The 55,401-nt window shown below is 71.1% G+C and carries 57 protein-coding genes (1 of these 57 only partly in view); 21 read left to right on the top strand and 36 right to left on the bottom strand.

Annotation, left to right across the window (positions count from 1 at the left end):
- On the bottom strand, window positions 1-335 hold the 5' portion of the coding sequence (locus ABTX60_RS26500) for a TetR/AcrR family transcriptional regulator (protein ID WP_352099508.1). Its footprint begins 373 nt before the window's first position; only the first 335 of its 708 coding nucleotides appear in the window; the start codon lies at window positions 333-335; its stop codon lies beyond the left edge, outside the window.
- 124 nt (window positions 336-459) lie between these two features.
- On the opposite strand from ABTX60_RS26500, the gene ABTX60_RS26495 reads away from it, so the two are divergent.
- A complete protein-coding gene (locus tag ABTX60_RS26495) occupies window positions 460-909 on the top strand; it encodes a nitroreductase family deazaflavin-dependent oxidoreductase (RefSeq protein WP_352099507.1) in 450 nt (149 codons plus the stop codon).
- Window positions 910-960: 51 nt separating this feature from the next.
- Here ABTX60_RS26495 and ABTX60_RS26490 read toward each other — a convergent pair whose 3' ends face one another.
- On the bottom strand, window positions 961-2,202 hold the full coding sequence (locus tag ABTX60_RS26490; RefSeq protein WP_352099506.1) for a geranylgeranyl reductase family protein: 1,242 nt from the start codon (window positions 2,200-2,202) through the stop codon (window positions 961-963).
- Between the two features lie 190 nt (window positions 2,203-2,392).
- Between ABTX60_RS26490 and ABTX60_RS26485 the strand changes: the two genes are divergently transcribed.
- Both ABTX60_RS26485 and ABTX60_RS26480 read left to right on the top strand, forming a co-directional pair.
- Window positions 2,393-3,748: a dipeptidase gene (locus tag ABTX60_RS26485; RefSeq protein ID WP_352099505.1), complete on the top strand. Its 1,356-nt coding sequence runs from the start codon at window positions 2,393-2,395 to the stop codon at window positions 3,746-3,748.
- A 60-nt stretch (window positions 3,749-3,808) separates the two neighbouring features.
- Entirely contained in the window at window positions 3,809-3,949 is a 141-nt protein-coding gene (locus ABTX60_RS26480) for a hypothetical protein (RefSeq protein ID WP_502992399.1), read from the top strand.
- 170 nt (window positions 3,950-4,119) lie between these two features.
- Here ABTX60_RS26480 and ABTX60_RS26475 read toward each other — a convergent pair whose 3' ends face one another.
- The 14 genes from ABTX60_RS26475 to ABTX60_RS26410 form a co-directional block, all read right to left on the bottom strand.
- Complete coding sequence (locus ABTX60_RS26475) at window positions 4,120-4,884, bottom strand: glycoside hydrolase family 12 protein (RefSeq protein WP_352099504.1); 765 nt, start codon at window positions 4,882-4,884, stop codon at window positions 4,120-4,122.
- Between the two features lie 506 nt (window positions 4,885-5,390).
- Window positions 5,391-6,488 (bottom strand): ABC transporter ATP-binding protein, encoded by a 1,098-nt coding sequence (locus tag ABTX60_RS26470; protein ID WP_352099503.1) that lies wholly within the window; start codon window positions 6,486-6,488, stop codon window positions 5,391-5,393.
- Between the two features lie 26 nt (window positions 6,489-6,514).
- The gene (locus ABTX60_RS26465; protein WP_352099502.1) at window positions 6,515-7,615 is read right to left on the bottom strand and encodes an ABC transporter ATP-binding protein; all 1,101 of its coding nucleotides are present in this window, start codon (window positions 7,613-7,615) and stop codon (window positions 6,515-6,517) included.
- 27 nt (window positions 7,616-7,642) lie between these two features.
- Complete coding sequence (locus ABTX60_RS26460) at window positions 7,643-8,635, bottom strand: ABC transporter permease (protein ID WP_352099501.1); 993 nt, start codon at window positions 8,633-8,635, stop codon at window positions 7,643-7,645.
- 74 nt (window positions 8,636-8,709) lie between these two features.
- Window positions 8,710-10,395, bottom strand: coding sequence for an ABC transporter substrate-binding protein (locus ABTX60_RS26455; RefSeq protein ID WP_352099500.1), 1,686 nt, complete (start codon window positions 10,393-10,395; stop codon window positions 8,710-8,712).
- A gap of 80 nt (window positions 10,396-10,475) precedes the next feature.
- Window positions 10,476-11,507, bottom strand: coding sequence for an ABC transporter permease (locus ABTX60_RS26450; RefSeq protein WP_352099499.1), 1,032 nt, complete (start codon window positions 11,505-11,507; stop codon window positions 10,476-10,478).
- A gap of 306 nt (window positions 11,508-11,813) precedes the next feature.
- Entirely contained in the window at window positions 11,814-12,857 is a 1,044-nt protein-coding gene (locus ABTX60_RS26445) for an NUDIX hydrolase (protein ID WP_352099498.1), read from the bottom strand.
- 149 nt (window positions 12,858-13,006) lie between these two features.
- The gene (locus ABTX60_RS26440; RefSeq protein WP_352099497.1) at window positions 13,007-13,246 is read right to left on the bottom strand and encodes a hypothetical protein; all 240 of its coding nucleotides are present in this window, start codon (window positions 13,244-13,246) and stop codon (window positions 13,007-13,009) included.
- A 66-nt stretch (window positions 13,247-13,312) separates the two neighbouring features.
- Window positions 13,313-13,537: a hypothetical protein gene (locus ABTX60_RS26435; RefSeq protein ID WP_352099496.1), complete on the bottom strand. Its 225-nt coding sequence runs from the start codon at window positions 13,535-13,537 to the stop codon at window positions 13,313-13,315.
- A 50-nt stretch (window positions 13,538-13,587) separates the two neighbouring features.
- A complete protein-coding gene (locus ABTX60_RS26430) occupies window positions 13,588-13,863 on the bottom strand; it encodes a hypothetical protein (RefSeq protein WP_352099495.1) in 276 nt (91 codons plus the stop codon).
- 142 nt (window positions 13,864-14,005) lie between these two features.
- Window positions 14,006-16,408, bottom strand: a complete 2,403-nt coding sequence (locus ABTX60_RS26425) for an ATP-binding cassette domain-containing protein (RefSeq protein ID WP_352099494.1) — start codon at window positions 16,406-16,408, stop codon at window positions 14,006-14,008.
- 101 nt (window positions 16,409-16,509) lie between these two features.
- A complete protein-coding gene (locus tag ABTX60_RS26420) occupies window positions 16,510-16,926 on the bottom strand; it encodes a VOC family protein (protein WP_352099493.1) in 417 nt (138 codons plus the stop codon).
- Between the two features lie 10 nt (window positions 16,927-16,936).
- Entirely contained in the window at window positions 16,937-17,380 is a 444-nt protein-coding gene (locus tag ABTX60_RS26415) for a helix-turn-helix transcriptional regulator (protein ID WP_352099492.1), read from the bottom strand.
- 160 nt (window positions 17,381-17,540) lie between these two features.
- Complete coding sequence (locus ABTX60_RS26410) at window positions 17,541-18,494, bottom strand: ROK family protein (protein ID WP_352099491.1); 954 nt, start codon at window positions 18,492-18,494, stop codon at window positions 17,541-17,543.
- A 146-nt stretch (window positions 18,495-18,640) separates the two neighbouring features.
- On the opposite strand from ABTX60_RS26410, the gene ABTX60_RS26405 reads away from it, so the two are divergent.
- Complete coding sequence (locus ABTX60_RS26405; protein WP_502992397.1) at window positions 18,641-19,753, top strand: LacI family DNA-binding transcriptional regulator; 1,113 nt, start codon at window positions 18,641-18,643, stop codon at window positions 19,751-19,753.
- 7 nt (window positions 19,754-19,760) lie between these two features.
- The gene (locus ABTX60_RS26400) at window positions 19,761-20,576 is read left to right on the top strand and encodes a hypothetical protein (RefSeq protein WP_352099489.1); all 816 of its coding nucleotides are present in this window, start codon (window positions 19,761-19,763) and stop codon (window positions 20,574-20,576) included.
- Here the strand turns inward: ABTX60_RS26400 and ABTX60_RS26395 are convergent.
- Both ABTX60_RS26395 and ABTX60_RS26390 read right to left on the bottom strand, forming a co-directional pair.
- Window positions 20,522-22,363, bottom strand: a complete 1,842-nt coding sequence (locus ABTX60_RS26395; RefSeq protein ID WP_352099488.1) for a serine/threonine-protein kinase — start codon at window positions 22,361-22,363, stop codon at window positions 20,522-20,524. The genes ABTX60_RS26400 and ABTX60_RS26395 overlap by 55 nt on opposite strands.
- Window positions 22,364-22,504: 141 nt before the next feature.
- A complete protein-coding gene (locus tag ABTX60_RS26390; protein WP_352099487.1) occupies window positions 22,505-23,806 on the bottom strand; it encodes a DUF6986 family protein in 1,302 nt (433 codons plus the stop codon).
- A 193-nt stretch (window positions 23,807-23,999) separates the two neighbouring features.
- Here ABTX60_RS26390 and ABTX60_RS26385 point away from each other — a divergent pair, with 193 nt between their 5' ends.
- Window positions 24,000-24,905 carry an endonuclease/exonuclease/phosphatase family protein gene (locus tag ABTX60_RS26385; protein ID WP_352099486.1) on the top strand — a complete coding sequence of 302 codons (906 nt, stop codon included), beginning with the start codon at window positions 24,000-24,002 and terminating at the stop codon, window positions 24,903-24,905.
- 55 nt (window positions 24,906-24,960) lie between these two features.
- Here ABTX60_RS26385 and ABTX60_RS26380 read toward each other — a convergent pair whose 3' ends face one another.
- The 4 genes from ABTX60_RS26380 to ABTX60_RS26365 form a co-directional block, all read right to left on the bottom strand.
- Window positions 24,961-25,923, bottom strand: coding sequence for an electron transfer flavoprotein subunit alpha/FixB family protein (locus ABTX60_RS26380; RefSeq protein ID WP_352099485.1), 963 nt, complete (start codon window positions 25,921-25,923; stop codon window positions 24,961-24,963).
- A gap of 52 nt (window positions 25,924-25,975) precedes the next feature.
- On the bottom strand, window positions 25,976-26,764 hold the full coding sequence (locus ABTX60_RS26375) for an electron transfer flavoprotein subunit beta/FixA family protein (RefSeq protein ID WP_053668510.1): 789 nt from the start codon (window positions 26,762-26,764) through the stop codon (window positions 25,976-25,978).
- Window positions 26,765-26,986: 222 nt separating this feature from the next.
- On the bottom strand, window positions 26,987-27,478 hold the full coding sequence (locus ABTX60_RS26370; protein WP_352099484.1) for a flavin reductase family protein: 492 nt from the start codon (window positions 27,476-27,478) through the stop codon (window positions 26,987-26,989).
- Between the two features lie 83 nt (window positions 27,479-27,561).
- Window positions 27,562-27,975, bottom strand: a complete 414-nt coding sequence (locus ABTX60_RS26365; RefSeq protein WP_352099483.1) for a thioredoxin family protein — start codon at window positions 27,973-27,975, stop codon at window positions 27,562-27,564.
- A 78-nt stretch (window positions 27,976-28,053) separates the two neighbouring features.
- Between ABTX60_RS26365 and ABTX60_RS26360 the strand changes: the two genes are divergently transcribed.
- Together ABTX60_RS26360 and ABTX60_RS26355 are read left to right on the top strand one after the other, a co-directional pair.
- Window positions 28,054-28,470 carry a DUF4395 domain-containing protein gene (locus ABTX60_RS26360; protein ID WP_352099482.1) on the top strand — a complete coding sequence of 139 codons (417 nt, stop codon included), beginning with the start codon at window positions 28,054-28,056 and terminating at the stop codon, window positions 28,468-28,470.
- Between the two features lie 188 nt (window positions 28,471-28,658).
- Window positions 28,659-29,387 (top strand): lysophospholipid acyltransferase family protein, encoded by a 729-nt coding sequence (locus ABTX60_RS26355; protein ID WP_351640982.1) that lies wholly within the window; start codon window positions 28,659-28,661, stop codon window positions 29,385-29,387.
- 16 nt (window positions 29,388-29,403) lie between these two features.
- Here the strand turns inward: ABTX60_RS26355 and ABTX60_RS26350 are convergent, their stop codons facing one another.
- The 5 genes from ABTX60_RS26350 to ABTX60_RS26330 all read right to left on the bottom strand — a co-directional run bounded on the left by ABTX60_RS26350 (window position 29,404) and on the right by ABTX60_RS26330 (window position 34,026).
- A complete protein-coding gene (locus ABTX60_RS26350) occupies window positions 29,404-30,105 on the bottom strand; it encodes a B3/B4 domain-containing protein (protein ID WP_352099481.1) in 702 nt (233 codons plus the stop codon).
- Between the two features lie 12 nt (window positions 30,106-30,117).
- Window positions 30,118-30,687 (bottom strand): transglutaminase domain-containing protein, encoded by a 570-nt coding sequence (locus ABTX60_RS26345; protein WP_352099480.1) that lies wholly within the window; start codon window positions 30,685-30,687, stop codon window positions 30,118-30,120.
- A 74-nt stretch (window positions 30,688-30,761) separates the two neighbouring features.
- The gene (locus ABTX60_RS26340) at window positions 30,762-31,832 is read right to left on the bottom strand and encodes a threonine aldolase family protein (protein WP_352099479.1); all 1,071 of its coding nucleotides are present in this window, start codon (window positions 31,830-31,832) and stop codon (window positions 30,762-30,764) included.
- Window positions 31,829-32,578: an SDR family NAD(P)-dependent oxidoreductase gene (locus ABTX60_RS26335; RefSeq protein WP_352099597.1), complete on the bottom strand. Its 750-nt coding sequence runs from the start codon at window positions 32,576-32,578 to the stop codon at window positions 31,829-31,831. Before ABTX60_RS26335 ends, ABTX60_RS26340 begins: the two co-directional genes overlap by 4 nt.
- Before the next feature lie 50 nt (window positions 32,579-32,628).
- Entirely contained in the window at window positions 32,629-34,026 is a 1,398-nt protein-coding gene (locus ABTX60_RS26330; protein WP_352099478.1) for a DUF6421 family protein, read from the bottom strand.
- 251 nt (window positions 34,027-34,277) lie between these two features.
- Here ABTX60_RS26330 and ABTX60_RS26325 point away from each other — a divergent pair, with 251 nt between their 5' ends.
- Window positions 34,278-34,961 (top strand): glycerophosphodiester phosphodiesterase, encoded by a 684-nt coding sequence (locus tag ABTX60_RS26325; protein WP_352099477.1) that lies wholly within the window; start codon window positions 34,278-34,280, stop codon window positions 34,959-34,961.
- Here ABTX60_RS26325 and ABTX60_RS26320 read toward each other — a convergent pair.
- Window positions 34,958-35,497: a GNAT family N-acetyltransferase gene (locus ABTX60_RS26320; protein ID WP_352099476.1), complete on the bottom strand. Its 540-nt coding sequence runs from the start codon at window positions 35,495-35,497 to the stop codon at window positions 34,958-34,960. The two genes, ABTX60_RS26325 and ABTX60_RS26320, sit on opposite strands and share 4 nt — an antisense overlap.
- 76 nt (window positions 35,498-35,573) lie before the next feature.
- On the opposite strand from ABTX60_RS26320, the gene ABTX60_RS26315 reads away from it, so the two are divergent.
- A complete protein-coding gene (locus ABTX60_RS26315) occupies window positions 35,574-35,966 on the top strand; it encodes a VOC family protein (RefSeq protein WP_352099475.1) in 393 nt (130 codons plus the stop codon).
- Here ABTX60_RS26315 and ABTX60_RS26310 read toward each other — a convergent pair.
- Complete coding sequence (locus ABTX60_RS26310; protein WP_352099474.1) at window positions 35,948-36,883, bottom strand: GNAT family N-acetyltransferase; 936 nt, start codon at window positions 36,881-36,883, stop codon at window positions 35,948-35,950. The genes ABTX60_RS26315 and ABTX60_RS26310 overlap by 19 nt on opposite strands.
- A gap of 183 nt (window positions 36,884-37,066) precedes the next feature.
- Between ABTX60_RS26310 and ABTX60_RS26305 the strand changes: the two genes are divergently transcribed.
- A complete protein-coding gene (locus ABTX60_RS26305; protein WP_352099473.1) occupies window positions 37,067-37,828 on the top strand; it encodes a VOC family protein in 762 nt (253 codons plus the stop codon).
- A gap of 100 nt (window positions 37,829-37,928) precedes the next feature.
- A complete protein-coding gene (locus ABTX60_RS26300) occupies window positions 37,929-38,981 on the top strand; it encodes an aldo/keto reductase (RefSeq protein ID WP_352099472.1) in 1,053 nt (350 codons plus the stop codon).
- A 34-nt stretch (window positions 38,982-39,015) separates the two neighbouring features.
- On the opposite strand, the gene ABTX60_RS26295 is transcribed toward ABTX60_RS26300, so the two are convergent.
- On the bottom strand, window positions 39,016-39,498 hold the full coding sequence (locus ABTX60_RS26295; RefSeq protein WP_352099596.1) for a MarR family winged helix-turn-helix transcriptional regulator: 483 nt from the start codon (window positions 39,496-39,498) through the stop codon (window positions 39,016-39,018).
- 236 nt (window positions 39,499-39,734) lie between these two features.
- Window positions 39,735-41,399 (bottom strand): FUSC family protein, encoded by a 1,665-nt coding sequence (locus ABTX60_RS26290; RefSeq protein ID WP_352099471.1) that lies wholly within the window; start codon window positions 41,397-41,399, stop codon window positions 39,735-39,737.
- Between the two features lie 150 nt (window positions 41,400-41,549).
- Here ABTX60_RS26290 and ABTX60_RS26285 point away from each other — a divergent pair, with 150 nt between their 5' ends.
- The 5 genes from ABTX60_RS26285 to ABTX60_RS26265 all read left to right on the top strand — a co-directional run bounded on the left by ABTX60_RS26285 (window position 41,550) and on the right by ABTX60_RS26265 (window position 45,738).
- Window positions 41,550-42,098 carry a DUF5134 domain-containing protein gene (locus ABTX60_RS26285; protein ID WP_352099470.1) on the top strand — a complete coding sequence of 183 codons (549 nt, stop codon included), beginning with the start codon at window positions 41,550-41,552 and terminating at the stop codon, window positions 42,096-42,098.
- Window positions 42,099-42,388: 290 nt separating this feature from the next.
- The gene (locus ABTX60_RS26280; RefSeq protein ID WP_352099469.1) at window positions 42,389-43,324 is read left to right on the top strand and encodes a M56 family metallopeptidase; all 936 of its coding nucleotides are present in this window, start codon (window positions 42,389-42,391) and stop codon (window positions 43,322-43,324) included.
- Between the two features lie 114 nt (window positions 43,325-43,438).
- Complete coding sequence (locus tag ABTX60_RS26275) at window positions 43,439-44,146, top strand: phosphatase PAP2 family protein (protein WP_352099468.1); 708 nt, start codon at window positions 43,439-43,441, stop codon at window positions 44,144-44,146.
- A 9-nt stretch (window positions 44,147-44,155) separates the two neighbouring features.
- On the top strand, window positions 44,156-44,845 hold the full coding sequence (locus ABTX60_RS26270; RefSeq protein WP_352099467.1) for an HAD family hydrolase: 690 nt from the start codon (window positions 44,156-44,158) through the stop codon (window positions 44,843-44,845).
- A 206-nt stretch (window positions 44,846-45,051) separates the two neighbouring features.
- On the top strand, window positions 45,052-45,738 hold the full coding sequence (locus ABTX60_RS26265; RefSeq protein ID WP_352099466.1) for a TetR/AcrR family transcriptional regulator: 687 nt from the start codon (window positions 45,052-45,054) through the stop codon (window positions 45,736-45,738).
- Here the strand turns inward: ABTX60_RS26265 and ABTX60_RS26260 are convergent.
- Window positions 45,726-47,228, bottom strand: a complete 1,503-nt coding sequence (locus tag ABTX60_RS26260; RefSeq protein WP_352099465.1) for an LVIVD repeat-containing protein — start codon at window positions 47,226-47,228, stop codon at window positions 45,726-45,728. The genes ABTX60_RS26265 and ABTX60_RS26260 overlap by 13 nt on opposite strands.
- A 190-nt stretch (window positions 47,229-47,418) precedes the next feature.
- Between ABTX60_RS26260 and ABTX60_RS26255 the strand changes: the two genes are divergently transcribed.
- Window positions 47,419-48,072, top strand: coding sequence for a DUF305 domain-containing protein (locus ABTX60_RS26255; protein ID WP_352099464.1), 654 nt, complete (start codon window positions 47,419-47,421; stop codon window positions 48,070-48,072).
- Between the two features lie 161 nt (window positions 48,073-48,233).
- Here the strand turns inward: ABTX60_RS26255 and ABTX60_RS26250 are convergent, their stop codons facing one another.
- Window positions 48,234-48,842 (bottom strand): hypothetical protein, encoded by a 609-nt coding sequence (locus ABTX60_RS26250; protein ID WP_352099463.1) that lies wholly within the window; start codon window positions 48,840-48,842, stop codon window positions 48,234-48,236.
- Between the two features lie 232 nt (window positions 48,843-49,074).
- Complete coding sequence (locus tag ABTX60_RS26245) at window positions 49,075-49,533, bottom strand: DUF6214 family protein (RefSeq protein ID WP_352099462.1); 459 nt, start codon at window positions 49,531-49,533, stop codon at window positions 49,075-49,077.
- A gap of 209 nt (window positions 49,534-49,742) precedes the next feature.
- On the opposite strand from ABTX60_RS26245, the gene ABTX60_RS26240 reads away from it, so the two are divergent.
- Window positions 49,743-51,086, top strand: a complete 1,344-nt coding sequence (locus tag ABTX60_RS26240; protein WP_352099461.1) for an FAD-dependent oxidoreductase — start codon at window positions 49,743-49,745, stop codon at window positions 51,084-51,086.
- A gap of 9 nt (window positions 51,087-51,095) precedes the next feature.
- Here ABTX60_RS26240 and ABTX60_RS26235 read toward each other — a convergent pair whose 3' ends face one another.
- The gene (locus ABTX60_RS26235; RefSeq protein WP_352099460.1) at window positions 51,096-51,446 is read right to left on the bottom strand and encodes an ArsR/SmtB family transcription factor; all 351 of its coding nucleotides are present in this window, start codon (window positions 51,444-51,446) and stop codon (window positions 51,096-51,098) included.
- A gap of 120 nt (window positions 51,447-51,566) precedes the next feature.
- On the opposite strand from ABTX60_RS26235, the gene ABTX60_RS26230 reads away from it, so the two are divergent.
- On the top strand, window positions 51,567-52,646 hold the full coding sequence (locus tag ABTX60_RS26230; protein ID WP_352099459.1) for an NADH:flavin oxidoreductase/NADH oxidase: 1,080 nt from the start codon (window positions 51,567-51,569) through the stop codon (window positions 52,644-52,646).
- Between the two features lie 107 nt (window positions 52,647-52,753).
- Here the strand turns inward: ABTX60_RS26230 and ABTX60_RS26225 are convergent, their stop codons facing one another.
- Window positions 52,754-54,094, bottom strand: coding sequence for an extracellular catalytic domain type 1 short-chain-length polyhydroxyalkanoate depolymerase (locus ABTX60_RS26225; RefSeq protein WP_352099458.1), 1,341 nt, complete (start codon window positions 54,092-54,094; stop codon window positions 52,754-52,756).
- A 331-nt stretch (window positions 54,095-54,425) separates the two neighbouring features.
- Here ABTX60_RS26225 and ABTX60_RS26220 point away from each other — a divergent pair, with 331 nt between their 5' ends.
- Window positions 54,426-55,214 (top strand): pectate lyase, encoded by a 789-nt coding sequence (locus ABTX60_RS26220; protein WP_352099457.1) that lies wholly within the window; start codon window positions 54,426-54,428, stop codon window positions 55,212-55,214.
- Window positions 55,215-55,401: the final 187 nt, after the last annotated feature.

The following is a 55,401-nucleotide window of genomic DNA, read 5'->3' as shown; positions in this document are numbered from 1 at the left end:
ATCAGCGCGTACTCGTGCGGATGGTCCAGCGCCCAGCGCCGCACCGCCTCGCAGACCGCGATCCAGCGCTCGAAGGGGCCGGCCGCCGCCTCGCCGGCGGCCTCTGCGCTCTCGCCGAGGGAGTCGTAGGCGTCGATGATGAGTGCGGTGAGCAGGTCGTCACGGCTGGGGAAGTAGCGGTACAGCGCGGAGGAGACCATGCCCAGTTCACGCGCGACGGCCCGCAGGGAGAGCCGGGCGGCGCCCTCCGCCGCCAGCTGTCTGCGCGCCTCGTCCTTGATGGCCGCGGTCACTTCGATCCTGGCCCGGGCACGGGCGCCGTGTGCGGTGCTCATACGGAAAAGTGTGCCACGAGAGCAGAGCGGTGCACACAAAAGAGAGCACTGCTCTTGCTTGGGGCGCCGATCGCAGGCAGACTGAACCTCAACAGAGAGCAGTGCTCACAAAGAGGGGGACCTCATGTCCACGCACGTCCAGAAGCCCGGCTGGTTCACCGTCAACGTCCTCAACCGCTCCGTGGCCTGGCTGACCCGCCGCGGCATCAGTGTCTGGGGCTCCCGGGTCCTCGCCGTCCGGGGCCGCAAGAGCGGCCAGTGGCGCACCACCCCGGTCAACCTGCTGACCCTGGACGGCAGGCAGTACCTGGTCGCCCCCCGCGGTCATGTGCAGTGGACGCACAACATGCGCGCAGCGGGCGGCGGCGAACTGCACCTCGGCAAGCACGTGGACGCCTTCACCGCGGCCGAGGTGGGCGACGACGACAAGACCCCCATCCTGCGCGCCTACCTCAAGCGCTGGAAGGCGGAGGTCGGGGTCTTCTTCAACGGCGTCGGCCCCGACTCCCCGGACGACCGGCTGCGCCGCATCGCACCCGACCACCCGGTCTTCGAGATCACGGTGCAAGGCTGATCACGGTGCAGGGGCGAGCACGGTGAAGGGAAGATCACGGCGAGCGGCCGATCACTCCGCCGGGCCGGCCTCGCCACCCGCGGCGGGACGCCGGTCCAGTGCGGTCAGGACCCGCTGGGCCACCGGGTACGTACGGACGATCTCGCCCAGCGACGTCGAGCCCTGCGTGATCTCCTTGAACGCCCTCCACGCCGGGCGGAAGCCCGTCAGCGCCGCGTGGAACAACCCGGGGCGGCGCTCGAACACCGTCAGCAGCCGCCTGCCGACGCTCATCTCCACCCCGAGTCCGGCCTTGATCGCGAACGCGTAGTTGAGAGCCTGCCGGCGCGTGTCCACGGCGTCGTGCGCTTCGGCGATCCGCACCGCCCACTCCCCCGCGAGCCGGCCGGACCGCAGCGCGAAGGAGATGCCCTCACGGGTCCACGGCTCCAGCAGCCCCGCAGCGTCGCCGCACACCAGCACCCGCCCGCGCGAGAGCGGCGAGTCGTCGGCGCGGCAGCGGGTCAAGTGCCCCGAGGAGACGCTCGGTTCGAACCCCGCGAGGCCCAGTCGGCCGATGAACTCCTCCAAGTACCGCTTGGTCGCGGCGCCTTCGCCCCGAGCCGAGATGACCCCGACGGTCAGGGTGTCGCCCTTGGGGAAGACCCAGCCGTAACTGCCGGGCATGGGACCCCAGTCGATGAGCACCCGGCCCTTCCAGTCCTCCGCGACGGTGTCCGGCACCGGGATCTCCGCCTCGAGGCCGAGATCCACCTGGTCGAGCTTGACCCCGACGTGCGCCCCTATCCGGCTGGCGCTGCCGTCCGCCCCGACGACGGCCCGCGCGAGCACGACCTCGCCACCCTGCAGGACCACGGCGACCGTGCGCCGGTCCGGCACCGTCGAGCCGTGCTGCTCGACCCGCTGGACGGTGACGCCCGTGCGCAGCTCGGCGCCCGCCTTCTGCGCGTGCTCGACCAGCTGCTGGTCGAACTCGGGCCGGTTGATCAGCCCGAAGAGCATCTGCCTGGAGCGGCGCGTGCGCGTGAAGCGGCCGTTGCTGGAGAACGTCACCGCGTGCACCCGGTCCCTGAGCGGCAGCTCGAAGCCGGGCGGGAGGGCGTCGCGCGAGGGGCCGATGATGCCTCCGCCGCACGTCTTGTACCGCGGCAGCTCCGCCTTCTCCAGCAACAGCACGCGTCTGCCGGCCACCGCCGCCGCGTACGCGGCCGAAGCACCCGCGGGTCCCGCGCCCACCACGACGACGTCCCACACCTGCCGCACGTCGTCCGCCGAAGAGTTCTCGCTGCTCACGATGGTCTGTTGCTCCCGATCAAAGCCGCCTGCCGCTGACTCCCGCATCCTACGGCGGCGGTCACCGCAGGCCGCTGTGGGAGGATCGGCGGCGTGGGTGGCCCTTACAAGGGGACGCGCCCACACCACACGATCACGCGTACCGAGAGGTACGCATCCTTACAACGTCGCACCCACGAGGAGCGTGCCCATGTCGTCGAATCCGGTCGCCGAGACCGTCGCCTCGCTGATGCCCAGGGCGAAGCAGGAGCTCACCGAACTGGTGGCCTTCCGGTCGGTGGCGGACTTCGACCAGTTCCCGAGGAGCGAGAGCGAGGGCGCCGCCCGCTGGGTCGCCGATGCGCTCGCCGCCGAGGGCTTCGAGGACGTGGCCCTGCTCGACACCCCCGACGGCACGCAGTCGGTCTACGGCTACCTGCCCGGCCCGGAGGGCGCGAAGACCGTCCTGCTCTACGCCCACTACGACGTGCAGCCGCCGCTGGACGAGGCCGCCTGGACGACCCCGCCCTTCGAGCTGACCGAGCGTGACGGGCGCTGGTACGGGCGCGGAGCCGCCGACTGCAAGGGCGGCGTGATCATGCACCTGCTGGCCCTGCGCGCGCTGAAGGCGAACGGCGGCGTGCCCGTCCATGTGAAGGTGATCGCCGAAGGCTCGGAGGAGATGGGCACCGGCGGTCTGGAGCGATACGCCGAGGAGCACCCCGGCCTGCTGGAGGCGGACACGATCGTCATCGGCGACGCGGGCAACTTCCGCGTCGGCCTGCCGACCGTCACCTCCACCCTGCGCGGCATGACGATGGTGCGCCTCCAGGTCGACACCCTCGCGGGCAATCTGCACTCGGGCCAGTTCGGCGGTGCCGCACCCGACGCCCTGGCCGCGCTGATCCGGGTGCTGGACTCGCTGCGCGCCGAGGACGGCTCGACGACCGTCGAGGGGCTCTCCGCCGACGCGGGCTGGGAGGGACTGCAGTACGACGAGGCGCAGTTCCGGCAGGACGCCAAGGTCCTGGACGGCGTCGGGCTGATCGGGTCCGGGACGGTCGCGGACCGTATCTGGGCACGCCCCGCCGTCACCGTCCTCGGCATCGACTGCCCGCCCGTGGTCGGCGCCACCCCGTCCGTGCAGGCCGGTGCCCGCGCGCTGATCAGCCTGCGGGTGCCGCCGGGCGTGGACGCGGGCGAGGCGACGAAGCTGCTCCAGGCGCATCTGGAGGCGCACACGCCGTGGGGTGCCCGGGTGAGCACCGAGCAGATCGGCCAGGGCCAGCCGTTCCGCGCCGACACCACCAGCCCGGCGTACCAGGCGATGGCGGCCGCGATGGCGGTGGCCTACCCGGGTCAGGAGATGCAGTACGCGGGGCAGGGCGGTTCCATCCCGCTGTGCAACACGCTGGCCGCGCTGTACCCGCGTGCGGAGATCCTCCTCATCGGTCTGAGCGAGCCCGAGGCGCAGATCCACGCGGTGAACGAGAGCGTGTCCCCCGGGGAACTGGAGCGGCTGTCGGTGGCTGAGGCACTGTTCCTGCGCAACTACGCGGCGAGCTGACCGCTCTGCCCACAGCGGAAGGCCCTCGTCCCGGACGGGGGCCTTTCCTGCGGTCCGTGCGTGGACGTCATCGAGCTGCTCCCCCGTCTGCGCCTGCTGCGCTTCCCGGCCGGCCAGGCCTACCCGTGGCGCGACGGCGGCGAATCGACCCTGGTCGACGCGGCCCGGCAGGCTCCGGAGCCCCGGTCGCCGGGGTTGTGACGGCCCTGGGCCGGCATCCCCGGCACGTGCACGCCGGCATCGCGCTCCATCTCCCGCTTCCGCCGGAATTGTTCGTTCGAGGCCCGGCGGAAAGGTATGCGTTGGGAAATCGCTGCGGCGTTCGTCTCTACGCGCGGACGGAGTGCACCGTCGTCTCTCGCGTATTGGGGCTAGATGCTGGATCCGCCACCGGAGGTGTTGCTCCACCAGGCGCTGTAGGTGTTCAGCGAGTACCGCTTCTGCGCACCGCTGGTCGAGGTGATCTCGAGGCCGAACTGCATCGTGTCGAAGGTGGTGTTGCGCAGGAGGTTCTGCGATGCGGCCCATCGCCAGACCGCCGAGGCGTCGATGGTGCCGGTATTGCTCTGCCGGGCGGGAATGAGCTGCAGGACGTTCCAGCCCGGATCGGCCTGCCAGACCGACGCGTACAGGACGCCGCCGATGGTCACGTTGGACGCGATCTGCCTTCCCCAGCCGCCTGCCGTCCCGGACCAGCTGGTGAAGACCATGATCTCGTCCTGGTTGCCGGCCGACCAGATGTCGCTCGTCCAGTTCCAGTGGTCACCGCCGGCGACGGGAGCCGACGACGTGTTGTACCAGAAGCCCGCCGAGTTCAGCTGCGACAGCGGCGTCTGGGGCCGGACCGAGGTGTTCGGGTAGGACTTGATCCCGCCGCCGGAGTGATTGGCATCGACGTACCAGGACTTGACGCTGTTGACGGTCAGGCACTGCGTGCCGTGGCTTTCGCCCCAGATGTTGTTGTAGATCGTCCAGCTGCCCTGGGTGTACTGACCCCACTGGTCGCAGGTGGCGTACACCTGGGCCTGCGCCGGTGACGCGAAGCTCAGGAACCCGGCGATCACGGCGACGATCAGGGCCAGCCGACCGAAGCCGGCCGGCTTGCTGCTGATGGATTTACCGGCTTGCCATCTCATGTGTCCCTCCAAGGACGGCGATGGGTTGTTCCGGACCCCCCGGTCTGGTGGCGGACTCTGACGCCGGAACGGTGCTCGGTCCCCTTACTTCCGAGCACCCGGCTTGCCAGAGCAGGTGCGAAGTGTCGAAGCGCTTGCGTCTGCGGACAGTAATGACGGAGCGTTTGAACAGCAAGGCTCTGCGCAGGAAGACACACTTCTTTCACCAGCCGACCTGATCGTCGAAGCGCTTCGATCACGCACGGCGCTCCGGAACACGACCCGGGGCAGCGCCACACGAGCCCCGGTGGGCGGGCACACAGCGGCCGTCACCGCCGCGACACGAGCGCCCGGAGTTCAGCCACGGTGGTGGCTGCCGCGACCACCGCCGGAGAGCTGTTCGGCGCCGGCGGCGCGCACCGGCATCCACCGGTCCCGTAGTGGTGTCGCGGCAGCCGGGGCGGCAGGCCACCGGCTCCACATCGCGGGCATCTTCCTGGTCCGCCCGATGATCCAGACGAAACGGCCTAGCCGAGGGCCGGGTCCAGGACGATGTCCTCCTCACGTGCCGTGACGGACGGTTCCTCCGGGAAGTGGCAGGCGGTCAGGTGCCCCGAAGGGCTGCCCTCGACGCGCACCAGCGCCGGCTCCTCGAGGGCGCACTTGTCCTGCGCCTTCCAGCAGCGGGTGCGGAAGCGGCACCCGGAGGGCGGGTCGATCGGGGAGGGCACGTCCCCGGCCAGCCGAATGCGTTCACGCCGTCCGACGGCGTCCGGGTCGGCCTCGGGCACGGCGGACAGCAGCGCGTGCGTGTAGGGGTGCCGGGGCCGCGTGTAGAGCGACTCCCGGTCGGCGACCTCGACGATCTTCCCGAGGTACATGACGGCGACCCGCTCGGAGAAGTGCCGTACGACGGCCAGGTCGTGGGCGATGAAGACGAAGGCGATGCCGAACTCCCGCTGGAGGTCCTGGAGCAGGTTGACGACCTGCGCCTGGATGGAGACGTCCAGCGCGGAGACGGGCTCGTCGGCCACGATCAGCTTCGGCCTGAGGGCGAGGGCGCGGGCGATCCCGATGCGCTGGCGCTGACCACCGGAGAACTCGTTCGGGTAGCGGTTGTAGTGCTCGGGGTTGAGCCCGACCGTCTCCAGGAGTTCCTGGGCGCGCTTCTTGTGGCCCTGCGGCGGGTTGATGCCGTTGAGCCGCATCGGCGTCTCGACGATGGTGCCGACGGTGTGCCGGGGGTTCAGCGAGGAGTAGGGGTCCTGGAAGATCATCTGGAGGTTGCGGCGGGCCTCCCGCATCCGTGCGGCCGACTGGTGCGTGATGTCCTCACCGTCGAACACGACGGAGCCGCCGGTGGGTTCGAGCAGCCGGGTGATCAGGCGGCCGGTGGTCGACTTGCCGCAGCCGGACTCACCGACCAGGCCCAGCGACTCGCCGGGGCCGACCGAGAAGTCGATGCCGTCGACGGCGCGGACGGCCCCGATCTGCCGCTGGAAGATGATGCCCTGCCGGATCGGGAAGTGCTTCTGCAGACCGCGTACCTCCAGCAGGCTCTCGCCGGGGTTCTCGCCGGCGGGGCGGTCGGTGCTCTGCCCGGTGCGGGGCTCGGTGGTGCTCACGGCATGGTCCCTTTCGTCCGCCGGCGTCACTGCGCGGCCCGTGCGGCCGCGGCGTCGCGGTCGGCCGGACCGGCCCCGCCGCGGATCTCCTGCTTGGCGTCATCGCTGAGATGGCAGGCGGCGAGGTGCCCTTCGCTGCCGGAGACCAGACGCAGTTCGGGCCGTTCCGCCGTGCAACGGCCCTCCGTCGCCCAGCCCTTGTAGGCGCAGCGGGGGTGGAAGGAGCAGCCGTCCGGCAGGTTGATCAGGCTCGGCGGGGTGCCGGGGATCGGGTTGAGCCGTTCGCCGACGTCGCCGCCGAGGTGCGGCATCGACTGCAACAGGCCCCAGGTGTAGGGGTGCTGGGGCTGCTTGAGCACTTCGCGGGTGGTGCCGTACTCGATGCGGCGGCCGCCGTACATCACCAGGATGTCGTCGGCGACGTCGGAGACCACGCCGAGATCGTGCGTGATGATGACGACGGCGGAGCCGAACTCCTCCTGCAGGTCCCGGATCAGGTCCAGGATCTGCGCCTGGACCGTGACGTCCAGGGCGGTGGTCGGCTCGTCGGCGATGAGCAGCGCCGGGTCGCACACCAGCGACATGGCGATCATGGCGCGCTGGCGCATACCGCCGGAGAACTGGTGCGGGTAGTCCCTGACCCGGCGCTCGGGCTGCGGGATGCCGACCCGCTTCAGCATCTCGACCGCGCGGTCCTTCGCCTCCTTCTTGGAGACCTTGTGGTGCACCCGGTAGGCCTCGGCGATCTGGGAGCCGACGGTGAAGAAGGGGTGCAGCGCGGACAGCGGGTCCTGGAAGATCATGGAGACGGTACGGCCGCGCAGGGCACGCATCCCGGCTTCGGGCAGGGCGACGAGTTCCCTGCCCTCCAGCCAGATCTCGCCGGAGACCTGGGCGCGGGTGCCCTTGTGGAGTCCGAGCAGGGCCAGTGAGGTCACCGACTTGCCGGAGCCGGACTCGCCGACGATGCCGAGGGTCCGGCCCTTCTCCAGGGTGAAGGAGACGCCGTCGACGGACTTGACGAGGCCGTCCTCGGTCGGGAAGTGCACCCTCAGGTCGCGTACGTCGAGGAAGGGCGCGGGCGCGGGGGCGACGTCCGCGGGCTGCGGTGAGGTCTGAACGGACACGGATGTTCCTAAAGGACGAAGAAGGGCTCAGGCGAGGCGCACGCGCGGGTCGACGAGGCCGTACACCAGGTCGACGACGACGTTGGCGAGGACGACGAACGTCGCGGCGAAGAGCGTGGTGCCGAGGATGACCGGCAGGTCGGAGTTCTGGACGGAGTCGACGGCGAGCTTGCCGATGCCGTTGATGCCGAACACCGACTCGGTGATGACCGCGGAGCCGCCGATCAGGGAGCCGACGTCCATGCCGAAGATGGTGATGATCGGGGTGATCGCGGCCCGCAGTCCGTGCTTGAGGACGACGGTGGCGGCCGGCAGGCCCTTGGCACGGGCGGTGCGCATGTAGTCCTCGGCGAAGACCTCCAGCATGGAGGAGCGGGTGAGCCGGGTGTACATCGCGAGGTAGACGATGACGAGGGTGGCCCAGGGCAGGATCAGCCCCTGGAACCAGCCGGCCGGGTCCTCCGTGAACGGCGTGTAGCCGGAGGTCGGCAGGATCTGGAACTTGTCCACGAAGAGGTACAGCAGCAGCAGACCGATGAAGTAGATCTGCACCGACACACCGAACAGGGCGAGTCCCACCGCCGCCTTGTCGGCGGCCCGGCCCCTGCGCACCGCGGCGACGGTGCCGAGGCCGACGCCCAGGATCAGGAACGCCACGGCGGCGCCGAGCCCGAGGGAGAGGTCCGCCGGGAAGTCCTGGAGCAGCGTGGTCAGGACGGGGGTGTCGGTCTGGAAGGAGATGCCGAGGCAGGGCGCGCCGCAGTGGATGCGGACGCTCTGGTCGCCGTAGTCGCGGCCCACGACCAGCCCCTTGACGAACTCCCAGTACTGCGTCAGGTAGCTCTGGTCCAGGCCCAGCGAGTGCTTGATCTCCGCGAGGCGGGAGGGCGAGCAGGTCTTTCCGCAGGCCAGGAGCGCGGGGTTGGACGGCAGCGCGAAGAAGATGAAGAAGGTGATCGTGGTGATCACCAGCATGATCACGGCCGCTGCCAGCAGGCGTCTGATGAGGTAACGAAACATGGGGTGCCGGGACCTGACGTGAGTGGGGTGCCCGCCGGCGGCCGAGGCCGCCGGCGGGGTTCAGAGGAGAGGTGTCACTGCTTGATGTAGGCGTGCACCAGGCTGGGTTCGGCCATGATCGAGTCGTCGATGACACCGCCGACCTTCGAGCCGCTCACCTCACTGAAGTTCATGTACATCAGCGGGACCACGGCGGCGTCCTTGAGGATCTGCTCGTCCAGGTTCCCGTAGGCCGCGTTGCGCTGCTTGATGTCGGTCATCTTGCCGATCTTGTCGATCTGCGCGTTGACCTTCGGGTCGTTCAGGTAGGAGAGGTCGTTGTTGGACTGGGGGAGCTTCTTGATCTGCCGCCCGTCGAAGAGGGTGGGGAGCACCGTGGAGGCGTTCGGCCAGTCCGCGATCCAGTCGCCCCAGGTCAGGTCGTACTGGTTCTTCACGTTGTCGACAGTGCTGAAGTAGTTGTTCTTGTCGATCGGGGTGATGTTCACCGTGATGCCGATCTTGGAGAGCGCGGTCTTCACGGCCTCCGCGAAGTGCTCGTGGGTGGGGACGTTCTCCACCGCGATGGACATCGTCGGCTTGGGGTTGCCGGCCTGCTTCATCAGGGCCTTGGCCTTGGTGAGGTCACCGGCGGGGTTGCTGCTGTAGAGGTTGAAGTCCTTGTGGCCGTCGATGCCGGGGGCCAGCATCGTGGTGGCGTAGTTGCCGTAGGCCGACCCGCCGAAGGCGCCGCGCACGGTGGTCTTGTCGATGGCGTACTCGATCGCCTGGCGGACCTTCAGGTCCTTGACCCGGTTGAGGTTGATCGCGAGGTAGTTGATGCCCGGGGCCGGGATCTTGTAATAGCGCGACTTGAGCGACGGGTCGCCTGCCAGCGTCGTCAGGTCGGAGCCGGCGATCGGTGTCTGGGTGATCGCGGTCTGGGCGGCTCCGCCGTCGGCCTTGATCTGCTGGTCGATGGCGGCCTGGTCCTGCCCGAACTTCGCGTCGATCTCGTTGAGGTTCTGCTGCCGGATCGGGTCGTTCGACTGGTTCCAGTTCTTGTTCCGGACGAGGACCAGTTCCTTGCCCTTGCTGTACGACTTGATCATGTAGGGCCCGTCGGACCAGACGTGCAGGTCGTACGTGGCGCCCGTGTCGTGGGCCTTGGGGACCGCCGACCATCCGGTCATCGCCGTCGTCTCGTCGAAGTCGGCGACGGGCTGGTTGAGATGGAAGACGAGGGTGTACTTGTCCGGTGTCTGGATCGAGGCCAGCTGCTTGCCCTGGTACGGGCCCTTGTAGGAGTCACCGCCGACCAGCCACTGACTGGCGTACGGCGGGCCGCCGTTGATGTCCGGTGAGAAGGCCCTCTCGACGCCGTACTTCACGTCCTGCGCGGTGACCTCGCTGCCGTCCTGCCACTTGACCCCGTGGCGCAGGTGGAACGTCCACACCGTGGCGCCCTTGCTGGGCGTTCCGGTGTCGGTCGCCAGGTCACCGACCAGCTTGGGCTGGGAGCCCGTCTCGTCCCATCCGGTGAGGGTGCGCACGAGTTCGTAGTCCATGCTCGAACCCTCGGTGGTGTACGTCCGCTGAGGGTCGATGTGGTTGAAGTCGGCGTCGTCGAGGATCGTCAGCGTGCCGCCCTTCGACGGGGAGCCGCCGGCGCTGCTGCCGGAGGACCCTCCGCATGCGGTGGCTCCGAGGGCGATCACCACGGCGGTTGCCGTGAGAGCGACCGTGCGCGATCTGCGCGTGGTACGCGTGGTGCGCATCATGGGGGAAACTCCGTTTCTTGCTACGGGCTCGGCGGCCGTTCGTGGGACCGCCGGGGCGACACTCGGGGGGGGGTGGCTTGTCAGCCGCGCCGGGCGCGGGGATCCAGGGCGTCCCGGACGCCGTCCCCGAGCAGGTTGAGTGCCAGCACGAGGAGGAAGAGCAGGACGCCGGGCACGAAGAGGTACATCGGGTCCTGCAGGAAGAACTGGGAGGCGTCCGAGAGCAGCGCTCCCCAGTCGGGGTTGGGCGGGATGACGCCCACGCCCAGGTACGACAGCGCCGCCTCGGTGGTGATGTTCTGCGGGACGGCGAGCGCGAAGGAGATCAGGATCGGCGCCCACAGGTTGGGCAGCAGCTGCCGGAACAGGATGTGCCGACGGCCGGCGCTCATCAGCCGCGCGGCATCGACGAACTCCCGCTCGCGCAGGGACAGTACCTGCCCGCGCACCAGGCGGGCGGTGTACGCCCAGGCGAACACCGCGATGTTGAGGACCAGGACGAGCAGCCGGAGGTTCTCGTCGGTGCCGCCGTGGCTGTTGGTCTGCAGGGCGTTCTGGATCACCGGGGTGAGCGCGATGATGAACAGCAGCTGGGGGAACGCCAGCATCACGTCCATGATCCGGGACAACAGGGAGTCGACCCAGCCGCCGAAATATCCGGCGGCGAGCCCGGCCACCACACCGACCGCGGTGGACAGCAGGGCCGAGGCGAAACCCACCCAGAGCGAGGTGCGCAGGCCGTAGACGATGCGGGCGAACAGGTCGTAGCCCGTGCCCGGCTCGACGCCGAGCAGGTGCTTGGCGCTGATGCCGCCCAGCGATCCGTAGGGGAAATTGCCCGTGTCCGGATTGATCGCCTTGTTGTCGGGAGTGATCGGCCCCCAGCCGGTCAGTGCGGTGAGCACCGGGGCGAGGAGCGCGATCGCGATGAACAGGAGGGTGGCCGCCAGGGCGATCGTGGTGACCTTGTCCCGCCTGATCCGCCGCCAGGCCATCCGGGCCGGTGAGCGGCCGGCGACTGCCGTGCCGTCGGGTCTGGAGCCTTGGGCCGACGGCTCGGTCAGCAGCGCGGTGCCGCCGCCGGTGTCGACCGGCTGGTGTTGCGTGGTCATCGTACGGACATCCCGGATCTGCCCCTGGGGCAAGGAAATTGAGTGGCGGTCGTTGCTTCCGCCGTGAGACTCTGCGGACTTTCGCAACCGTGTGCGAGCCCGGTCAAGCCGCGCAGGGGCGAGAAAAGGGATTGTTTGCTGAGATGGAAAAGTGTTGACGAGTGCAGGGAATGTGATTACCCGGGGCGTGAGCGTTCGCGGGAGATTCCTTGGGCAGCGATTGGCCGTGGCCACGCCGTTGTTTCCTTTTGCTTTTCCCTCGGAATCCCCCGTGCCGGGTAAAGGGGACGGGCGGCGGGCCCGGCGTCAGCCGACCGGCACTCCGGCCTCCAGATAGAGCGCGGCTCCCCGTTCACGTGCGCGCAGGGCCCAGCGCAGCCGCTCGTAGCGCACGGGGGGCAGCAGGTCGGCGGCCTCGGCCTCGGTGACGAACCGCCAGGCGCGCAGTTCCGGGCCGGGGAGCAGCAGCCGGCCTGCCTCGGCGGAGTGCAGCAGGCCGCCGTCGAAGAGGAGACGCAGACCGCCGAACGCGGGGGGCGCTGGGCGCTCCCAGTCGACGACGAGCAGGCTCGGCACCTCGTCGAGGTGGATGCCGGTCTCCTCGGCGACCTCCCGCATGCCGGCGCGCGCGGGTGCCTCACCGGGTTCGACGACACCGCCGGGGAACTCCCAGCCGGCCTTGTACGTGGGGTCGACGAGCAGCACCCGGTCCTCCTCGTCGAAGAGGAGCACCCCGGCGGCGACGGTCTCGGCGGTGGGCTCGGGCGTCTGCACGATGTCGCAGACGGGCACGGACCCGTCGGTCACGGCCCCGGCGATGCGCACGGCCGTCTCGTACGGAGTGAGGTCGCTGGTGTCGACCGGGTGGGCGTCGGCGGTGAGCCAGGAGGCGAGGGCGGTCCGGTACGGCTCGATGTGGTCGAAGGACCACTGGCGTATTCGCATGTCCCCGTCGGGAAGGTCCCGCGGCACCTCACGACCCGCTATTCGTTCCCGCAGTATCGTTTCGGCCGGGGCGAGCAGGATGTGGCTGACCGGAATCCTGCGCGCGGCGAGGCCGCCGAAGATCTCGTCGCGGTACTCCTGGCGCAGCAGGGTCATGGGCACGACGAGGGTCCCGCCGAGCTCGGCGAGCATCGCGGCCGCGGTGTCGATCACGAGCCGTCGCCAGATCGGCAGGTCCTGGAAGTCGCCGACCTCGGCGAGGCGTTTGGGCGGCAGCAGGTGGGCTAGCGCGCCACCGATGACCTCCGGGTCGAAGAGCGTGCTGTTCGGGATCAGTTCGATCAGTTCCCGAGCGGTGGTGGTCTTCCCCGCACCGAACGCGCCGTTGATCCAGACGACGGTCACAGGTCCCCCTCTTCTGTTGGCCCCCTGAGGCTTGCCCGCTCCACCCTGCCACGGAAACCAGCCGCAGTTGAGGGCGCATGACGACGGCGCCGACGCCCCCCTCTCACACAGGGAGCGCCGGCGCCGTGGGCCGCGGCCGGGGCGACTCGTCAGCCCTTCTTGTGGGCGGCCTTCTTCGCGCCCTTCTTCTGAACGCCCTTCTTCTTCTGTACGCCGTCCTTCCCGTCCACGGACAGGCCCTCTCCGCCGACCGTCTGGTCGAGCGTCTTGAGGGTCTCGTCCACGTTGATGGCGGGGATCTTCTCTCCGATGGCGTGCGACGGGGTGATCGCCGCGACGGCGAAGCCGGTGGCCAGGGAGGCGATGGCGAGCATGCTGCGCTTCTTCATGCCCCACCCAACTGCCGGACGGGCCCCGGGGTCACGCCACTGGGCCGTTCGGGCGAAGCGGCGGCTTCATTCGGGGCCGGTGCCCCAGGTGCCGGAGCCGCCGCCGCGCCACTCGATGAGCCCGGACGCCGCCACGTACGCCGCGTCCGCGTCCTCGATCCCCGCCCGCCGCAGGAACTCGGCGACGTCGAGCGGCCCGTAGGCGATGCCGAGGAACTGGTCGTCCACACGGACCCGGCGGCCGCCGTCCGCGGCGGGCGGGTAGACCACGACGGGTTTCACGGACGCCATGGCACCAGGGTGCGCGGCGACGGTGCCGGCCGCGCGCCGGGATGGGCCGTTCAGCCCGCCTTCCGCGTCGGCCGGAACTCGTGGACGTCGGCGGTGAGGGTGCCGTCCTGCTGCTCGTAGTGGGACAGGGCGAGGCCGAGACCGAAGAAGGTGGGCGCCCATTCACCGACGAAGATGCCCCAGCGGTCGGCGCGGGCGAGGCCGGTGCCGCCCTCCACCTTCATGGAGCCCATCCAGGCGACGACGCTGAGGCCGATGGAGGCCATGCCGGCCATGTAGGCGTGCTCGCTGCGGACGCCCATCTCGTGCATCTTCCTGATGATCATCTGCGGCTCCGTTCCGTGGGGGATTCAGGAGACGGAGTGCCCGCGACAGGTGCCGATAATCACCGCATTTGTACTTTATATCTGACATGGAGGCCGTGAGGCGAGTAATGCGGGGCTCGCCTCACGGCCTCCGAAGACCCCGTCAGGCGCCCACGTAGGCCGCCAGGTGCTCGCCGGTCAGCGTGGAGCGGGCCTCGACGAGATCGGTCGGGGTGCCCTCGAAGACGATCCGCCCGCCGTCGTGGCCCGCGCCGGGGCCGAGATCGATGATCCAGTCGGCGTGCGCCATGACCGCCTGGTGGTGCTCGATCACGATGACCGACTTGCCGGAGTCGACAAGCCGGTCGAGGAGGCCGAGCAGCTGCTCCACGTCCGCGAGGTGGAGCCCGGTGGTCGGCTCGTCGAGGACGTACACGCCGCCCTTCTCGCCCATGTGCGTGGCCAGCTTGAGCCGCTGCCGCTCGCCGCCGGACAGCGTGGTGAGCGGCTGGCCGAGGGTGAGGTAGCCGAGCCCGACGTCCGCGAGCCGCTGCAGGATGCGGTGCGCGGCGGGCGTACGGGCCTCACCGCCGGCGAAGAACTCCTCGGCCTCGGACACGGGCATCGCCAGCACCTCGCTGATGTCCCGGCCGCCGAGGCGGTACTCCAGCACCGACGCCTCGAAGCGTCTGCCCTCGCACTCCTCACAGGGCGTGGCCACGCTCTGCATGATCGCCAGGTCGGTGTAGATGACGCCGGCGCCGTTGCAGGTGGGGCAGGCGCCCTCGGAGTTGGCGCTGAACAGGGCCGGCTTCACGCCGTTGGCCTTGGCGAAGGCCTTGCGGATCGGATCGGCCAGTCCGGTGTACGTCGCCGGGTTGCTGCGCCGGGAGCCGCGGATCGGAGTCTGGTCGATCGCCACCACGCCCTCTCCCCCCGCCTGCCGGGGCAGTGCGCCGTGCAGCAGGGAGCTCTTGCCGGAGCCCGCGACGCCGGTGACGACGGTGAGGACGCCGAGCGGGATGTCGACGTCGACGTCGCGCAGGTTGTTCGCCGAGGCGCCCCGGATCTCCAGCGCGCCGGAGGGCTTGCGGACGGTCGCCTTGACCTTGGCCCGGTCGTCGAGGTGACGGCCGGTGACGGTGCCGCTGCCCCGCAGTCCTTCCAGACTGCCCTCGAAACAGACGGTGCCGCCCGCCGTGCCGGCGCCGGGGCCGAGGTCCACGACATGGTCGGCGATGGCGATCGTCTCCGGCTTGTGCTCCACGACCAGCACGGTGTTGCCCTTGTCCCGCAGGCGCAGGAGCAGGTTGTTCATCCGCTCGATGTCGTGCGGGTGGAGGCCGATGGAGGGCTCGTCGAAGACGTAGGTGACGTCCGTGAGAGAGGAGCCGAGGTGGCGGATCATCTTGGTGCGCTGCGCCTCGCCGCCGGAGAGCGTGCCCGACGCCCGGTCGAGCGAGAGGTAGCCGAGGCCGATCTCCACGAACGAGTCGAGGGTGTGCCGGAGCTTGGTGAGCAGCGGCGCCACCGAGGGCTCCTCCAGCCCGCGCACCCACTCCGCCAGGTCGCGGATCTCCATGGCGCAGGCGTCGGCGATGTTCACCTTGCCGATCTTCGATGAACGGGCGAGCTCGCTGAGCCGGGTGCCGTCGCACTCGGGGCACCGGGAGAAGGTGACCGCCCGGTCCACGAAGGCCCGGATGTGCGGCTGCATCGACTCGCGGTCCTTGGACAGGAACGTCTTCTGCAGCTTCGGGATCAACCCCTCGTAGGTGAGGTTGACGCCGTTGATCTTCACCTTGACCGGCTCGCGGTACAGGAAGTCGTGCCGCTCCTTCTTGGTGTACTGGCGGATCGGCTTCTCCTTGTCGAAGAAGCCCGACTCGGCGATGACCCGCACCACCCAGCCGCCCCCGGTGTAGGTGGGGATGGTGAACGGGTCCTCGGACAGCGACTTGGAGTCGTCGAAGAGCTGGGTGAGGTCGATGTCGGAGACCGTGCCCCGGCCCTCGCAGTGTGTGCACATGCCGCCGGTGCGGCTGAAGGACACCTTCTCGGTCCTGGTCTTGTCGGCACCGCGGTCCACCGTGAAGCCGCCGCTCGCCGAGACCGAGGCGGTGTTGAAGGAGAACGCGCCGGGCGGGCCGATGTGCGGGGTGCCGAGCCGGCTGAAGAGGATCCGCAGCATCGCGTTGGCGTCGGTGGCGGTGCCGACGGTGGAGCGGGGGTCGGAGCCCATGCGCTGCTGGTCGACGGCGATCGCGGTCGTCAGCCCGTCCAGGACGTCGACCTCGGGCCGGGCCAGGTTCGGCATGAACCCCTGGAGGAAGGCGCTGTAGGTCTCGTTGATCAGCCGCTGCGACTCCGCGGCGATCGTGTCGAACACCAGCGAGCTCTTGCCCGAACCGGAGACACCGGTGAACACCGTGAGCCGGCGCTTCGGAATCTCGATGCTGACGTCCCTGAGGTTGTTCTCGCGCGCACCGTGCACACGGATCACGTCATGGCTGTCGGCAACGTGCGGCCCGGGCGACTGTCTGTCCGTCGTCGTGGCCTTGCTCATGGGGTCTCCATCTGTCGGGCGGCGCTGCCGCGCTCGGGCGATCTCGTTCCCCCGCGCCGGCTCCCGGGGAGCGGCGCGGGGAAGGTGCGGTTCGGGGGCTGCTACGGCGCCTTCAGCTGCTGGATGCGGACCATGTTGCCCGCGGGGTCGCGGAAGGCGCAGTCGCGAACGCCGTAGGGCTGGTCAACCGGCTCCTGGACCACCTCGGCGTCGCCCGCCTGCACCCGCTCGAAGGTGGCGTCGACGTCGGTGGTGGCCAGGACGATGCTGGCGTAGGTGCCCTTGGCCATCATCTCGGCGATGGTGCGGCGCTCGTCATCGGTGACACCGGGATCGGCGGCCGGCGGGTGCAGCACGATGTTCGTGCCGGGCTGGCCGACGGGGCCGACCGTGATCCAGCGCATGCCTTGGTACCCGACGTCGTTTCTGACTTCGAAGCCGAGGGTGTCGCGGTAGAACGCCAGGGCGGCGTCCGGGTCGTCGTGCGGAAGGAAACTGGCGTGAATGCGAAGGTCCATGGCCATCACGCTAGTTTCGGCCCGGGGTGGGCGCTTCTCGATTCCTGATCGGTCTGGTCACCTGCTTCGCCACGCACGACGGAATCCCCGACGTCGCGCGCGCCGCCTCGCGCCGGTAGGCACTGGGCGGCATGCCCACCAGCTCGGTGAAACGGGTGCTGAAGGTGCCCAGCGACGCGCAGCCGACCTCGAAGCACACCTCGGTGACGCTGAGGTCCCCTCGGCGCAGCAGCGCCATCGCACGCTCGATGCGCCGCGTCATGAGATAGCTGTACGGCGACTCGCCGTACGCCTGCCGGAACGCGCGGCTGAGGTGCCCGGCCGACATGTGCACGCCCCGCGCGAGCGCCTCGACGTCCAGGGGTTTGGCGTACTCCCGGTCGATGCGGTCCTTGACGCGCCGCAGTCGGGCGAGGTCGCGCAGATGCTGCGCCGAGGCGGGTCTGCTGCTCACAAGCGCGATCGTGCCACATCGCACGCACGTGCGGCCGAATTCCGGCTAAACGGACCGGACCGGTCCGTATCGCCCCGACCGGGGTGACCGTCCCGCCGATCCCGCACCGGCCCGCATCACGCCACCGCAGGATGAACGTTCCTGCCGGATCGGTCCGGTCTCACACCCCGGCCGCCGCCGTGTCCGTCCGCTTCGCCAGTGCTGCCGCCGCCGCGCCCACCAGCCCCGCGTCGGTGCCCATCTGCGCCGGTGCCACGGTCAGGTGGCGGACGAAGGACAGCGTCGCGTAGGAGCCCAGGGCCTTGCGCAGGGGGTCGAACAGGACGCCGCCCGCCTTGCCCACTCCCCCGCCGATCACGGCGATGTCGATCTCCACGAGAGTCGCCGTGGCGGCGATCCCGGCAGCCAGGGCCTGGGCGGCACGCTCGAAGGAGGCGACGGCGACCGGGTCGCCCGAGCGGGCGGCGGCGGCCACCGCGGCGGCGGAGGTGTCCCCGTCCGGGCCGGGCCGCCAGCCGTTCTCCAGAGCGCGCCGGGCGATGTTGGGGCCGCTCGCGATGCGTTCCACACAGCCGTGCGAGCCGCACGGGCACAGATCGCCGTCGAGATCGACGCTGATGTGGCCGATGTGGCCCGCGTTGCCGGTGGGCCCGGGGTGCAGCCGGCCGCCGAGCACCAGGCCGCCGCCGACGCCGGTGGAGACGACCATGCACAGCGCGTTGTCATGGCCCCGGGCGGCGCCCTGCCAGTGTTCTGCCGCGGTGATCGCCACACCGTCGCCGATCAGCTCGACGGGCAGGTCACCGGCGGCGGCCCGGACACGGGCGACGAGCGGGTAGTCGCGCCAGCCGGGCACGTTCACCGGGCTCACCGTGCCCGCGGAGGCGTCCACGGGCCCGGCACTGCCGATGCCCACGGCCGAGGCACGCTCCCACAGCGGCGACGCGGCGAGCTCGCCGAGCACCTCCGTCACGGCACGCATCACGATGTCGCCGTCCTCCCGGGCGGGCGTCGGCCGCTGGGCGCGGACCAGGATCCGGCCGTCACCGTCCACCAGAGCGCCGGCGATCTTGGTGCCGCCGATGTCGAGCGCGGCCACGAGGTCGGTGTGCATCAGTGTCGGATCTCCCCGTCGGGCATGAGAAAACGCCGGTAAAGGCCATCAAGCAGGGCAAGCAGTAGGCCCGTCCCACGGCGGTGCGCGGGCCGGAGAGTGCGGTGGACAGTGTCCCCCGAGCCTGACAACGTTGTCCAGGCTCTATGCTCGACGCCACATCCTCATACAAACAGAGGATCGACGCATCCCCCGTGGACGACAGGACAGGACACCGCACCGTGCCCCAGAGCCCCCTCCGATCCGCAGCGCGCTACGGCACCCGGCCGACCATGAAGGACGTAGCCGCACGCGCCGGAGTCGGCCTCAAGACGGTCTCCCGTGTCGTGAACGGGGAGCCGGGGGTCACTCCGGAGACGGAGCAACGGGTCCAGGAGGCGATCGACGCCCTCGGCTTCCGCCGCAACGACAGCGCCCGGGTGCTGCGCAAGGGCCGCACGGCGAGCATCGGCCTCGTGCTGGAGGACCTCGCGGACCCGTTCTACGGGCCGCTGAGCCGGTCGGTCGAGGAGGTGGCCCGCGCGCACGGTGCCCTGCTGATCAACGGCTCCAGCGCGGAGGACCCCGAGCGGGAACAGGAGCTGGTGCTGGCCCTGTGCGCGCGGCGGGTGGACGGGCTGGTGGTGATTCCGGCCGGGGACGACCACCGGTATCTGGAGCCGGAGCTCAAGGCGGGGGTCGCCACGGTGTTCGTGGACCGCCCGGCCGGGCACATCGACGCCGACGTGGTCCTGTCGGACAACTACGGCGGCGCCCGCGGCGGCGTCGCCCACCTCATCGCGCACGGCCACCGCCGGATCGGCTTCATCGGCGACATGCCCCGGATCCACACCGCCGCCGAACGGTTGCGCGGCTACCGGGCCGCCATGGAGGACGCGGGCATACCGGTGGCGGAATCCTGGATGTCCCTCGGCGTCACCGGCCCCGAGCGGGTACGCAGGGCGGCCGAGGCGATGCTGACCGGCCCTGACCCGGTCACGGCGATCTTCGCGGGCAACAACCGGGTGACGGTGACCGTGATCCGTGTCCTCGCCGAGCAGGCCCGCCGTGTCGCCCTGGTCGGCTTCGACGACATCGAGCTCGCCGACCTGCTCCAGCCGGGCGTCACGGTCGTGGCCCAGGACGCGGCGGACATCGGCCGCACCGCGGCGGAACGTCTCTTCCGGCAGCTGGACGGGACCCCGGTCACCCCCGAGCGCATCGAGCTGCCGACCCGGCTGATCACCCGCGGCTCGGGCGAGATCCCCCCGGCGGACTGAGCGGCCGATGGACGACGCCACCGATCGCACGCTGCGGGCACTCGGCCTGGCCGGGGCGCCGCGCGAGCACCCCCTCCTGTACCCGGGGGCGTGGCCCGCCGATTCCGGGCTGCTCGACGGGGACCGCTTCCTGCCGCTGGAGCAGCTGGTGTACGCGGACCGCACTCCGGTCATCGCCATCGGCTCGAACGGCTGTCCCGGGCAGTTGCGGCACAAGATGACCGAGTTCGGGATCGCGGCGCCGCTGCCCATGGTGAAGGCGCGGGTGACGGGCGTCGACGCCGGTGTCTCCGCCCATGTGAGCCGCATGGGGTACGTCTCCGCCTCGCCGGTCGGCGCCCCGGGCACCGTGCGGGAGTTGTTCGTCCTGTGGCTCGACGCCGAGCAGCTCGGGGTGATCGACGCGAGCGAGGGCGTGCCGGTGCAGGGCGGCAACTTCGACCGGGCCTGGCTGCCGTCGCCCGACGTCCGGATCGACCTCGCGGACGGCACCCGGCTGCCCGGGGCGTACGCCTACGTCAACCGGCACGGTGTCCTCCACGACGGCGCGGGCACGCCGCGCACCCACCCGGGTGAGCGGGAGCTGCTGACCGAGCTCCTCGTCGGGCTGCCGCGTCTGCGGGAGCTGTTCGGCGTCGTGCCCGAGGAGTTCTGCGCGCGGGCGCGGGGAGACCGGCGGCTGTGCGAGCGGGGCACGCGGCTGTTCGTCGAGGAGAAGCTGGTGACGGCCTCCGGACTCGAGCGGTACGTGGCCGCCGCGGCGCGGGGTCAGCAGACCGGGAGCCCGGGGACCGGCCCGTCGTTGTCGCCGCCCTTGATGTAGACGTCGCTGACCCAGACGTCCGTGTTGCCGCTGTCGTCGTCGGTCTTCGCCCACCAGACGTTGGTCCACTTCCCGGACGTCTCGCGGCGGCCCAGGTTCTCCTGGCAGTAGAAGTAGTTGGTGCCCGCCTTGAGGATGCCGGCCTTGGCGCCGGCGGCGGTGTAGGAGTCGGCGGTCTTCCAGACCTGGCAGTTGTACTTGCCGCCGCCGATGGCGTGACAGGCCGGGGCCGGGGTGGTCGAGCCGCCGCCGGTCGTGGCTCCGCCTCCCGAACCGCCGCCTGGGGTGGTGCCGCCTCCGGCGGTGGCGCCCCCGGTCGTTTTCCCGGGAGCCGGAGTGGTCGCCCGGCCGGTGGGCTCGGGGTCCTTCCGGTCAGCGGTCTTCCCGGAGGATGCCCTGTCCTCGGAGTCACCCTGTTCCGTGGACCTCGGGGCGTTCGAGCCGTCGTCCGGTCCACCGGGCTCGGCTGACCTGCCGTCCGCACCGACGGCGCCGGTCCGCGTGCCGGTCTCCTTGTCGCCGGAGTCGTCGCCGAGCAGGGCGATCGTGGTACCGGCGGCGGCCAGGACGACGGTGACGGCCGCGGCGGCCAGCAGGACGCGCGCCTTACGGCGGGGGGCGGTGCGGCCGGGGTTCATCGGGCCGGTGGGTGCGGTGCTGCCGGCTGCGAGCGGGCCGACACCCTGAGGGCCGGTGCCGGGGCCCGACGTCGTGGGGTGGCCCGGCCCCGAGGCCTGCGTGTCGGTTCCTGCGTGCGCGGGGTTCCCGGACACCGGCGGCCCCGGGGTGTCGCCGCCCTCGTCGGGTCCGGCCGCGTCCTGCTGCGGGGGCCCGAACCCCGGGGGAACCGACGGGACACTGCGCTCCGTCTCCGCGCGCGAGGGCGCGATCGCGGGGCCGCGCAGGGCGGATGTCGGTGTGTCCGAGCCGCCGGTGTCCACGACGGCTTGGAGCAGTGCGCGGGCCTGGTCGGCCTCCGGGCGGGACTCGGGGCGCTTGTCCAGCAGCCGCTGCAGGACGGGCCCGAGGGGGCCCGCGCGGCGGGGCTCCGGCAGCGGCTCGGAGACGATCGCGGTGAGCGTGGAGAACGTCGACGTGCGGCGGAAGGGCGAGGAGCCCTCGACGGCCGCGTACAGCGTGGCGCCCAGGGCCCAGATGTCGGAGGCGGGGCCCGGATCGGCACCCTGGGCACGCTCGGGGGCCAGGTAGTCGAGGGAGCCGACGAGTTCGCCGCTGCGGGTGAGGTGCGTGGCCGAACCGTCCCCGGGATCGTCCATCGTGGCGATGCCGAAGTCGGTGAGGACGACCCGGCCCGTGCGGTCGAGCAGGATGTTGCCCGGTTTGACGTCCCGGTGCAGGACGCCCGCGCGGTGTGCGGCGGCCAGCGCGTCCATGACCTTGGCGCCGATCCCGGCCACCTCACCCGGGTCCAGCGTGCCGCGTTCGCGCAGGACGTCGTCCAGGGACGGCCCGTCGACCAGTTCCATGACGATGACCGGGCGGCCGTCGACCTGGGCGATGTCGTGCACGGCGATGACGCCGGGGTGGCGCACCCGGGCCGCCGCACGCGCCTCGCGTTGCATCCGCAGCTGCAGAGCGGCCAGTTCGGGGCCGGCCGCGTCGGTGTAGGTGCGCAGTTCCTTGACCGCGACCTCACGGCCGAGGACCTCGTCGACGGCCTTCCATACGACACCCATGCCGCCGCGGCCCAGCGCCGCCGTGACGCGGTAGCGCCCCGCCAGCAGCCGTCCGGCACCGTCCGTCCGCCCGTGCTCCCCCGTCGACACCGCTGCCCCGTTCCTGTGACCCCACCGGATGCGCCGACGACCGACACCGTCAGTGCGTGGCGTACAGACTACGGGCCGTCGGTGACGGCGACAGGCGTCGGTGACGGCTGTGACACGGCCGGTACGTGCCGGCCGGCACGGTCAGGCGGAGGCCGTCAGATCCCCGCGGCGAGGCGCCGCGAAGCTCTCCAGGTCCGCCCGGGTCAGACCGGCCAGGCGCGCGACCTCACCGTTGTCCAGGGCTCCGCAGTCCAGGCCGCGCAGCAGGTAGCCACTGAGGGCCTTGGCGGTGGCGGGCTCGTCCATGACGTCGCCGCCGGTGCGGTTGGCGTAGCGGGACAGGCGGGTGGCGGCCTGCTCGAAGCCCTCGCGGTAGAAGGCGAAGACGGCCGCGTAGCGGGTGGGGATGTGCCCGGGGTGCATGTCCCAGCCCTGGTAGTAGGCGCGGGCCAGGGCGCGGCGGGTGAGGCCGTAGTGCAGGCGCCAGGCGGCGTGGACCTTGGCGGTGGGGCCGACGGGCAGGACGTTGGTGGAGCCGTCGGAGACCCGTACGCCCGTGCCGGCCGCCGCGACCTGCATGACGGCCTTGGCGTAGTCCGCGGCAGGGTGGTCACTGGCCTGGTGCGCGGCGGAGACGCCGAGGCAGGCGCTGTAGTCGAAGGTGCCGTAGTGCAGTCCGGTGGCGCGGCCCTCGGCTGCCTGGATCATGCGGGCGACGGTGGCGGTGCCGTCGGCGGCGAGGATGGACTGGCTTGTCTCGATCTGGATCTCGAAACCGATCCGACCCGGCTCCAGGCCGTGGGCCTTCTCGAAGGCGTCCAGCAGGCGCGCCATGGCGGTGACCTGCTCGGCGTACGTCACCTTCGGCAGGGTGAGGACCAACCCGTCGGGCAGGCCACCGGCCTCCATCAGGCCGGTGAGGAAGATGTCGAGGGTGCGGATGCCCCGGGCGCGTACGGGCGCTTCCATGCACTTCATGCGGATGCCCATGTACGGGGCTGCGGTGCCGTCCTCGTAGGCCTCGGCGATCAGCCGGGCGGCGCGGGCGGCGGCCTCGTCCTCCTCGGCGTCGGGGCGGTTGCCGTAGCCGTCCTCGAAGTCGACGCGCAGGTCCTCGATCGGCTCGCGCTCCAGCTTGGCCCGCACGCGCGCGTGGACGGGCTCGGCGAGTTCCTCGGAGAGGCCGAGGACGGCGGCGAAGGACGCGGCGTCCGGGGCGTGTTCGTCGAGTGCGAGGAGGGCCCGGTCGCCCCAGGAGCGGACGGTGTCGGCGGCGAAGGCATCGCCGGGTACGTAGACGGTGTGGACGGGCTGACGGGTGCCGGGGTCTCCGGGGTAGCGGCGCTCCAGCTCGGCGTCGACCGGCGCGAGGGAGGCGCTGATCTCCTCGCCGACGGCTCCCGCGAGGCTCGTCGCCACCTTCTCCTGCCGGCCCTGACCCATTGCGAGACCCTCCATTTTCCGCACAGCGGAATCAACAATCCGTAGAACGAAGTTATCGGCCGACCTTCGCCCTGGTCAACACCATCCTGACGTGGAATTCCCCATGCCTCCCTCTAGATCACTGCCGATCGGCCCTCTTCTTCCGTAATCAGAAGGCAAGCTTCATCCTGACGTGCAAGGGGAGGGAGACCACGTGCCGAACGAGGCCGGCGTGACGCGCCGCCACGGGCTCAAGGCGGCGGCAGCCGCCGCCGTCGCAGGGCCGCTGCTCACCACCGCGGGTCCCACACACCACGCTTCCGCCGGCGAGCACCCGGGCGCCCTGAACGTCATGACGTTCAACGTGCGCTTCGCGACCGTCGTCGACGAGACACCGCGCTGGGCCGTGCGCCGGCCGGTGATGCGAGAACTGCTGCGCCGTGAGCGACCGCACGTCATCGGCACCCAGGAAGGGCTCTACCGGCAGGTGCGCGCGATCGAGAAGGATCTCGGCGCGCACTACGACTGGATCGGCACCGGACGCGCGGGCGGCAGCAAGGACGAGTTCATGGCGGTGTTCTACGACACGCGCAGACTCGAGCCGATCGAGTTCGATCACTTCTGGTTGTCCGACACCCCGCGCACGATCGCCTCGAACACCTGGGGCGCGGACTGGCTGCGCATGGTGACCTGGGTCCGTTTCGCCGACCTCGCCGACGACGGCCGGGAGTTCTACGTTCTCAACACCCACCTGGACAGCGTCAGCCAGTACGCCCGGGAACGCTCGACCGAGCTCATCGGCGAGACGATCGCCGGGTGGGACCGGTCGTCACCGGTCGTCGTCACCGGCGACTTCAACGCGGCCGCTCACGACAACCGGGTGTACGACCTCATGCTGGACATCGGACTGGTGGACGCCTGGGACACGGCGGCCTCGCGGGGGCCCGCGTACGGGACGCACCACGGCTACCGGGAGCTCAAGCCCGGCGGGCGGCGCATCGACTGGATCCTCACCACACCCGGGGTGAGCACGCACCGGGCCGGGATGAACACCTTCAGCATGGACGGGACGTATCCGAGCGACCATCTGCCGGTGCAGGCCTCGATGACCCTGGGATGAGAAGAGGCCCCCGTGACCGTTCGCGCGGTCACGGGGGCCTCTCACAGCCGGTCGATCAGCCCTTGCGGGTCTTGATCTCCTCGGTCAGCGCCGGGACGACGTCGAAGAGGTCGCCGACGACGCCGTAGTCGACGAGGTCGAAGATCGGGGCCTCGGCGTCCTTGTTGATCGCCACGATCGTCTTCGAGGTCTGCATACCGGCGCGGTGCTGGATCGCACCCGAGATGCCGTTGGCGATGTACAACTGCGGCGAGACCGACTTGCCGGTCTGGCCGACCTGGTTGGTGTGCGGGTACCAGCCGGCGTCCACCGCGGCACGCGAGGCACCGACAGCGGCACCGAGGGAGTCGGCGAGCGCCTCGATGATCGCGAAGTTCTCCGCGCCGTTGACACCACGGCCACCGGAGACCACGATCGCGGCCTCGGTCAGCTCCGGACGGCCCGTCGACTCACGCGGCGTACGGCCGGTGACCTTGGTGCCGGTGGCCTGGGCGGAAAAGCTCACGGACAGGGCCTCGACCGCGCCGGCGGCCGGGGCGGCCTCGACGGCCGCGCTGTTGGGCTTGACCGTGATGACCGGGGTGCCCTTGGAGACACGGGACTTGGTGGTGAAGGACGCGGCGAACACGGACTGCGTGGCCACCGGGCCCTCGTCGCCGGCCTCCAGGTCGACGGCGTCGGTGATGATGCCGGAGCCCAGACGCAGCGCCAGGCGCGCGGCGATCTCCTTGCCCTCGGCGGAGGAGGGGACCAGCACGGCGGCCGGGGACACGGCCTCGTGGGCGGCCTGGAGGGCGTCGACCTTCGGTACGACCAGGTAGTCGGCGTACTCGGCGGCCTCGTGGGTGAGGACCTTGACCGCGCCGTGCTCGGCGAGCGTGGCGGCGGTGTCGGCGGCGCCGTTGCCCAGCGCGACGGCGACCGGCTCGCCGATGCGGCGGGCCAGGGTCAGCAGTTCCAGGGTGGGCTTGCGGACGGCACCGTCCACGTGGTCGACGTAGACGAGAACTTCAGCCATGGGACTTCTTCTCTCCTGCTTGCGAAAGATGAGGGGCGGTCAGCGAAAGGGCTCAGATGAACTTCTGGCCCGCGAGGAACTCAGCGAGCTGCTTGCCGCCCTCGCCCTCGTCCTTGACGATCGTGCCCGCGGTGCGGGCCGGGCGCTCGGCCGCGCCGTCGACCGTGGTGTAGGCACCCTCCAGGCCGACCTCCTCGGCCTCGAGGTCCAGGTCGGACAGGTCCCAGGACTCCACCGGCTTCTTCTTGGCCGCCATGATGCCCTTGAAGGAGGGGTAACGCGCCTCGCCCGACTGGTCGGTCACCGACACGACCGCCGGGAGGGAGGCCTCCAGGTTCTCGGAGGCGGCGTCGCCGTCGCGGCGGCCCTTGACCGTGCCGTCCTCCACGGAGACCTCGGAGAGCAGGGTGACCTGCGGGACGCCCAGACGCTCGGCGAGCAGCGCGGGCACGACGCCCATGGTGCCGTCGGTGGAGGCCATACCGGAGACGACCAGGTCGTAGCCGGCCTTCTCGATCGCCTTGGCCAGGATCAGGGAGGTGCCGATGGCGTCGGTGCCGTGGATGTCGTCGTCCTCGACGTGGATCGCCTTGTCCGCGCCCATGGACAGCGCCTTGCGCAGGGCGTCCTTGGCGTCCTCGGGGCCCACCGTCAGGACGGTGATCTCCACGTCGTCGTCGGAGTTCTCGGAGATCTGCAGCGCCTGCTCGACCGCGTACTCGTCGAGCTCGGAGAGCAGACCGTCCACGTCGTCCCGGTCGACGGTCAGGTCATCGGCGAAGTGCCGGTCGCCAGTGGCGTCGGGCACGTACTTCACAGTGACAACGATCCTCAAGCTCACGCCGGCTCTCCTACTGCATCGTCATTTCCATGCTGCCTACTTGCAGGCAGCATAGGCGCCTCTAGCGTCCGATCCCGGTCGGGGCGAACCCACGCCCCGAGCGAAATATTACTCGTCAGTACACCCAGTTCGTTCCCGCTAAGCAAGCGCTTTGAACTGTGACCTTCGCAACGCAGCGTAACCGGAACTCGACGGTCACGCAGCCCGGGGGGACCCCCGCGTTCAGTCGCCCAGACGCTGGAAACGTCCCTGGTGGTAGAGGAGCGGACGGCCGGTGCCAGAGGGATCGCCGTCCACGACCTCGGCGATCACGAGCCGGTGGTCTCCGGCGGGGACGCGCGCGACGATCCGGCCCACCAGCCAGGCGAGCACGCCGTCGAGGACGGGAACCCCCTCGGGCCCCTCCCGCCAGGCGGTGGGCGGGGCGAAGCGGTCGGCGCCGCTGCGGGAGAAGGTGGCGGCCAGCTCCTGCTGGTGCTCACCGAGGATGTGGACACCGACGTGGTCCGCCGTCGCGATGGCGGGCCAGCTGGACGCGCCGGTTCCGACACCGAAGGACAACAGCGGCGGCTCGGCGGACACCGACGTCAGGGAGGTGGCGGTGAAGCCCACCGGGCCGGCTTCGCCACGAGCGGTGATGACGGCGACTCCCGCCGCGTGCCGCCGGAAGACCGAGCGCAGGAGGTCGGGCGTGGCGAGAAGGTCCGCAGGCATGGGGTCAGGCTGACGATAAATGGTACGCGCAGTCAAGTTCGTTCCGTGATGCGGGAGATGACTCACTGACGCCGTCACGCCCGTCACACCGCCTCTCCCAGTGCCGCGATCACGTCGGCCTTGCGCGGCTGCCCCGTGGCGCGCCGCACCACCCGGCCGTCGGCGTCCAGCACGAGCACGGTCGGGGTTTTGAGGATGTCCAGCCGCCGCACGAGGTCGAGGTGGGCCTCGGCGTCGATCTCGACGTGGGTCACGCCCGGCACGACGCCGGCCACTTCGCCGAGGACCCTGCGGGTCGCCCGGCAGGGCGCGCAGAACGCGCTGGAGAACTGCACGAGCGTGGCCCGCTCGCCGAGTTCCGCGCCGAGCTCCGCCGCATCGAGCCGCTTGCCGTCGTCGCGCCCGCGCACCCGCACTCTCCCGCTCCGCCGCCGCTGCAGCACTCCGTAGGCGCTCGCCACCGCGAGCACCACCACGCACACCACCAGTCCGGTCATCACCTCCTGCAAGCGTTCACGAGACCGCAAAGATTCCCGCCCCCGTAATGCGGCCACGCTGCGGAATGCTTGGTTCCCATGGACATCGATGCGAGAGGGCCGCGTTTCGGCGCGGCCGTCACGACCGCCGTGCTGGCGGTCGTGCTGGTCACGGGAAGCGCCTGGCTGCTGGCCTGGCAGACACTGGCGTTCCTGCTGGGCGCGGCGGGCGGGGTCGGCCGCTCCCCTTACGGCCTGCTGTTCGCCAAGGCGGTCCGGCCGCGACTCGGGCCGCCGACGGAGTTCGAGGCGCCCGAACCGCCGCGCTTCGCCCAGGCGGTGGGACTGCTTTTCGCCGGACTCGGGCTCGTCGGCTACACCCTGGGACCCGGCTGGCTGGGCCTCGCGGCCACCGGCGCCGCGCTCGCCGCCGCCTTCCTGAACGCGGCGTTCGGGTACTGCCTGGGTTGCGAGTTGTACCTGCTCGTGCGACGGGTGGCGGTCCGCGCGGAGTAATGGGGACGCAAAAGCACGAGGTGGGAAGCTGCGGACGACGTGACGAGAATCTCGCCGCATACGGGCACGAGGACTGGCTACCCGGCCGTTCTTCGGGCACGATCTGCGACAAGCCGTAAACCTACGGCTGCGTAACTTCTCCACTGGGAATCCCTTCCCAGGCCGAGCAGGAAGGGTCCGTACCGCCCATGGCAGAGCTCGTCTACCGTCCCGTCGTCGGTTTCGCCCGCACGCTGTTCAAGGTGTGGGACCTCAAGATCGACTGCCAGGGTTCGGAGAACATCCCGCGCTCGGGCGGCGCCGTACTGGTGAGCAATCACATCAGCTACCTGGACTTCGTCTTCGACGGCCTGGCGGCCCTGCCGCAGAAGCGTCTGGTGCGTTTCATGGCGAAGGAGTCGGTCTTCCGGCACAAGATCTCCGGCCCGCTGATGCGCGGGATGAAGCACATCCCGGTGGACCGCAAGCAGGGCGAGGCGGCCTACGCGCACGCCCTGGACTCGCTGCGGTCGGGCGAGATCGTCGGGGTCTTCCCGGAGGCGACGATCTCGCAGTCGTTCACGCTGAAGAGCTTCAAGTCGGGCGCCGCGCGCCTGGCGCAGGAGGCCGGCGTCCCGCTGATCCCGATGGCGGTGTGGGGCACACAGCGGCTGTGGACCAAGGGCCACCCGCGCAACTTCAAGCGCAGCCACATCCCCATCACGATCCGGGTGGGCGAGGCGATCGAGGCGTCCCGCGACAAGTACGCGGGCGCCATCACGCGCCAGCTGCGCGAGCGCGTCCAGGAGCTCCTCGAGGCCGCCCAGCGCGCCTACCCCGTCCGCCCCAAGGGCCCGGACGACACCTGGTGGATGCCGGCCCACCTCGGCGGCACGGCCCCGACGCCGGAGCAGGTGCGGGCGGCCGAGGCGCACTGAAGCCGTCCGGCGGCCCTCAGGCGGAGGACTCCGGAGCGCGTACGGCGATGTCGGCACCCGGGCTGAACCTCGCCAGCAGCTCGGCGAGTTCCGCGGCGGCCGCCGCCACTTCGGCGACCGGCATCGGCGCCAGGCTCTCCAGCAGGAAGACGCCCGATGCCGTCCCCTCGGTGAGCCGGGTGCGCGGGCCCTGACGCCAGTTCCAGCGACGGCAGGTGACGCCCACGTCGTCGCGCCACACCACTTCGCCCGCGTCGGGGTGCTCGACGGTCTCCTCCCCGCCGGCGACGGTCACGAAGTCCTCCTCCCCTGTGGCGCGGATCAGCCGCATGCCGCCCTCGACGCGGTCGAGGTCTTCCCCGCCGACCGGGATCAGATGGGCGACGGAGACGGCGTTGTAGAGGTCGACGAGCAGGTTGACGCGGGGCAGCCCGGCCTCCGAGAGAGCCCGCTTGGCCAGCGCCTCCGCGGAGTTGCGGGTCCTGGACGGCTTCGAGCCGAACGCCGTGTAGGTCTCGCGCCAGGCGGCCATGTGCGGGTCCTCGTGCGGGGCGCGCCCCTCCAGTCGTACGGCCAGCCGCCGTGCCGCGTCATCGAGGAGCTCCGAACTTGCCGGACTGCTGGGCCCGTTGACCAGGCCGTGCGCCTCGATCGCGACGTGCGTGAAGCCGGGCGCGAGAGCGCGTACGTCGTCGGACACGGTCAGCGTGAGCGTCATGGTCGCCTTGCCTCAGAGTGCGGTGGGGAGCGTCTGCCACAGGTGCGGCCGGTCGCGAGCCGCCGTGAGAACGTTCAGTACGACCGGATGCGGTGCAGCATACAGCACCGGATAGTCCAGTTCATTGGACGCACGATCGGGCGTGAAGGCGAGCCGCTCGCCGTCGAGGGAGAACTGTGCGTCGACGCCGGGCTTGTTGCCCCGGGGATCCTGCCGGTGCCACGCACCGTTGAACCGCACGGCGACCAGCCCGTGCACCTCGTCGAACTTCTGATAGCAGAGCGCGGTGGGGATGTCCTCGGCTCGCAGCAGCGCGGCCAGCGCGTGGGCCTTGGCGTAGCAGATACCGGTGCGTTGCTCCAAGACGTCGGAGGCGCGCCAGGTGACGCGGGGATCGCCGGAGTCCTGCGAGTGCGGAATGGTGTCGCGCACGAACTCGAAGGCCGCCCGCGCATACCCATACGAGTCGTCCACCCCATCAGCGAGCCTCGCCGCGGTCTCGCGGACGAGCGGGTGGTGGTCGATCACCTCGTCAGCGGCCAGATAGGCGGAGAGGTCGGGCGTTTGCTGGATGAGCTGCATGCAGGCAGAGCGTAGAGAGGAGGCACTCCTCCGTCAATTTATTTACGCTCTGCCGTATATTCATGCATGCTCGCTCAGCGGGCCATCTCCTCCTTGAGCGCCGCCACGAACGTGTCCACGTCGTCCTCGGTCGTGTCGAACGCGCACATCCAGCGGACGTCGCCCGCCGTCTCGTCCCAGAAGTAGAAGCGGAACCGCTTCTGGAGGCGCTCGCTCACGTCGTGCGGCAGGCGGGCGAAGACCGCGTTGGCCTGCACCGGGTAGAGGATCTCCACACCGTGCACGGCCCGCACGCCCTCGGCGAGGCGCTGGGCCATCTCGTTGGCGTGTCCGGCGTTGCGCAGCCACAGGTCCCGGGCGAGCAGGGCCTCCAACTGCACCGAGACGAACCGCATCTTGGAGGCGAGCTGCATGGACAGCTTGCGCAGGTGCTTCATGTGGCTCACGGCGTCCTGGTCGAGGACCACGACGGCCTCGCCGAACAGGGCGCCGTTCTTGGTGCCGCCCAGGGAGAGGATGTCGACGCCGGCGGCGTTGGTGAGCGTCCGCATCGGGACGTTCAGGCTTGCGGCGGCGTTGGCCAGCCGCGAGCCGTCCAGGTGCACCTTCATGCCGTGACCGTGGGCGTGCTCGCAGAGGGCGCGTATCTCCTCCGGCGTGTAGACCGTGCCCAGTTCGGTGGCCTGCGCGATGGAGACGACCTGCGGCATCGCGCGGTGCTCGTCGTCCCAGCCGTACGCCTGCCGGTCGATCAGCTCGGGCGTGAGCTTGCCGTCGGGCGTCGGAACGGTCAGCAGCTTCAGGCCGCCGACCCGCTCCGGGGCCCCGCACTCGTCGACGTTGATGTGCGCGCTCTCCGCGCAGATCACCGCGCCCCAGCGGTCGGTGACCGCCTGGAGCGCGACGACGTTCGCGCCGGTGCCGTTGAAGACCGGGAACGCCTCGGCCGTCGGCCCGAAGTGGCTGCGGACCACCTGCTGGAGGTTCTCGGTGTAGGCGTCCTCGCCGTATGCGACCTGGTGCCCGCCGTTGGCCAGGGCCAGGGCGGCGAGCACCTCCGGGTGGGCCCCGGCGTAGTTGTCGCTGGCGAAACCGCGGACCTCTGGGTCGTGATGACGGCGGGCGTCGGTCCTCGGCGGGTTCACGGCTTCTCGGTGAGCCACAGACGGTTTCCGTTCACTTCGGCGGCGGGCTTCTCCCAGACCTCGGTGATGGCCTCGGCCAGGTCCTTGACGTCGGTGAAGCCCGCGAACTTCGCGTTGGGTCGATCGGCGCGCATCGCATCGTGGACCAGCGCCTTGACCACCAGGATCGTGGCCGCCGAGGTCAGGCCCTCGGGGCCCCCGGCCTTGCGGAAGGCGTCGGCCAGAGCGAGCGTCCACGCCTCGGCGGCGGCCTTGGCGGCGGCGTAGGAGGCGTTGCCCGCCGTCGGCTTCGAGGCACCGGCGGCGCTGATCAGGACGTATCGCCCCTGGTCGCTGCGCTGCAGGCTCTCGTAGAACGCCAGCGAGGTGTGCTGCACGGTGCGGATCAGCAGCAGTTCGAGGAAGTCCCAGTCGTCGAGACTCGACTTGATGAAGGTTTCGCTGCCGCGCCAGCCGCCCACGAGGTGGACGAGGCCGTCGACGCGGCCGAAGTCCTTCTCGATGTGGGCGGCCCAGTCACGGGTGGACTGGAGGTCCAGCAGGTCGACGGGTTCGCCGGTGACCGTCGCCCCGCCGGACGCGTACCGAGCCGCGTCCACGGCCTCCGCCAGCCGCTCCGGGTCGTTGTCCGCGGCGGCGACCGTGGCCCCCGCCTCGGCCAGTCGCAGGATGGCCGCCCGGCCCGCGGGGCCGCCCGCTCCGGCCACCGCGATCACCGCACCGCTGAGAGCTCCGTTCCCCGCCATCGCCTTCGCCTCCTGAGCAGTGTTCCCGGTCTTGCGGAAGACTCCGCCGCTCACGCGGCGATCCGCTCGGCGCCGTCCGCCGTGATGCCCTTGGTGGAGGCGATCACGTTCTTCAGCTTCTTGGACAGTGCCTCATAGAACATGCTCAGCGGAAACTCGTCCGGAAGCACGTCATCGACGAGTTTGCGCGGCGGCTGCGTCGTGTCGAGGGCGTCGGGTCCCTTGGCCCACTTGGAGCCCGGGTGCGGGGAGAGGTACGTCGAGACCAGCTCGTAGCCGGCGAACCAGTGGACGAGCTTCGGGCGGTCGATGCCGTCGCGGTACAGGTCCTCGATCTCGGCGCACAGCTGGTTGGTGACCTGCGGGGCGCGCTCCCAGTCGATGGTGAGCTTGTTGTCGGTCCAGCGGACGACGTCGTGCTTGTGCAGGTAGGCGAAGAGGAGCTGGCCGCCGAGACCGTCGTAGTTGCGCACGCGCTCGCCGGTGACCGGGAAGCGGAACATGCGGTCGAAGAGGACCGCGACCTGCACGTCACGGGCCTGCGGGACGCCGTCGGCCGAGAGCTTCACGGCCTCCTTGAAGGCGGTGAGGTCGCAGCGCAGCTCCTCGAGGCCGTACATCCAGAACGGCTGGCGCTGCTTGATCATGAAGGGGTCGAAGGGCAGGTCGCCGTGGCTGTGGGTGCGGTCGTGGACCATGTCCCACAGGACGAACGCCTCTTCGCAGCGCTTCTGGTCGTGGACCATCGCGGCGACGTCCTCGGGCAGCTCCAGGCCCAGGATGTCGACGGCGGCCTCGGTCACGCGGCGGAAGCGGGCGGCCTCGCGGTCGCAGAAGATGCCGCCCCAGGTGAACCGCTCCGGGGCCTCGCGCACGGCGATGGTCTCGGGGAACAGGACGGCGGAGTTGGTGTCGTAGCCGGCCGTGAAGTCCTCGAACTTGATGCCGCAGAACAGCGGGTTGTCGTAGCGGGTGCGCTCCAGCTCGGCCAGCCAGTCCGGCCAGACCATGCGCAGCACGACCGCCTCGAGGTTGCGGTCCGGATTGCCGTTCTGCGTGTACATCGGGAAGAGGACGAGGTGCTGGAGGCCGTCCGCGCGGTTCGCGGCGGGCTGGAAGGCCAGCAGCGAGTCGAGGAAGTCGGGCACCCCGAATCCGCCGTCGGCCCACCGGGTCAGGTCCTTGACCAGGGCCTCGTGGTAGGCGCCGTCGTGCGGGAGCAGGGGGGAGAGCTCCAGGACGGCGTCGGCGACCTGGCGGACCGCGAGCTCGGCGTCGGCCGGGTCGGGCGCGCCCTCGGCGGCGAAGTCGATCGACCCGTCCTTGGACTGCCATGGCCGGATCCGCTCCACGGCATCCTTGAGCACGGGCCATGCCGGGTGGTCCACCACCCTGGCCACGGGAGGAAGGGCTTCCTCCGAACCCACCTGCACAAGAATTTCCGTCATGTCCCACCTTCCACGGGAGAATCTCACGTATGCAGACCGTATACACACGAGGTTCCTCCCAGCAAGGGTGAACCCGGGAAATTATCCTGCCCGACCCTGTGCTTCACCGCACTTTTTCCTGTCGGACACGCTTCTGCCCGGATGTGCCGCAACCATGCCCTCACTCTCTGCACAGGGCGGGTCCAGGCGATACGGTCAGGGGGGCCCGTCAGGCCCCCCAGTGCCGCCTGTCGACGGAAGAGAGTCGCGTCTTGAACTTCCTCACCATCGGTCACCGCGGAGTCATGGGTGTGGAACCCGAGAACACCCTCCGGTCCTTCGTCGCCGCCCAGGAGGCGGGTCTCGACGCCATCGAACTCGATCTGCACCTGAGCAAGGACGGCGCGCTCGTCGTCATGCACGACACGGATGTGGACCGCACGACCGACGGCACCGGTCCGATCGCCGAGAAGACCCTCGCCGAGCTGCGGGCCCTGGACGCGGGCCGGGGCGAGCGGGTCCCCGAATTCGAGGAGGTCCTCGAGGCCGTCCACACACCGCTCCAGGCGGAGATCAAGGACAAACAGGCGGCACGGGCGCTGGCCGAGGTGATGAACCGGCGTGGGCTGGCCGGCCGGGTGGAGGTGTCCTCGTTCCACGACGAGGCGATCGCCGAGATCAAGCCACTGGTGCCGGGCGTGCGGACCGCCCTGATCGCCAGCCGCTACGGCACGGACATCGTGGACCGCGCCGTCGAGGCCGGCGCCGAGACCGTCTGCCTGAACATCCGCCGGCTGACCCTGGAGATCGTGGAGCGGGCCCGCAAGGCCGACCTGAGGATCATCGGCTGGGTGGTGAACACCCAGGACCAGCTACGGCTGGTCCGGGCCTTCGGCCTGGACGGCGCGACCACCGACCACCCGGACATCAAGCGCACAGGCCGTTTCACGGCCTAGCCGAGCTCCTTGACCAGCAACTCGAACTGCAGGTCGTCGCGCTGCGGAAGACCGAAGCGCTCGTCGCCGTACGGGAACGGGGTCATCCGTCCCGTACGGCGGTAGCCGCGCCGCTCGTACCAGGCGATGAGGTCGTCGCGCACGGAGATCACCGTCATCTGCATCTCCTTCACGCCCCAGACCTCGCGGGCCTGTCGCTCCGCCTCCGCGATGATCAGCTTGCCGAGGCCCGCGCCCTGGAGCAGGGGGCTGACGGCGAACATCCCGAAGTAGGCGCTGCCGCCGCGGTGCTCCAGCTGGCAGCAGGCGACGATCCTGCCGTCCCGCTCCACGGTCAGGAGCCGGCTGTCGGGCGACTTGACGACCGCCAGCACCCCCTCCGGGTCGGTCCGCTGCCCCTCGAGGATGTCCGCCTCGGTGGTCCATCCGGCCCGGCTGTCGTCGCCCCGGTACGCCGACTCGATGAGCGCGACCAGCTCGTCCACGTCGGCGTCGGTGGCGTCGCGGAAGGTCAGTGCGGTGGCGGCGGTCTCCATGGGCGTACGTCTCCGTCTTCCTGGCGCGGCTCGGGCAGGGATGAGCGTAACGCCACCGGGCCCTAAGCTCCGCTGCATGGTGCATGTACTCAGCAGCCGGATCCTGCTCCGCCCCACCGACCCCGAGCGGTCCCGTGCCTTCTACGGTGAGCAGCTGGGCCTCGCCGTCTACCGCGAGTTCGGCACGGGTGCCGAGCGCGGCACCGTCTTCTTCATGGGCGGCGGCTTCCTCGAGGTCTCGGGCCGGTCCGAGACGCCCCCGGTGCCCGCAGTACGGCTGTGGCTGCAGGTCGACGACGTGGCCGCGGCACAGGGGGAACTGCGGGCGAAGGGCGTCGACATCGTGCGGCCGCCGGTGAAGGAACCCTGGGGGCTGATCGAGATGTGGATCGCCGATCCGGACGGGACGCCGATCGTGCTGGTGGAGGTTCCGGCGGACCACCCGATGCGCTATCGGCCCGGCATCTGAGTTCGGTCGGCGCGGTGCTCCCAGCCCCGGTCGGTGCGGGTGAGTTCGCCGAAGCCCGCACCGGCCAGGAGGGCGAGCGGGGCACTGTCGGCGGCCGATTCGCAGGCGACGAGACGGTCGACGCCGCACAGCCGCAGCCAGGCGGCGGCCCGGGCGAGCAGCCAGTGCTCCAGTCCGGTGCCGTACTGCGCGGGGTCGATGTGCAGGTTGCCGATGTCGGCGATTCCCGCCGCGCGGGCGTGGCGTTCCGGGCGCGCCAGGGCCGTGTCGATCTCGATGAAACCGAGGCTCTTCCCCTCGGCCCGGGCCGTGAAGCGGGTGCCGCACTCCCCCGGGGTGCGCTCGGCCGTGACGCCCGGCCGGGGCTCGGGGGCCGGCAGGTCGGCCACCCGGGCGATCAGGATGACCTCGGTGCCCCCGGTGTGCCGGAACCCCGCCCGTTCGTAGAGGGCCCGGATGTGGGGCCAGTTGCGGGGCAGGCCGTACACGAGCGGGGCGGGCAGGGCCCCGTCGGCGTACCGGACGCGGGCGTTCCAGCGGGCGAACTGTGCGAGGCACGCCCGCATCAGCAGGTCCGCGGCGAGGTCGGCGTCCGGCCGGAGGGACGCCGCCGGGCGGTGCAGGAACCAGTTGATCTCGGCGGCGTCCCGGTAGTACGCGCCCACCTCGGCGTCGGCGCGGTAGCGCAGCAGGTGGGCCGCGGCGACGACCTGCTCGCGCTGCTCGGCGACGAGCGTCGTCCGCTCGGCCACCCACGGGTCGGTGATGAACTCGCCGGGCCGCCGCTCCAGGTCACCGAGGACGGTGTTCACGGAGACGGAGACGCCGGGGACGACGGCCGCCACGTGCAGGTTGACCAGGTCGGTCAGCTGGTCGCGGTCGGTCCGGCGGAAGGGGCGCACCTGGGGCGCGGGCATGGGACACCTCCGTGCAGGGTGAAGGAGCCGGCGGCCGCCACGCGGGTGCGGTACGGGGCGAGGGTACGCCGGGGCCACTGCGGCACACCACCGGGTCGCCCGGATGGCAGGGAGTCAGGGGGGCGGCTTAGCGTGCTGGAGGGGCCCGGGGGGCCTGCCCCCGCCGCTCGCGGAAGGAACGCCATGAAGCTCGACGCACCGGTGACCGGCGGTCCCTGCTGGACCGAGCTGGGGACCAGCGATCTGGACGCGGCCCGGCGCTTCTACACGCGGCTGTTCGGCTGGCGGCCCGAGACGGACGCACGTCAGGAGGCCGGCGGCTACACCGTCGCGCACCTCGGGGACGCGGCCGTGGCGGCGCTCGCCCCGCTGTACCAGCCGTCGCAGCCGGTCGCGTGGAACGTGTCGTTCGCGGTGACCGACGCGGACGCGACTCTCCGTGCGGTGACCGAGGCGGGCGGGTCGGTGCTGTTCGGCCCGGCGGACGTGTTCGACGTGGGCCGTTTCGCGGTGGCCGCCGATCCCGGCGGTGCCGTGTTCCAGTTGTGGCAGGCGGGGACCTTCCCGGGCGCCGGACTGTTCAACGCGCCCGGTTCGCTGGGCTGGGTGGAACTGATGACACGGGATCCGGAGGGAGCCGTGTCCTTCTACACGCGGGTGTTCGGCTGGACGGTCGCCCCGTCGGACCGTTACACCCAGTGGGGCGTCGGCGGCGCCGACTTCGGCGGCATGGTGACGATGGACGAGAAGTTCCCGCCCGAGGTACCGGCGCACTGGCTGCCGTACTTCGCCGTGGCCGACGTGGACGACACGACCGCCGTCGTGCAGCGGCACGGCACGGTACTGATGGTCCCCACCTCGGTGCCCGACGGCCCGCGCATCGCGGTGCTGCGGGACCCGCAGGGGGCGATGTTCGGCGTGTACCGGGCGGACTACGAGCGCTGAGACGGCGGAGTGTGACGGCGAGGGGGGCCGGGCGGGGCTTGCGCTGAAGTGCGCTCCAGCTCCTAGCGTCCTGCGTACGACCTGCCCGGAGAGGACAACCGTGCGTTACACACTGTTCGGCAAGACCGGTCTGCGCGTTAGCGAGCTGAGTCTCGGCGCGATGACCATCGGCGACGACTGGGGCTGGGGCGCCGGTGAGGAGGCCAGCGCCCGGATCGTCGACGCCTACGCGGAGGCGGGCGGCAACTTCATCGACACCGCGAACAACTACACCGACGGCAGCTCGGAACGGATCCTCGGCGAGCTGCTCGAAGGCCGGCGCGACCGGTTCGTACTGGCCAGCAAGTACACCTGCGCGATCCGTGACGGTGACGTCAACGCCGCGGGCAACCACCGCAAGAACCTGATCCAGTCGGTGGAGGCGAGCCTGCGGCGGCTGCGGACCGACCGGCTGGACGTGCTGTGGGTGCACGCCCGGGACAACTTCACACCGGTCGAGGAGGTCATGCGGGCCCTGGACGACCTGGTCCGCACGGGCAAGGTGCTGTACATCGGTGTCTCGGACTGGCCCGCCTGGGAGATCGCCCGGGCGAACACCCTGGCGGAGCTGCGGGGCTGGACCGCGTTCGCCGGTTCGCAGCTGCGCTACAGCCTCCTGGAGAGGACCCCGGAGCGCGAACTGCTGCCGCAGGCCCGGGCGTTCGACCTGGCCGTGCTGGCGTGGGCGCCACTCGCGGCCGGGAGGCTGACCGGCAAGTACCGCAGGGGCGAGACGGGACGGCTGGACACCACCGGCCAGGACGCCGACCCGCGCGAGGAGGCGGTGATCAGCGCCGTGCTGGAGGTCGCCGAGCAGGGTGGCTGGAGTCCGGCGCAGGTGGCGCTGGCCTGGCTGCTGGCCCGGCCGGGCAACGTGGTGCCGATCATCGCGGCGACCAGGGAGAGCCAGCTCGCCGACAATCTGGGCAGTGTCGGCGTCCGCCTCGACGCGGACGCCCTCGCCCGGCTCGACGAGGTGAGCGCGGTGCCGCTCGGTTTCCCGCACGACTTCGTCCGTGAGCCGCTCATCACCCGGAACGTCTACGGCGACCGCTGGGCGGACCTGGACGACCGCCGCTCCACCCATCGCCGCACCGTGCACGAGGTGCTCTGACCGGCGCGCCGACACGCCCGCTCCGGTGTACGGATCAGGCCCGCAGCACGCCGAGCCGCCCTTCCAGTTGGCTCAGCAACCCCCCGAGCAGAGCCGCGAGTTCGCCCTGCTCAGGGCCGTCCAGGCCGGAGAGCACGGCGGTCTCGTAGGCGAGCTGGACGGGCAGGATGCCGTCGACGAGGTCGCGTCCGGCGTCGGTGAGACGGAGGTGGACGACCCGCCGGTCGCGGGTGTCCCCGCGCCGCTCGACCAGCCCGCGCTCGGTCAGCTGCTTGAGGCGTTTGGTGACGGCGGCCCCGGACGAGAAGGTCTCCCTGGCCAGCTCCCCCGGCGTCAGCTCGTGCCCGGTACGACGCAGGGCGCCCAGCAGATCGAACTCGGGCCGGCTGAGCCCCGCCCGGCGCAGAGGGGCGTCCTCGGCCTGCTGCAGCAGGGCGGCACAGCGGTTGATCCGCCCGATGATCTCCATCGGCCCGGTGTCGAGACCGGGACGCACGGCCTGCCACTGCCGCACCACGGCAGCGACGGTGTCGTCCCGGCGGCCGCCGCCCTGGTCGGGCTCGACGGAGGGGCCGCCGGCATCCTTCCGACGCCCGCCGCCCGGGCCGGCCTCGACGGAGGGGCCGCCACCCGGGACGCTCCCCTCGGTCGCCGCTCCCGTTGCCCCGGCCTCGTCGACCGCCCGCCCTTCCGCCGCCGGCTGCGGGCCGTGCCCCGTGTCGCTCCGCTCGGGCGATGGTCCTTCGGTCGGCGTCATGGCCGTGCGTCCTCCGTCTCTGTGGCCGGGTCCCGGTCCGGGAGCAGGCCCTGGCGTCGGGCCGTCGCGGCGAGCGTACGGTGTCCGGACTGTTCGGCGAGCACGACCCGCTCCTGGGGCAGGGCCCGCTGCCACCATTCACCGGCGGCGGCGTCGGCAGTGGCACGCAGGTCGGCCAGGGCGACGGCGAGGCCGCGGCGCGCCGATTCCAGGGCCGCGGTGCCTGGGTCCGGCTCGGCCAGGAGGCGGGCGGCGTACTCGCGGGCCCGGTCGGCGTCGGTCAGCGCGTGTTCGACGCGGTCGCCCGCGCGCCGGTTCGTGACGGCCACGGCGGCGACGAACCCCACCAGCGCGCCGACGACGGTGTCCACGACCCGCTCCGTCATCAGTGTCCTGGGCTCCTGGTACCCGGCGAACTCCGTGATGAGCAGGGCCATGGGCGTCACGCAGACGCTGCCGAGCCAGTAGTTCCGGCTGATCAGCACCTCCGCGCCGAAGCTGAACGCGAGGCAGCACAGCACGAGCGCCACCGGCCCCAGGTGCGCGAGTGGCACGACGGCCAGGAAGACGAGCACGCCGACGACGTTGCCCACGACCCGCTGGACGGCCCGGCTCCAGGTCAGCGTGATGTTGGCCTGGTAGAGCGAGGCGGCGGTGACGAGTGCCCAGTAGGGGCGGCCGATTCCGAGGGAGAGGGAGGCGTAGCCGGCGAGTGCGCAACCGAGTGCGGTACGCACCGCGAGCGGGGTCAGCGGACCCAGCCGTGCCCGGAGGGGCCGGGCCGCGGCCACGCCGAGCAGTTCGTCCGCGCCCGCGTCGGGCAGTCCGGCCTCCGGGACGGGCCCGGTGCCGCGCAGCGAGCCCGCCCACGCGCGCAGCCGGCCCGCGTCCGCCTCCGCGGGCGCCGCGAGGGCGACCTCGGCACGGACGACGAGCCGTTCGAGAGCCCGGCGGGTCCGGGAGGGGGCGTGCGTGGACAGCAGCGACTGCCAGGCGGCCTGCACGGCGGCATAGCCCGCGGCGCGGGCCCGGGCGTGGCCCTCACCCGTGCCGCCGGTACCGGCGTATCCGGCGGCGGCCTTCAGGGCGGCGGCGGTGGCGCGGCGCTCCGGGCCGTGCGGCCTGAGCAGCGCGGGCGCCATGCAGACCAGCCAGGCCCAGACCCCTGTTCCGGCGGCCAGGGCCAGGTGTCCGGGCACCTGGCCGAGGGTCTGCGGTGCGAACAGCGACGCGGAGCTGACGAAGGTGAGGACGACATTGCCCGGCGGACCGACCCGGGTGGCGTCGCACAGCACCTTGTGCGCGGCGGCCAGCAGCGCGCCCACGGTGACCAGGGCGACGGCACTGCCGGTGAGCGAGGCCGCGACCAAGGCCACGGCGAGCCCGCCGAGCATGCCGAGCACCACCCACGCGAGGGCCCCGGCCCGGGCGGCGTACGGGCGGTTGTGTGCGTACAGCGCGCACAGGGAGCCGGCCATCGCGTACATCACCAGGTCGAGCCGGCCGAGCGCGAGCAGGGTGAGGGCGGGAGGGGCGATCGCCGCGACCACGCTCAGCGCGGGCTTGAACCAGATCTCCGAAGGCCTTCCGAGGCGCAGCACCCCCACCAGGGGGAGACGCCGGACGGGCGGGTTGACGGGGGTGGCGGGCGCACTGCTCATGACCATAAGATTTGCATGTGTTTTACCCGTAAAGCATGCCTCCTCACCTGTCGTGCTCCGTCGAATGCTCCCCGTGTACACCCTTGCGCTTGCGTGCGCGCCGCATGGCCCGGGCATCGAATGACCGACTGTCGACGGGGGGAGGTGCGCGTGCACGGACCGGCTTCGTCCGGCTGGCTGCTGGTGGCGCTCTGCGCGGTGACCGGCGCCTACTGCCTGGCACGGACGCGCAGCGGCGCCGAGGGGCAGCGCAGCGCCGCGGGCGGCGAGGCCCTGATGGGTTTCGGAATGGCCGCGATGGCCGTGCCGGCGGCGGTGTTCACGCCACCAGCGTGGGCGTGGACCGTCTACGCCACGGTGTTCGGGGCGGCGGGCGTCCACGCGCTGTGGGCGGCGCGGGCCGGCGCGCACCATCTCCATCACCTGGTGGGGGCGGTCGCGATGGTCTACATGTCCGTCGCCATGGCGGGCTCCCCCGGACACGCACACGGTCCGGGCGGATCGGGTGTTCCGCTGCTGACCGGGGCGCTGCTGCTCTACTTCGCCGGGTACGCACTGCTGACCGGCGTCCGTCTGGTGCCGGTCGCCGCCGTGGCCGGGGGTGCCGGCCCCGCCGGGTGGGGCGACCGGCCGGAACTGGCGCGGGCCTGCCGGCTGTCCATGGCGATCGCGATGGTGGCGATGCTGCTGACGCTGTGAGCGGGACCGCCCCGGCCTCCCCGAGGACCCGCCGACCAGGCCCCGGAAGGCCCGTCGGCCCGGCACCCCGGAAGAGCCGCCGACCGGCCCCCGGAGGACCCGTCGGCCCGGCACACCGGAAGACCATCAGCCCGGCAGCCCAGGAAGACCCGCCGACCCAGCACCCCAGGAAGACCCGTTGCCCGACGCCCCCTCCGAGAGGCCCCGGTGCCCCAACGGATCCGTTGTCTGCGTCACTTTGGCGTCACAAGTCGTACCCCTGAGCGGGGCCGCGCTCATAGGCTGCCCTCATGATGCTCACCGCCGCGCCGTTGCTGCTCGGCGCCCTGACCGCCGTGGCCGCCCCCCGGCTGCTCGCCCGGGCGGACTGGCCGGACCGTGAGCCGGTGGTGGCGCTGTGGGTGTGGCAGTGCGTGGTGGCCGCCGTCCTCGTGTGCTGCGCGCTGTCGATGACGCTCAGCGCGGCCGCGGCCTGGCATGCGGTCGGCGGGCACCTCTTCGCCACGGCTCCGCGCGCGGTCGTCGAGGCCTACGCCCTCGGCACCGCGGGCCCCTGGGCGGCGACCACGGCGGTCGCACTGGCCGGCGGCGGCCTGTGGAGCGCGGCGATGCTGCTGCGCGAGATCGGCCGGGCCCGCGCCCGGCGCCGCCGTCGGCGCGCCGATCTACTGGTCCGGGCCCCGCTGCTGCCGGGCGAGGTGGCCGTCTCGGGCCGGCTGGTCGTCCTGGAGAGCGAGCGGCCCGACGCCTGGTGGCAGCCCGGCACTCCCCCGCAACTGGTGGTCACCACGGCCGCGTTGCACCGGCTGAAGGGCCGGCAGCTGGACGCCGTGCTCGCCCACGAGCAGGGCCACGCCCGGGCCCGGCACGACTGGCTGCTGAACTGCTCCTCGGCACTGGCCGGAGGCTTTCCGCAGGTGCCGGTGTTCGCCGCGTTCCGCGACGAGATGCACCGTCTGGTCGAACTCGCCGCCGACGACACGGCATCGCGCCGCTTCGGCCGGCTGACCACGGCCCTGGCCCTGGTCGAACTGAACGAGCACCGCGGCGTGTTCGGTCCCTGCCCGACCCCGCAGGCCCATGTCCCGGCCCGGGTGAACCGGTTGCTCACTCCCCCGGACCGGCTGACCGCGGCCCGGCGCCTGCGCCTGACGGCGGCGGCCGCGCTGGTCCCCGTGGTGCCGGTGCTGCTGGCGTTCATGCCGGGATTGCGGGCACTGGGGTAGCGAAGGGCCCCGGACCCCCGCGGAGGACACGGCATGACCGAAGCACGTCGCCCCGGTGACGGAAGATCGTCCCCGTACTGGAATCGGACCCCCCGGTTCGGCGAGGATCGGTCTATGCACACCTCGTCCGTCGAGTCCCCGCCCCGTCCGGAACACCGCACCACCGCCGGTCTCGCCGGCGCCCTGGCCCTGTGCTCGGCACTGCTGCTGGTCCTCGTCGCGGCCAGATGGAGCCCGTTGATCGGCGTGGACGGGGACATCTCCGGCACCACCCACCGCTGGGCGGTCGACGAACCGGTCCTCACCCAGACGTGCCGCATCCTGACGGACTGGGTGTGGGATCCCTGGACGATGCGTCTGCTGTGCGCGGCCGTCGTCGTGTGGCTGGTGGTGCGGTGGGCGGCCCGCTGGACGGCGGTGTGGCTGGCGCTGGCCGTAGCACTGGGCACCGTGCTGCAGCAGGGCATCAAGGCCGCGGTGGACCGCCCCCGCCCGGTCTGGCCCGACCCCGTCGACTCGGCCCACTACTCGGCGTTCCCGTCGGGCCACGCCATGACCGCCACCGTGGTCTGCGGCCTGTTGCTGTGGCTGCTGCACCGGCACGGCGTAGGAAGGGCCGTGTGGCGTACCGCCGTGGCGGTGGCCGTCGTCTCCGTGGTCGGGGTCGGGCTGACGCGGATCTGGCTCGGTGTGCACTGGCCGTCGGACGTGGTCGGCGGCTGGCTGCTGGGCACGACGGTGGTGGCCCTCGCGGTGTGGGTGCACCGGCGCTGGCAGCCCTCGACCCGGGATCTTCCCCTGCCTCAGGACGCGGCCTCGTAGGATCGCCGCATGACCGCCGTGCTCTTCGACTTCTCCGGAACCCTCTTCCGCGTCGAGTCCACCGACTCATGGCTGCGGGGCGCCCTGTCCGGGACCGATCTCCGGCTGGCGGAGGCCGAGTTGGCCGCCTCGGTACTGGCTCTGGAGGCGGTCGGGGCGCTGCCCGGCGGCGGTGATCCCGCCCGGGTCCCGGAGGAACTGGCGGACGCCTGGCTGATCCGCGACCGGAGCGCCGCCCTGCACCGGGCCGCCTACACCGGCCTGTCCCGGCAGGTCCCGCTACCCGACCCGGCGCTGTACGACGCGTTGTACGACCGCCACATGACCCCGGCCGCGTGGTCCCCGTACCCGGACGCCGCCGAAGTGCTGCGCACGTTGCGGGAGCGGGGCGTTCCGGTCGGGGTGGTCAGCAACATCGGCTGGGACCTGCGGCCGGTCTTCCGGGCGCACGGCCTGGATCCCTACGTCGACACCTACGTCTTGTCGTTCGAGCACGGCGTCCAGAAGCCCGACCCGCGGCTGTTCGCCACCGCCTGCGAGGCGCTCGGCGCCGATCCGCGCTCGACCTTGATGGTCGGCGACGACCGCCGTGCGGACGGCGGAGCGGCCGCACTGGGATGCGGGGTGCACTTCGTGGACCACCTGCCGGCGGCCGACCGGCCGGACGGGCTGCGGCCGGTCCTGGATCTGGTGAGCTGAGCCGGCCCGCCGTCCGCGGGGAGTAGCGGGGCGCCCCGCCGCCGGAAGGTAGCCCAAGGCCACTACCGGGACCGACTGCTCGCCCGCCTCGGACGATCCCCCGCGTCGCCCGAGGCAGACGGCATCACCGGCCGGGACCTGACAGGTCGTGGCCGGACCCCTCTGAGTATAGTTGGCTGGCGGCCAGTCAACACGGGAGTTGCAGCATGTCTCCGCGTAGCGCCTCGGTGAATGAAGAGTTGCGGCGGCGTTCCCGTGAGCGGCTCCTGCAGGCGGCGGTCGAGCTGGTGAGCGAGCGCGGCTACGAGGCGACCACGCTCGGCGACATCGCCGACCGGGCGGGTTCGGCCCGCGGCCTGGTGTCGTACTACTTCCCCGGCAAGCGGCAGCTGGTGCAGTCCGCTGTGCACCGGCTGATGCACCGCACGCTGGAGGAGGCTCTGGAGCGCGAGCCGCGCACGGACGACGGACGGGAGCGGATGGCCCGGGCCATCGACGCGATCCTGGGTCTGGCCAGGGACCGGCCCGTGCTGATGCGCCAGCACATGGCGGGGATCCTGCAGGCCGAGGGCTTCATGCAGTGCCCGGAGCAGCGTCGGCTGGCCGAGCTGCTGCGGGACACCATGGCCCGGCACGGGTCGCCGGACGTCGACAGCGACTACCCGATGATGCGCGCCCTGCTGATGGGCGCCGTGTACGCGGCCCTGGTGCCGGGGGTGCCGATGCCGGTGCCGGTGCTGCGGGAGGAGCTGTTCAAGCGCTACCGGCTCGACCGGGAGCTGGGCCTCCCGCCGGAGACCGCGGTCTCCGGCGGGAGGGGCGACAAGGATCTGTCGCGGTTCTTCGCGACCGGGGCCGCACCGAAGTGCGACCCCCTGGATCAGTCGAAGTAGTCCGGCTGTGTCTGCACGTTGAGCTCACGCTGGTGGACCCGGCGGGCCGGGTCGGTGCGCCGGTCGTCGATCTTCAGGACGTCGAAGCCCCGGGCGATCTCGTTCGAGTAGATGTAGCCGTTGTAGTAGTACGCCGACCACGAGCCGCCCGTCGTGATCACGTCGGTGGTCAGCGGGCCGCGGTCGAAGTAGGCGATCTCCTTCGGTTTGGCCGAGTCGGTGAAGTCCCAGACGGAGACGCCGCCCTGGTACCAGGCCTGGACCATGAGGTCCTTGCCCTTGACCGGGATGAGCGAGCCGTTGTGGGCGACGCAGTTCTCGGTGTCCGCCTGGTGGCGGGGGATCTTGAAGTAGCTGCGGAAGACGAGCTTGCGCTTGTCGCCCTTGCCGGTGATGTCGTAGATGCCGTCGGCACCGCGGTCCGGGCCGACCTCCGCGTTGCAGGTGGCCCCGCCGCCGCCGCCCAGCTCGTCGGTGAAGACGACCTTGTTCGCCTTCTGGTTGAAGGTCGCCGAGTGCCAGAAGGCGAAGTTCACGTTGTCCTGCACGCGGTCGATGACCTTCGGGCGTTCCGGGTCCCTGATGGAGAACAGGATGCCGTCGCCCATGCAGGCGCCCGCGGCCAGGTCCTTCGAGGGCAGCACGGTGATGTCGTGGCAGCCGGTGGTCTTGGACACGCCCGGGTTGGTGGGTCCGCCCGGGTTGCCGCCGCCGTCCGGACCCTCACCCGGGAACAGCACGGGGAAGCCCACGACCTTCGCCTTCTCGGGGGCCTTGCGCGGCACCTTGATGACGGAGATGCCGTCGTGCGGCGGCTGGCAGTCGGGGTAGGCGGCGTTCGGCGAGTACGAGGAGACGTACACGTAGACGTTGCGGCGCTCGGGCACCAGCGTGTGGGTGTGCGAGCCGCAGGCGGTCTCGACGGCCGCGACGTACCTGGGGTTGCGCTTGTCGCTGATGTCGAAGACCTTCATGCCCTCCCATGAGGACTTCTCGGTCGCCGGCTGGGTGGTGCTGGAGCAACTGCTGTCACTGCGCGAGGAGTCGGTGGACAGGAACAGCAGGTCGCCGGAGACGGAGATGTCGTTCTGCGAGCCGGGGCACAGGACCTGGGCGATGGTCTTCGGTGCCCTGGGGTTGCTGATGTCGAAGATGCGGAAGCCGTCGTAGTTGCCCGCGAACGCGTACCTGCCCTGGAAGGCGAGGTCCGAGTTCGTGCCCGGCAGCGCGTCCTTGGGGACGTGGGCCACGTGCTCGATGTTGTCGGAGTGGACGATCTCGTCCTGGCCGGGTATCTCGCCGCTCCGGATGGCCTCTCGGACTTCGGCCTGGGCACTCTTGGAGACCTTCTTCGGCGCGGGCGGCGCGTCCCCCGGGTCGGGGATGGCCCCTGCCGGCGAGGCGGTGAGGAGCGCGGCGAGCAGTCCACCGGCGGCAGCCACAACTCCCAGGCGTCTGCGGCGCGTTCTGCGGTCGTTCAACAGGATCACTGTTTTCCTCCCTGGTTCCGTTCGCTGCGGAACGGTTCACGCACCACGCAGTATCGTCTTCGCCATGCTCATACCAACAGAGGGCAACAGAATCGCAATGAAGTTTTCCGATCAATGACCTGCGGAAGCGTGCCAGTGCGAAGTCCGCAACTCGAGGTGCTTTCCAACCCGCCTGCCACAGGAGGTCGTTGTGCTGTTCCGCCGCGCGTCCCGGGTATCCGCCGTCACGACGGGGCTGATCGCCCTGGCCGTGCTCGCGACCGGAGGCTGTGACTCCGGTCCGGACCGGAAGCCGGCAGCCGCGGACGGGCCCGCGGTGATCGCGCCGGGTGAGCCCGGCGAGGCGAACCGCACCCTGTCAGCCGCGGAAGCCAAGGACCGGCGCTCGGAGAACGACTCCCCCAACTCGGCCGACGTCTCCTACGTCCGCATGATGATCGAGCACCACGCCCAGGCCCTGGTGATGACCGAACTCGTCCCCGAGCGCGCCGGGTCGAAGGACGTGCGGCGGATCGCCGAGCGTATCGCCGCCGGCCAGAAGCCCGAGATCGAGGCGATGAAGGGCTGGCTGAAGTCGTACGGCAAGCCGCTGAAGGCCGAGCGGCACGAGCACGCCACGATGCCGGGCATGGCGACGGAGGCCCAGCTGAAGAAGCTCCGCACGGCCGACGGGCAGGCGTTCGACCACCTCTTCCTGACCCTGATGACGACCCATCACCAGGGCGCGATCACCATGGCCACGGATGTGAAGGGGCAGGGCAACAACATCCGCGTCGAGGAGATGGCCGACGAGGTGATCGCCCAGCAGACGAGCGAGATCACACGGATGCGGAACATGCTGTGAGCTTGTTCGTCATGGTCGCCGTTGGCTGACTGCGACGGTTCGCGGGGGGGGATGAGCGTGACTGCCCGGGTTGCCGCGCCTGCGGCAACCCTGCGCTCGTCGGTGGCGGAGGCGGGTGAGCACGCTCGTACCGGCCGGGCCAAGGGACGATATCGGGAGGATCAGCGGCAAGCCGAGCCTGTCCTCTCACCCGCTGTGTACCGCCTGCCTTCCCCTCGACTCAACCGTGCGCAGCCCCAGGTACCTGCCACGACGGTCAGAGCTGCCAAGCCGCCGATCGTCCCCCGGTACGCGCCGGGGTTCAGGTGCACTTCCGTGTCCTCGCGCTCCAACGGGCCGGCTGCGCCCTCGGGGTCGTACAGCACGCGCAGTGTGTCACCCGGCGCGACCCTCAGCGGGTCGCAGCCGTCCGTCATCGGGGGTGAGATCTCCTTGCCGTCGTGGGTGCGGAGCGTGCACTCGTCGGTCGTGCCGTTGTCGACGTCGGCCACGACGGCCTCGGTCCACGTGCCCCGTTTCTCCAGCCCCCGCTCATCACCGGCCTCTCGCGTGATCACTGCGAGCACGACCGCGGCGGGAAGGGTGGCGACGAGCGCTCCGATGGCCAGTTTCGGCGCCTTCTTGTGAGCGACGTGCCGAAGCAGGACTCCGGGCACCAGGATGTGCGCCAGGGGGATCGCCACCGCGCAGATGACGAATACCGGGCCGCGCAGGAAGGCCGGCAGGGGCACCACCGGCACGGACCACATCAGGGCCAACGAGGCGGCCACGCAGGCACTGTTGAACAGCAACCAGCGAATCGGCTCCGCACAGCGACGAGGAGGAGCGTCCTCGACCGGCCCGACCGCTCTGCCCGCTTCTTCCGCCCGCCCGGGCCTGTCCCTGTCCGTCGCCACGCGCGCTCTCTCCGTCTTCGTCGGGCCTGCTGACCGACCAGCGTAGGAGGTGCGGAATCGGCACTGATCGGCAACTGCCGCCGACTCCCGAGGCGGCCGAGTCCGTTCAGCGCCGGGCGCGGCGTGGCGACAGCAGGCCCGCGTCGCGGGCCTGGCCGATCAGCCGGAGGGACGCGCGGCGGCTGTGGCCGGTCGCGCCCATCACGGCGAGAATGGGGTCGGCACCGTCGCGCTGGGCCGCGCGGTACTCCCGCGCCACCAGCTGACGCCCTTCCTGCCCGCGCGGCCAGGCCGGCCTGGCACGGCGCCCCTGACCCCCGCGGCCGTCGGGCCCGGCTCCGGGACCACATGCCTCGGCCACCGAGTCCTCGATCCAGTCGGCGAGCACGGCCAGGTCGTCCAGGGACAGCGCGGGCTGGGCGCGCACCTCCTCGAGGCAGACGCACCCGCCGCCCACGACGGCCAGCGCATCGATCCGGGCGCCGTCCTCGAACACCAGCCGGTACTCGAACCACCGCGTGGTGCCCTCGTTCTCCCGCACTTCCCACGCGGGGCGCACGGACACCGCACCGTCCACCGGAGAGCGATCAGAAAGATTCAGAAAGGCTGCTTTCAGCACACGCCGAACGTAACCGCATGATCACATTCCCTACAGATCGGACACGCGCCGCGCGTGGAGCACAGCACCCTGTCAGCGGAGCCCGGCCGGTGCGATGCTGGAGGCGTCAGCGCTCTCCTGAGATCCGTCGGTTTCCCCGGGTAAGGAGTTCCGCCGTGCTGCGAGTCGCCGTCGTAGGATCCGGGCCGAGCGGGTGCTACACCGCCCAGAGCCTCGTCCAGCTGGACTCCGACGTGCGCGTCGACGTCCTGGACCGGCTGCCGTGCCCGTACGGCCTCGTCCGCTACGGCGTGGCACCCGACCACGAGAAGATCAAGTCGCTGCAGAACAACCTGCGCGCCGTCCTCGAGCACGACCGGGTCCGGTTTCTCGGCGGCGTGCAGGTCGGCCCCGGTGGCGTGACCGTCGCGCGGCTGCGGGAGCTCTACCACGCGGTGGTGTACTGCGTGGGCGCCGCGACCGACCGGCATCTGGGCATCCCCGGGGAGGACCTGCCGGGGAGCTGGTCGGCGACGCAGTTCGTGTCCTGGTACAGCGCCCACCCGGACGCCGTGGACGCCGGTTTCCTGCGGGACGCCCGGTCGGCCGTGGTCGTCGGCGTGGGCAACGTCGCCGTGGACGTCACGCGGATGCTGGCCCGGGGCCTGGCCGAGCTCACCCCGACCGACATGCCGCAGGCGGCCCTGACCACCCTCGCGGACAGCCGGGTGACCGAGATCCACATGGTGGGCCGGCGCGGCCCGTCCCAAGCCCGGTTCACCACCAAGGAGCTACGCGAACTGGGCACCCTGCCGGAGACCGACGTCGTGGTGGATCCGGCGGAGCTGGCCCTGGACCCGGGGTACACGGACCCGTCCGCACTGCCCGCGCCCCAGCGCCGCAACGTGGAAGTGCTGCGCGGCTGGGCGGAGACACCCCCGAAGGGCGCGCCACGCCGCATCCACCTTCGGTTCTTCCTCCGCCCGGCCGAACTGCTCGCCGAGCAGGGCCACGTGGGCGCTGCTCGGTTCGAACGCACAGCTCCGGACGGCCACGGCGGCGTGACGGGCACGGGCCGGCATGAGGTCATCGAGGGGCAGCTGGTCCTGCGCTCGGTCGGCTACCGCGGAGTCCCCCTGGAGGGCCTCCCGTTCGACCCGGTCACCGGAACCGTGCCGAACCTGTCCGGCCGCGTCCTGCGCGAGGGCGTCGTCGCCCCCGGCGAGTACGTGGCGGGCTGGATCAAGCGCGGCCCCACCGGCGTCATCGGCACGAACCGCCCCTGCGCGAAGGAGACGGCGACGGCCCTGCTGGAGGACGCCCCCGCCCTGGCGGCGAAGACGGTCCCCGACGACCCTCTGCCGACCCTGCGCATCGAAGGTACCGATCCGGTGGACTGGGCGGGCTGGCTGTCGATCGAACGGGCGGAGGCGGCACTGGGCGCGTCACTGGGCAGGGGCGTGGTGAAACTCCCCGACTGGCCGTCGCTCCTGGAAGCCGCTCGGGCCGAGGTTCGCTGAAGGCGCGCGTCAGTCGCCCGGACGGGCGGCCTGCCGGGTGGCCGCGTCGAGCAGCGCGGCCATGAGACCCGGGAACAACGCGTCGAGCTCGCCCCTCCGTAGCCCGTTCATCTTGGCCGTCCCCCGGTACACCTGCCGGATCACCCCGCTCTCCCGCAACACCCGGAAGTGGTGCGTGGTGGTCGACTTGGTGACGGGCAGCTCGAAGTCCGAACAGGACAACTCCCCCGTGGCACTCGCGAGTTCCCGGACGATCCGCAACCGCATCGGATCCGAGAGCGCATGCAGCACCTCCTCCAGCCGGATCTCGTCACACGCGGGATGCGGCAGGTCACGGCTGCTGACGGCGGGGGACGACACGGCGGCTGCTCCACTTCCTCGGGGACTCCATAGTACGAGAACCCTCGTAGTTTGACATCCACCGTACTACGATGCCTATCGTACGAGTCGACATCGGCCCCGTGACGAATGGAGTCCGCCGTGACCGCGCTCTTCGAGCCCCTCACCCTGCGCGAGCTGACGATCCCCAACCGCGTGTGGATGCCCCCGATGTGCCAGTACTCGGCGGCGCCGCAGGGGCCGGAGGCCGGAGCGCCCACCGACTGGCATTTCGCGCACTACGCCGCCCGCGCCACCGGCGGCACGGGCCTGATCGTCGTCGAGGCGACCGCGGTGTCCCCGCAGGGCCGCATCTCCCCCTACGACCTGGGCATCTGGAACGACACGCAGGTCGAGGCGTTCCGCCGCATCACCGGCTTCCTCACCGCGCAGGGCACGGTCCCCGCGATCCAGCTCGCCCACGCCGGCCGCAAGGCGTCGACCGACCGCCCCTGGAAGGGCGGCGCGCCGGTCGGCCCGGACGCCCACGGCTGGGACCCGGTCGCCCCGAGCCCGCTCGCCTTCGCCGACGGACACCCGGTCCCGGCCGAGCTGACCGCCGGCCAGATCAAGGACGTGGTGGAGCAGTTCGCCGCCGCGGCACGCCGTGCGCTCGCCGCCGGCTTCGAGGTCGCCGAGATCCACGGCGCCCACGGCTACCTGATCAACGAGTTCCTCTCGCCGCACTCCAACCACCGCACCGACGCCTACGGCGGCTCGTACGAGAACCGCACCCGCTTCGCCCTCGAAGTCGTCGACGCCGTACGGGAGGTCTGGCCGGACGACAAGCCGCTGTTCTTCCGAATCTCGGCGACCGACTGGCTGGAGGACGGCGGCTGGACCGCGGACGACACGGTCCGCTTCGCCGCCGACCTGCGAGCCCACGGCATCGACCTGCTGGACGTCTCCACCGGCGGCAACGCCTCCGGCGTCCACATCCCCACCGGTCCCGGCTACCAGGTGCCCTTCGCCGCCCGGGTGAAGACGGAGACGGCCCTGCCGGTCGCCGCGGTCGGGCTCATCACCGACGTGGAGCAGGCCGAGAAGATCCTGGCCAACGGCGAGGCGGACGCGGTTCTGCTGGGTCGCGAACTCCTGCGCAACCCGTCGTGGGCGCGGCACGCGGCGCGGGAACTCGGCGGCGAGGTGCGAGTGCCGGACCAGTACCACCGGTCGGTCTGACCCGGTCGGTCCGGCTCGGCCGGACCAGTAGCACCGGTCGGCCCGGCCCAGTCTGATCCGGCCCTCCGGTCCGGCACCCGAAAGCCCGTCAACCCCGAAAGGGTGCGTCAACCGGTCGCGCACGCCGTCCCGTTGAGCGTGAACGCGGCCGGAGCGGCGCTGTTGCCGGCATGAGAGGCCTGGTAGCCGACACTCACGCTCGCGCCCGGCGCGATGGTGCCGTTGTACGAGACGTTGGTCGCGGTGACCGACCCGGACGACGGCGCGTACGTGGCGCCCCAGCCGCCCGTGACCGTCTGACCGGCGGGCAGCGTGAAGCCGAGTTTCCAGCCGTTGACGGTCGTCGTGCCGGTGTTGGTGAGGGTCACGGAGGCGGTCAGGCCGGTGTTCCAGGCGTTCACCGAGGCCGTCACCCGGCAGGCGCCCGGCTGGGGCTGAGGAGCCGGGCCGGAGCCGTCCAGACCGAAGAAGGTGAGCACGCGGGACGCCATGCCCTGCGCGTACAGGTTGTGGCCGACGCCTTGGAGACTGATGGCCTCCACGGGAGCCCGGTCCCCCGTGCCGCCGTAGCGGGTGCGGGTCCAGCCGGGCTGGGGCGTGTCGGTGCCGGTGGGCGTCTGGCTCACGCCCTGCACGTTCGTCCACTGCTTGATCTGCTCCCCGAAGTTGGGGTAGCGCAGGACGTCGTCCTCGGTGCCGTGCCAGATCTGCATGCGGGGCCGGGGGCCGGTGTAGCCGGGGTACGCGCCCCGGGCAAGGTCGCCCCACTCCTTCGCGGTGCGGGTGATCGTGCCGCCCGAGCAGGCGCTGTTCCACTCGGAGCCGTCGGTGGTGGCGAAGCAGCCGAACGGGACGCCCGAGAAGGCGGCACCCGCCGCGAACACGTCCGGGTAGTCCCCGAGCAGGACGTTCGTCATCATCGCGCCGGAGGAGATGCCGGTGGCGAACACCCGGCTCGTGTCGGCGTCGTACGTGCGGGTGACCCAGTCGATCATCGACTTGACGCCCACGGGGTCGCTGCCACCGCCGCGGCGCAGGGCCTGGGGCGAGGAGACGTCGAAGCACTTGCTGCTGCGGGTGACGGACGGGTACAGCACGATGAATCCGTACCGGTCGGCGAGCGTGTCGTACTCGGTGCCGTTGTACATGTCCGGGCCCGAACCGGTGCACCAGTGAACGGCCACCACGACCGCCGGCTTCGGGGTCACGCTCTCCGGTACGTACAGGTACATCCGCAGGTTGCTGGGGTTGGTGCCGAAGTTCGTGACCTCGGTCAGGGCCGCGGTGGGTACGGCGCCCGCGCGGGCGGAGGCACGGGCGGGCCCGTCGGCGGCGGCCGCGGGCACGGTGAGCGCGGTGGTCGCGCACAACGGCAGCAGCGCGGCGACGAGCGCGAGGAGAACAGACCGCAGCGGTCTCCTCGACTTGGGTTGGGGGGTGGCGGGCACGTCCGGGTTCCTTCCGTCGCGGGAGGCGTCCGTTCCGGCATGGTGGCATGAACATGCTCTCCATGGAAGCGCTCCCACGCGACCGGCCCCCTGACCGGTGCCGACCGAATCCGCTGCGCGCAGGGCGTTGACTAGAAAGCGCTTGCCCTTTACGTTCCGTTCAGCAGTGTGACCCATTGGCGCGAACGAGGCACCTACAGTGCACATGGTGAACAAGATGACGAACAACATTCACATATACGTTCCTACTGGCTTCTGACGGCTCCTCCGAAACGCACGATCACCGGAGGCCCTGACCCCCCATCCCCCCCACGACAGAAGGACTCGGGACATGACTTCTGCGACCCGCCCGCGCGCCCGCAGGCGCGCGATGACCGGCACACTGGCCGCACTCGGCCTCTCGGTTGGCATGATCATGACTGTCAACGCACCCGCCGCGAGCGCCGCCACCTGGCCGACCCCCAACGGCAGCCAGGGGACCTCCTCGACCATCTCCGTGTCCGGCACCAAGGACTACGGGATGAAGCGGTACTACGGCACCGGCGCCCTGGCCGGTGACGGCCAGGAGGAGGGCCAGGACCCGATCTTCAGGCTCGCCAACGGCGCGGTGCTGAAGAACGTCATCCTCGGCGCCCCCGCGGCCGACGGCATCCACTGCGAGGGCAGTTGCACACTGCAGAACGTCTGGTGGGAGGACGTCGGCGAGGACGCCGCCACCTTCCGCGGCGGCAACGGCGCCACCTACCAGGTGATCGGCGGCGGTGCGAAGAAGGCCGCGGACAAGGTCTTCCAGCACAACGGCGGCGGCACCCTGACCATCTCCAACTTCGCGGTGCAGGAGTTCAAGACGCTGTATCGCTCCTGCGGCGACTGCTCCACGCAGTACACCCGCAAGGTCAACCTCAACACCATCGACGTGACCGGCACCGGCTCCACCGCGCGGCTCGTGGGCATCAACGTCAACCGCAACGACGTGGCGACGCTGCGGAACATCACGATCCGCAACGACTCCGGCCGCAAGGTCGTCCCCTGCCAGAAGTACAACAACAACACCGCTGTCGGCTCCGGACCCGACAGCAAGAACTGCCTCTACTCCACCTCGGACATCGCCTACCGGTAGCCCGAGTCCTCCCCCCACGGTGAAGGCGGCCGTGCGCAGCGTCCCGGCGGGCGCTGCGCGCGGCCGGGCGGGGGCGGGACCCCCGACCGGCCCCCACTGAGCCGCACGGGCGGGGGGCCCGGGTGTGGGCCACCCGGGCCCGCCCGCTGCCGTCCGGTCGGCGCACGAGCCATACGGCCGGCTCGTG

It is taken from the genome of Streptomyces sp. NPDC126510, assembly GCF_040302345.1.
GTDB lineage: Bacteria > Actinomycetota > Actinomycetes > Streptomycetales > Streptomycetaceae > Streptomyces.
This window is presented reverse-complemented; position numbering and strand designations above follow the sequence as displayed.

Excerpts from the sequence above, each read along its gene's own strand:
- ABTX60_RS26305 (WP_352099473.1), top strand. The coding sequence starts at position 37,067 with ATGAAGCTCGACGCACCGGTGACCGGCGGTCCCTGCTGGACCGAGCTG.
- ABTX60_RS26475 (WP_352099504.1), bottom strand. The coding sequence starts at position 4,884 with ATGAGATGGCAAGCCGGTAAATCCATCAGCAGCAAGCCGGCCGGCTTC.
- ABTX60_RS26485 (WP_352099505.1), top strand. The coding sequence starts at position 2,393 with ATGTCGTCGAATCCGGTCGCCGAGACCGTCGCCTCGCTGATGCCCAGG.
- ABTX60_RS26495 (WP_352099507.1), top strand. The coding sequence starts at position 460 with ATGTCCACGCACGTCCAGAAGCCCGGCTGGTTCACCGTCAACGTCCTC.
- ABTX60_RS26360 (WP_352099482.1), top strand. The coding sequence starts at position 28,054 with ATGGACATCGATGCGAGAGGGCCGCGTTTCGGCGCGGCCGTCACGACC.
- ABTX60_RS26390 (WP_352099487.1), bottom strand. The coding sequence starts at position 23,806 with ATGGGTCAGGGCCGGCAGGAGAAGGTGGCGACGAGCCTCGCGGGAGCC.
- ABTX60_RS26335 (WP_352099597.1), bottom strand. The coding sequence starts at position 32,578 with ATGGCGGGGAACGGAGCTCTCAGCGGTGCGGTGATCGCGGTGGCCGGA.
- ABTX60_RS26455 (WP_352099500.1), bottom strand. The coding sequence starts at position 10,395 with ATGATGCGCACCACGCGTACCACGCGCAGATCGCGCACGGTCGCTCTC.
- ABTX60_RS26460 (WP_352099501.1), bottom strand. The coding sequence starts at position 8,635 with ATGTTTCGTTACCTCATCAGACGCCTGCTGGCAGCGGCCGTGATCATG.
- ABTX60_RS26310 (WP_352099474.1), bottom strand. The coding sequence starts at position 36,883 with ATGCCCGCGCCCCAGGTGCGCCCCTTCCGCCGGACCGACCGCGACCAG.
- ABTX60_RS26440 (WP_352099497.1), bottom strand. The coding sequence starts at position 13,246 with ATGAAGAAGCGCAGCATGCTCGCCATCGCCTCCCTGGCCACCGGCTTC.
- ABTX60_RS26275 (WP_352099468.1), top strand. The coding sequence starts at position 43,439 with ATGCACACCTCGTCCGTCGAGTCCCCGCCCCGTCCGGAACACCGCACC.
- ABTX60_RS26365 (WP_352099483.1), bottom strand. The coding sequence starts at position 27,975 with ATGACCGGACTGGTGGTGTGCGTGGTGGTGCTCGCGGTGGCGAGCGCC.
- ABTX60_RS26410 (WP_352099491.1), bottom strand. The coding sequence starts at position 18,494 with ATGCACACCGACCTCGTGGCCGCGCTCGACATCGGCGGCACCAAGATC.
- ABTX60_RS26320 (WP_352099476.1), bottom strand. The coding sequence starts at position 35,497 with ATGGAGACCGCCGCCACCGCACTGACCTTCCGCGACGCCACCGACGCC.
- ABTX60_RS26405 (WP_502992397.1), top strand. The coding sequence starts at position 18,641 with ATGCTCGACGCCACATCCTCATACAAACAGAGGATCGACGCATCCCCC.
- ABTX60_RS26220 (WP_352099457.1), top strand. The coding sequence starts at position 54,426 with ATGACTTCTGCGACCCGCCCGCGCGCCCGCAGGCGCGCGATGACCGGC.
- ABTX60_RS26400 (WP_352099489.1), top strand. The coding sequence starts at position 19,761 with ATGGACGACGCCACCGATCGCACGCTGCGGGCACTCGGCCTGGCCGGG.
- ABTX60_RS26430 (WP_352099495.1), bottom strand. The coding sequence starts at position 13,863 with ATGATCATCAGGAAGATGCACGAGATGGGCGTCCGCAGCGAGCACGCC.
- ABTX60_RS26265 (WP_352099466.1), top strand. The coding sequence starts at position 45,052 with ATGTCTCCGCGTAGCGCCTCGGTGAATGAAGAGTTGCGGCGGCGTTCC.
- ABTX60_RS26330 (WP_352099478.1), bottom strand. The coding sequence starts at position 34,026 with ATGACGGAAATTCTTGTGCAGGTGGGTTCGGAGGAAGCCCTTCCTCCC.
- ABTX60_RS26355 (WP_351640982.1), top strand. The coding sequence starts at position 28,659 with ATGGCAGAGCTCGTCTACCGTCCCGTCGTCGGTTTCGCCCGCACGCTG.
- ABTX60_RS26270 (WP_352099467.1), top strand. The coding sequence starts at position 44,156 with ATGACCGCCGTGCTCTTCGACTTCTCCGGAACCCTCTTCCGCGTCGAG.
- ABTX60_RS26435 (WP_352099496.1), bottom strand. The coding sequence starts at position 13,537 with ATGGCGTCCGTGAAACCCGTCGTGGTCTACCCGCCCGCCGCGGACGGC.
- ABTX60_RS26290 (WP_352099471.1), bottom strand. The coding sequence starts at position 41,399 with ATGAGCAGTGCGCCCGCCACCCCCGTCAACCCGCCCGTCCGGCGTCTC.
- ABTX60_RS26345 (WP_352099480.1), bottom strand. The coding sequence starts at position 30,687 with ATGCAGCTCATCCAGCAAACGCCCGACCTCTCCGCCTATCTGGCCGCT.
- ABTX60_RS26280 (WP_352099469.1), top strand. The coding sequence starts at position 42,389 with ATGATGCTCACCGCCGCGCCGTTGCTGCTCGGCGCCCTGACCGCCGTG.
- ABTX60_RS26315 (WP_352099475.1), top strand. The coding sequence starts at position 35,574 with ATGGTGCATGTACTCAGCAGCCGGATCCTGCTCCGCCCCACCGACCCC.
- ABTX60_RS26350 (WP_352099481.1), bottom strand. The coding sequence starts at position 30,105 with ATGACGCTCACGCTGACCGTGTCCGACGACGTACGCGCTCTCGCGCCC.
- ABTX60_RS26380 (WP_352099485.1), bottom strand. The coding sequence starts at position 25,923 with ATGGCTGAAGTTCTCGTCTACGTCGACCACGTGGACGGTGCCGTCCGC.
- ABTX60_RS26450 (WP_352099499.1), bottom strand. The coding sequence starts at position 11,507 with ATGACCACGCAACACCAGCCGGTCGACACCGGCGGCGGCACCGCGCTG.
- ABTX60_RS26425 (WP_352099494.1), bottom strand. The coding sequence starts at position 16,408 with ATGAGCAAGGCCACGACGACGGACAGACAGTCGCCCGGGCCGCACGTT.
- ABTX60_RS26370 (WP_352099484.1), bottom strand. The coding sequence starts at position 27,478 with ATGCCTGCGGACCTTCTCGCCACGCCCGACCTCCTGCGCTCGGTCTTC.
- ABTX60_RS26420 (WP_352099493.1), bottom strand. The coding sequence starts at position 16,926 with ATGGACCTTCGCATTCACGCCAGTTTCCTTCCGCACGACGACCCGGAC.